Annotated in this window: 52 protein-coding genes, 1 tRNA gene and 1 riboswitch (1 of these 54 only partly in view); of the genes, 29 read left to right on the top strand and 24 right to left on the bottom strand. The window is 63.9% G+C overall.

All coding sequences use genetic code 11. The annotated features are described in order from the left end of the window. The 5 genes from BLT65_RS19120 to BLT65_RS19100 form a co-directional block, all read left to right on the top strand. A protein-coding gene (locus BLT65_RS19120; protein WP_042310647.1) for a polysaccharide biosynthesis tyrosine autokinase crosses the window boundary here: on the top strand, positions 1-499 show its final stretch. 1,727 nt of this gene lie to the left of the window's left edge; the window shows 499 of its 2,226 coding nt (coding positions 1,728-2,226); its start codon lies beyond the left edge, outside the window; its stop codon occupies positions 497-499. Positions 500-558: 59 nt separating this feature from the next. Beyond that, on the top strand, positions 559-1,686 hold the full coding sequence (gmd, locus tag BLT65_RS19115; RefSeq protein WP_091779958.1) for a GDP-mannose 4,6-dehydratase: 1,128 nt from the start codon (positions 559-561) through the stop codon (positions 1,684-1,686). A 4-nt stretch (positions 1,687-1,690) separates the two neighbouring features. Beyond that, positions 1,691-2,710 carry a GDP-L-fucose synthase family protein gene (locus BLT65_RS19110; RefSeq protein ID WP_091779955.1) on the top strand — a complete coding sequence of 340 codons (1,020 nt, stop codon included), beginning with the start codon at positions 1,691-1,693 and terminating at the stop codon, positions 2,708-2,710. A gap of 107 nt (positions 2,711-2,817) precedes the next feature. Continuing rightward, positions 2,818-3,960 (top strand): glycosyltransferase family 4 protein, encoded by a 1,143-nt coding sequence (locus BLT65_RS19105; protein WP_091779952.1) that lies wholly within the window; start codon positions 2,818-2,820, stop codon positions 3,958-3,960. A gap of 116 nt (positions 3,961-4,076) precedes the next feature. After that, the gene (locus tag BLT65_RS19100) at positions 4,077-5,384 is read left to right on the top strand and encodes a glycosyltransferase WbuB (protein WP_091779950.1); all 1,308 of its coding nucleotides are present in this window, start codon (positions 4,077-4,079) and stop codon (positions 5,382-5,384) included. A gap of 136 nt (positions 5,385-5,520) precedes the next feature. On the opposite strand, the gene BLT65_RS19095 is transcribed toward BLT65_RS19100, so the two are convergent. Beyond that, complete coding sequence (locus BLT65_RS19095; RefSeq protein WP_091779947.1) at positions 5,521-6,138, bottom strand: hypothetical protein; 618 nt, start codon at positions 6,136-6,138, stop codon at positions 5,521-5,523. Between the two features lie 312 nt (positions 6,139-6,450). Between BLT65_RS19095 and BLT65_RS19090 the strand changes: the two genes are divergently transcribed. Both BLT65_RS19090 and BLT65_RS19085 read left to right on the top strand, forming a co-directional pair. Then, the gene (locus tag BLT65_RS19090; protein ID WP_244186530.1) at positions 6,451-7,062 is read left to right on the top strand and encodes a DapH/DapD/GlmU-related protein; all 612 of its coding nucleotides are present in this window, start codon (positions 6,451-6,453) and stop codon (positions 7,060-7,062) included. 255 nt (positions 7,063-7,317) lie between these two features. Beyond that, the gene (locus BLT65_RS19085; RefSeq protein ID WP_042310658.1) at positions 7,318-9,063 is read left to right on the top strand and encodes an FAD-dependent oxidoreductase; all 1,746 of its coding nucleotides are present in this window, start codon (positions 7,318-7,320) and stop codon (positions 9,061-9,063) included. A gap of 111 nt (positions 9,064-9,174) precedes the next feature. Here BLT65_RS19085 and BLT65_RS19080 read toward each other — a convergent pair whose 3' ends face one another. Both BLT65_RS19080 and BLT65_RS19075 read right to left on the bottom strand, forming a co-directional pair. Beyond that, a complete protein-coding gene (locus BLT65_RS19080) occupies positions 9,175-10,422 on the bottom strand; it encodes a glycosyltransferase (RefSeq protein WP_081921152.1) in 1,248 nt (415 codons plus the stop codon). A gap of 95 nt (positions 10,423-10,517) precedes the next feature. Continuing rightward, a complete protein-coding gene (locus BLT65_RS19075; protein ID WP_091779941.1) occupies positions 10,518-12,026 on the bottom strand; it encodes a hypothetical protein in 1,509 nt (502 codons plus the stop codon). A 389-nt stretch (positions 12,027-12,415) separates the two neighbouring features. Between BLT65_RS19075 and BLT65_RS19070 the strand changes: the two genes are divergently transcribed. Next, positions 12,416-13,561: an acyltransferase family protein gene (locus BLT65_RS19070; RefSeq protein WP_091779938.1), complete on the top strand. Its 1,146-nt coding sequence runs from the start codon at positions 12,416-12,418 to the stop codon at positions 13,559-13,561. Between the two features lie 87 nt (positions 13,562-13,648). Further along, positions 13,649-14,917 (top strand): acyltransferase family protein, encoded by a 1,269-nt coding sequence (locus tag BLT65_RS19065; RefSeq protein ID WP_091779935.1) that lies wholly within the window; start codon positions 13,649-13,651, stop codon positions 14,915-14,917. A gap of 58 nt (positions 14,918-14,975) precedes the next feature. Here the strand turns inward: BLT65_RS19065 and BLT65_RS19060 are convergent, their stop codons facing one another. Continuing rightward, positions 14,976-16,235 (bottom strand): glycosyltransferase, encoded by a 1,260-nt coding sequence (locus BLT65_RS19060; RefSeq protein WP_091779932.1) that lies wholly within the window; start codon positions 16,233-16,235, stop codon positions 14,976-14,978. 323 nt (positions 16,236-16,558) lie between these two features. Here BLT65_RS19060 and BLT65_RS19055 point away from each other — a divergent pair, with 323 nt between their 5' ends. Both BLT65_RS19055 and BLT65_RS19050 read left to right on the top strand, forming a co-directional pair. Beyond that, positions 16,559-17,806, top strand: a complete 1,248-nt coding sequence (locus tag BLT65_RS19055; RefSeq protein ID WP_091779929.1) for an oligosaccharide flippase family protein — start codon at positions 16,559-16,561, stop codon at positions 17,804-17,806. Further along, entirely contained in the window at positions 17,806-18,873 is a 1,068-nt protein-coding gene (locus BLT65_RS19050) for a glycosyltransferase (RefSeq protein WP_091780224.1), read from the top strand. The genes BLT65_RS19055 and BLT65_RS19050 overlap by 1 nt, the downstream gene beginning before the upstream one ends. 57 nt (positions 18,874-18,930) lie before the next feature. Here BLT65_RS19050 and BLT65_RS19045 read toward each other — a convergent pair whose 3' ends face one another. The 10 genes from BLT65_RS19045 to ydfG form a co-directional block, all read right to left on the bottom strand. Beyond that, positions 18,931-20,091: a glycosyltransferase gene (locus BLT65_RS19045; protein WP_091779926.1), complete on the bottom strand. Its 1,161-nt coding sequence runs from the start codon at positions 20,089-20,091 to the stop codon at positions 18,931-18,933. A gap of 561 nt (positions 20,092-20,652) precedes the next feature. Further along, a tRNA-Lys gene (locus BLT65_RS19040) sits at positions 20,653-20,728 on the bottom strand. A gap of 218 nt (positions 20,729-20,946) precedes the next feature. After that, positions 20,947-21,696, bottom strand: a complete 750-nt coding sequence (ybgF, locus tag BLT65_RS19035) for a tol-pal system protein YbgF (protein ID WP_042310670.1) — start codon at positions 21,694-21,696, stop codon at positions 20,947-20,949. Positions 21,697-21,711: 15 nt separating this feature from the next. After that, on the bottom strand, positions 21,712-22,221 hold the full coding sequence (pal, locus tag BLT65_RS19030) for a peptidoglycan-associated lipoprotein Pal (protein ID WP_007584951.1): 510 nt from the start codon (positions 22,219-22,221) through the stop codon (positions 21,712-21,714). Between the two features lie 19 nt (positions 22,222-22,240). Continuing rightward, entirely contained in the window at positions 22,241-23,533 is a 1,293-nt protein-coding gene (gene tolB, locus BLT65_RS19025) for a Tol-Pal system beta propeller repeat protein TolB (RefSeq protein WP_036002953.1), read from the bottom strand. 116 nt (positions 23,534-23,649) lie between these two features. Continuing rightward, positions 23,650-24,672 carry a cell envelope integrity protein TolA gene (gene tolA, locus BLT65_RS19020; protein ID WP_091779923.1) on the bottom strand — a complete coding sequence of 341 codons (1,023 nt, stop codon included), beginning with the start codon at positions 24,670-24,672 and terminating at the stop codon, positions 23,650-23,652. Next, complete coding sequence (gene tolR / locus BLT65_RS19015) at positions 24,669-25,115, bottom strand: protein TolR (RefSeq protein WP_042310674.1); 447 nt, start codon at positions 25,113-25,115, stop codon at positions 24,669-24,671. Before tolR ends, tolA begins: the two co-directional genes overlap by 4 nt. Before the next feature lie 10 nt (positions 25,116-25,125). Then, on the bottom strand, positions 25,126-25,803 hold the full coding sequence (tolQ, locus tag BLT65_RS19010; RefSeq protein ID WP_007584943.1) for a protein TolQ: 678 nt from the start codon (positions 25,801-25,803) through the stop codon (positions 25,126-25,128). Positions 25,804-25,968: 165 nt separating this feature from the next. Continuing rightward, entirely contained in the window at positions 25,969-26,439 is a 471-nt protein-coding gene (gene ybgC, locus BLT65_RS19005) for a tol-pal system-associated acyl-CoA thioesterase (RefSeq protein ID WP_042310676.1), read from the bottom strand. 122 nt (positions 26,440-26,561) lie between these two features. Then, complete coding sequence (ydfG, locus tag BLT65_RS19000) at positions 26,562-27,308, bottom strand: bifunctional NADP-dependent 3-hydroxy acid dehydrogenase/3-hydroxypropionate dehydrogenase YdfG (RefSeq protein ID WP_007584934.1); 747 nt, start codon at positions 27,306-27,308, stop codon at positions 26,562-26,564. A 211-nt stretch (positions 27,309-27,519) separates the two neighbouring features. Next, a riboswitch (ZMP/ZTP riboswitch) is annotated at positions 27,520-27,634 on the top strand. A gap of 184 nt (positions 27,635-27,818) precedes the next feature. On the opposite strand from ydfG, the gene glyA reads away from it, so the two are divergent. The 7 genes from glyA (at position 27,819) to BLT65_RS18965 (ending at position 32,543) form a co-directional block, all read left to right on the top strand. After that, complete coding sequence (gene glyA / locus BLT65_RS18995; protein WP_036002965.1) at positions 27,819-29,066, top strand: serine hydroxymethyltransferase; 1,248 nt, start codon at positions 27,819-27,821, stop codon at positions 29,064-29,066. A 6-nt stretch (positions 29,067-29,072) separates the two neighbouring features. After that, positions 29,073-29,564: a transcriptional regulator NrdR gene (gene nrdR, locus BLT65_RS18990; protein ID WP_007584925.1), complete on the top strand. Its 492-nt coding sequence runs from the start codon at positions 29,073-29,075 to the stop codon at positions 29,562-29,564. 172 nt (positions 29,565-29,736) lie between these two features. After that, entirely contained in the window at positions 29,737-30,297 is a 561-nt protein-coding gene (locus BLT65_RS18985; RefSeq protein ID WP_208545780.1) for a GspH/FimT family pseudopilin, read from the top strand. Further along, positions 30,294-30,704, top strand: coding sequence for a prepilin-type N-terminal cleavage/methylation domain-containing protein (locus BLT65_RS18980; protein WP_091779918.1), 411 nt, complete (start codon positions 30,294-30,296; stop codon positions 30,702-30,704). The genes BLT65_RS18985 and BLT65_RS18980 overlap by 4 nt, the downstream gene beginning before the upstream one ends. Positions 30,705-30,796: 92 nt before the next feature. Beyond that, on the top strand, positions 30,797-31,558 hold the full coding sequence (locus BLT65_RS18975; RefSeq protein WP_244186532.1) for a PilW family protein: 762 nt from the start codon (positions 30,797-30,799) through the stop codon (positions 31,556-31,558). A 29-nt stretch (positions 31,559-31,587) separates the two neighbouring features. Then, on the top strand, positions 31,588-32,097 hold the full coding sequence (locus BLT65_RS18970; protein WP_244186529.1) for a pilus assembly PilX family protein: 510 nt from the start codon (positions 31,588-31,590) through the stop codon (positions 32,095-32,097). A gap of 26 nt (positions 32,098-32,123) precedes the next feature. Further along, positions 32,124-32,543: a type IV pilin protein gene (locus tag BLT65_RS18965; RefSeq protein ID WP_091780221.1), complete on the top strand. Its 420-nt coding sequence runs from the start codon at positions 32,124-32,126 to the stop codon at positions 32,541-32,543. A gap of 30 nt (positions 32,544-32,573) precedes the next feature. Here BLT65_RS18965 and BLT65_RS18960 read toward each other — a convergent pair whose 3' ends face one another. The 3 genes from BLT65_RS18960 to BLT65_RS18950 all read right to left on the bottom strand — a co-directional run bounded on the left by BLT65_RS18960 (position 32,574) and on the right by BLT65_RS18950 (position 33,915). Then, on the bottom strand, positions 32,574-33,053 hold the full coding sequence (locus BLT65_RS18960) for a DUF3318 domain-containing protein (RefSeq protein WP_042310686.1): 480 nt from the start codon (positions 33,051-33,053) through the stop codon (positions 32,574-32,576). 43 nt (positions 33,054-33,096) lie between these two features. Then, on the bottom strand, positions 33,097-33,480 hold the full coding sequence (locus BLT65_RS18955) for a phage holin family protein (protein WP_091779912.1): 384 nt from the start codon (positions 33,478-33,480) through the stop codon (positions 33,097-33,099). A 132-nt stretch (positions 33,481-33,612) separates the two neighbouring features. Continuing rightward, entirely contained in the window at positions 33,613-33,915 is a 303-nt protein-coding gene (locus tag BLT65_RS18950) for an ElaB/YgaM/YqjD family protein (RefSeq protein ID WP_007584918.1), read from the bottom strand. Between the two features lie 395 nt (positions 33,916-34,310). Here BLT65_RS18950 and BLT65_RS18945 point away from each other — a divergent pair, with 395 nt between their 5' ends. After that, the gene (locus BLT65_RS18945) at positions 34,311-34,949 is read left to right on the top strand and encodes a peroxiredoxin (RefSeq protein WP_042310690.1); all 639 of its coding nucleotides are present in this window, start codon (positions 34,311-34,313) and stop codon (positions 34,947-34,949) included. Positions 34,950-35,051: 102 nt separating this feature from the next. Here the strand turns inward: BLT65_RS18945 and BLT65_RS18940 are convergent, their stop codons facing one another. Next, positions 35,052-36,242 (bottom strand): acyl-CoA dehydrogenase, encoded by a 1,191-nt coding sequence (locus tag BLT65_RS18940; RefSeq protein ID WP_007738163.1) that lies wholly within the window; start codon positions 36,240-36,242, stop codon positions 35,052-35,054. Positions 36,243-36,363: 121 nt separating this feature from the next. Here BLT65_RS18940 and BLT65_RS18935 point away from each other — a divergent pair, with 121 nt between their 5' ends. Beyond that, entirely contained in the window at positions 36,364-37,188 is an 825-nt protein-coding gene (locus tag BLT65_RS18935; RefSeq protein ID WP_091779909.1) for an IclR family transcriptional regulator, read from the top strand. On the opposite strand, the gene BLT65_RS18930 is transcribed toward BLT65_RS18935, so the two are convergent. Next, positions 37,185-38,015, bottom strand: a complete 831-nt coding sequence (locus BLT65_RS18930; protein ID WP_091779907.1) for an EAL domain-containing protein — start codon at positions 38,013-38,015, stop codon at positions 37,185-37,187. The two genes, BLT65_RS18935 and BLT65_RS18930, sit on opposite strands and share 4 nt — an antisense overlap. A 223-nt stretch (positions 38,016-38,238) precedes the next feature. Here BLT65_RS18930 and BLT65_RS18925 point away from each other — a divergent pair, with 223 nt between their 5' ends. From BLT65_RS18925 to fahA, 3 genes are read left to right on the top strand one after another with little or no spacing between them, the layout of a single operon-like run. Continuing rightward, positions 38,239-39,597, top strand: a complete 1,359-nt coding sequence (locus BLT65_RS18925) for an MFS transporter (protein WP_091779904.1) — start codon at positions 38,239-38,241, stop codon at positions 39,595-39,597. 19 nt (positions 39,598-39,616) lie between these two features. Beyond that, positions 39,617-40,939 (top strand): homogentisate 1,2-dioxygenase, encoded by a 1,323-nt coding sequence (hmgA, locus tag BLT65_RS18920; protein ID WP_091779900.1) that lies wholly within the window; start codon positions 39,617-39,619, stop codon positions 40,937-40,939. Beyond that, positions 40,936-42,246 (top strand): fumarylacetoacetase, encoded by a 1,311-nt coding sequence (gene fahA, locus BLT65_RS18915; protein ID WP_167306508.1) that lies wholly within the window; start codon positions 40,936-40,938, stop codon positions 42,244-42,246. The genes hmgA and fahA overlap by 4 nt, the downstream gene beginning before the upstream one ends. Before the next feature lie 85 nt (positions 42,247-42,331). Here the strand turns inward: fahA and BLT65_RS18910 are convergent, their stop codons facing one another. The 3 genes from BLT65_RS18910 to BLT65_RS18900 all read right to left on the bottom strand — a co-directional run bounded on the left by BLT65_RS18910 (position 42,332) and on the right by BLT65_RS18900 (position 45,802). Then, positions 42,332-43,489, bottom strand: coding sequence for an MFS transporter (locus BLT65_RS18910; RefSeq protein WP_091779894.1), 1,158 nt, complete (start codon positions 43,487-43,489; stop codon positions 42,332-42,334). Positions 43,490-43,573: 84 nt separating this feature from the next. Next, entirely contained in the window at positions 43,574-44,731 is a 1,158-nt protein-coding gene (locus tag BLT65_RS18905; protein ID WP_007738175.1) for an MFS transporter, read from the bottom strand. Positions 44,732-44,947: 216 nt separating this feature from the next. After that, positions 44,948-45,802 (bottom strand): crotonase/enoyl-CoA hydratase family protein, encoded by an 855-nt coding sequence (locus BLT65_RS18900; protein ID WP_091779891.1) that lies wholly within the window; start codon positions 45,800-45,802, stop codon positions 44,948-44,950. A gap of 41 nt (positions 45,803-45,843) precedes the next feature. Between BLT65_RS18900 and BLT65_RS47235 the strand changes: the two genes are divergently transcribed. Both BLT65_RS47235 and BLT65_RS18895 read left to right on the top strand, forming a co-directional pair. Then, positions 45,844-46,020 (top strand): hypothetical protein, encoded by a 177-nt coding sequence (locus BLT65_RS47235; RefSeq protein WP_167306507.1) that lies wholly within the window; start codon positions 45,844-45,846, stop codon positions 46,018-46,020. 54 nt (positions 46,021-46,074) lie between these two features. Next, positions 46,075-46,632: a plasmid fertility inhibition factor family protein gene (locus BLT65_RS18895; RefSeq protein ID WP_091779888.1), complete on the top strand. Its 558-nt coding sequence runs from the start codon at positions 46,075-46,077 to the stop codon at positions 46,630-46,632. Between the two features lie 169 nt (positions 46,633-46,801). Here the strand turns inward: BLT65_RS18895 and BLT65_RS18890 are convergent, their stop codons facing one another. Together BLT65_RS18890 and BLT65_RS18885 are read right to left on the bottom strand one after the other, a co-directional pair. Then, positions 46,802-47,806 (bottom strand): 2-hydroxyacid dehydrogenase, encoded by a 1,005-nt coding sequence (locus BLT65_RS18890; RefSeq protein WP_091779885.1) that lies wholly within the window; start codon positions 47,804-47,806, stop codon positions 46,802-46,804. 63 nt (positions 47,807-47,869) lie between these two features. Then, a complete protein-coding gene (locus BLT65_RS18885; RefSeq protein WP_091779882.1) occupies positions 47,870-48,859 on the bottom strand; it encodes a LysR family transcriptional regulator in 990 nt (329 codons plus the stop codon). 577 nt (positions 48,860-49,436) lie between these two features. On the opposite strand from BLT65_RS18885, the gene aspT (BLT65_RS18880) reads away from it, so the two are divergent. From aspT (BLT65_RS18880) to BLT65_RS18865, 4 genes are all read left to right on the top strand, one after another. Then, positions 49,437-51,125 (top strand): aspartate-alanine antiporter, encoded by a 1,689-nt coding sequence (gene aspT, locus BLT65_RS18880; protein WP_091779879.1) that lies wholly within the window; start codon positions 49,437-49,439, stop codon positions 51,123-51,125. 196 nt (positions 51,126-51,321) lie between these two features. Continuing rightward, a complete protein-coding gene (gene aspT, locus BLT65_RS18875; RefSeq protein ID WP_042307285.1) occupies positions 51,322-53,007 on the top strand; it encodes an aspartate-alanine antiporter in 1,686 nt (561 codons plus the stop codon). A gap of 133 nt (positions 53,008-53,140) precedes the next feature. Beyond that, on the top strand, positions 53,141-54,790 hold the full coding sequence (locus tag BLT65_RS18870) for a bifunctional aspartate transaminase/aspartate 4-decarboxylase (protein ID WP_042307287.1): 1,650 nt from the start codon (positions 53,141-53,143) through the stop codon (positions 54,788-54,790). Positions 54,791-54,936: 146 nt separating this feature from the next. Next, positions 54,937-56,160 carry a pyridoxal-phosphate-dependent aminotransferase family protein gene (locus tag BLT65_RS18865; RefSeq protein ID WP_091779876.1) on the top strand — a complete coding sequence of 408 codons (1,224 nt, stop codon included), beginning with the start codon at positions 54,937-54,939 and terminating at the stop codon, positions 56,158-56,160. Positions 56,161-56,925 lie beyond the last annotated feature (765 nt).

Below are 56,925 nucleotides of genomic sequence, written 5' to 3'. Positions count from 1 at the left end.
CAAGCGCACGCTGGTGATCGACGGCGACATGCGACGCGGCGACGTGCACTCGCATTTCGGCTTGCAGCATCAGCCGGGTCTCTCGGACGTGCTGCGCGGCGGCGACCTGCAATCGTCGATCCAGCGCGACGTGTTGCCAGGCCTCGACGTGCTGACCAAGGGCTCGCTGCCTTCACATCCTTCGGAGCTGCTGATGAGCAAGCGCTTCGAAACGATGCTCGAAGAGCTGAAGAAGCAGTACGACTTCATCATCATCGATACGCCGCCTGTGCTCGCCGTCACCGATTCGACCGTGATCGGCAAGCACGTGGGAACGACGTTGCTCGTGATTCGCCACGGTCGCCATCCGGTGGGTGAGCTAGCGGAAACCGCGAAGCGCCTGCGCAATGGCGGCGTGGATTTGCAGGGGGTGTTGTTGACCGACGTGCCGCAGGCGGGCGCTTTCATCGGCTCGGGTTATCGCGGCGGCTATTACGGTTACGAGAGTATCGCAGGCTAAACGCACGGGATCGGAGTGAGGCGCCTAAGCGCCCGCTCAGTTCCACCAAGGAGAATACGATGACTCGAAAGGTTGCCTTGATTACCGGCATTACTGGCCAGGACGGCTCATACCTGGCCGAGCTGTTGATCGACAAGGGCTACGAGGTGCATGGCATCAAGCGTCGCTCGTCGTTGTTCAACACCGACCGGATCGACCACCTTTACCGCGATGTACACGACCCGGACCAGCGCCTGCAACTGCATCACGGCGACCTGACGGATTCGACGAGCCTCACGCGCATCATCCAGCGCGTCAAGCCGGACGAAGTCTATAACCTCGCGGCGCAGAGCCATGTGGCCGTGTCGTTCGAAGAACCGGAATACACGGCCAATGCCGACGGCCTCGGCACGCTGCGTCTGCTCGAAGCGATCCGCATCTGCGGCTTCGACAAGAAGACGCGCTTCTATCAGGCATCGACGTCGGAACTCTACGGCCTCGTGCAGGAAGTGCCGCAGCGGGAGACCACGCCGTTCTATCCGCGCAGCCCGTACGCCGTCGCGAAGCTGTTCGCGTACTGGACCACGGTCAACTATCGCGAAGCGTATGGCATCTACGCGTGCAACGGCATCCTGTTCAATCACGAGTCGCCCGTGCGCGGCGAAACCTTCGTCACGCGCAAGATTACGCGGGCCATCGCGCGCATCGCGGTCGGCCTGCAGGAAGAGCTCTATCTCGGCAATCTGTCGGCGCTGCGCGACTGGGGCCATGCGCGCGACTATGTCGAGATGCAATGGATGATGCTGCAGCAGGAAGCACCCGAAGACTTCGTGATCGCGACGGGCGTCCAGTACAGCGTGCGCGAGTTCGTGCAGCGCGCGGCGGCGGAGCTCGGCATCGCGGTGCGCTTCGAAGGCGAGGGCGTACATGAAGTGGGTATCGTCGAACATGTCGAGCGCCGCAACCGCAATGAATTGCGCGTGCAGCCGGGCGACGTGATCGTGCGCGTCGATCCGCGCTACTTCCGTCCGACGGAAGTGGAGACGCTGCTCGGCGATCCGTCGAAAGCGCATCAGAAGCTGGGCTGGCAGCCGACCACCTCGTTCGAGTCGCTCGTGAAGGAAATGGTGGTGTCGGATTACCAGATCGCGCGGCGCGATGCGCTCGTCACGCTGGCCGGCTTCAAGGCACTGGAACATCACGAGTGACGCCATGGACAAGAACGCACGCATCTTCGTTGCAGGGCATCGCGGGATGGTCGGCTCGGCGCTCGTGCGCAAGCTCGAGGCGAGCGGCTATCGCAACCTCGTCACGCGCACGCATGCCGAACTCGACCTGACCGACCAGGCAGCCGTGAACCGCTTCTTCGAGAGCGAGCAGATCGACGTTGTGCTGCTCGCGGCGGCGCGCGTCGGCGGCATTCTGGCGAACTCGACGCAGCCGGGCGAGTTTCTCTACGAGAATCTCGTGATCGAAACCAACGTGATTCACGCGGCGTATCGCGCGAACGTTGACCGGCTGGTGTTTTTCGGCTCGTCGTGCATCTATCCGAAGCTGTGTCCGCAGCCGATCCGCGAATCGTATCTGCTGACCTCGGAACTGGAGCCGACCAACGACGCGTACGCGATCGCGAAGATCGCCGGTCTCAAGCTGTGCGACGCGTACAACCGCGAGTACGGCACGCGCTATGTCGCGTTGATGCCGACCAACCTCTACGGTCCGAACGACAACTACGACCTGAAGAACAGCCACGTGTTGCCCGCGCTGATCCGCAAGGCGCACGAGGCGCGTCTGCACGGCGACGAATCGCTGACCGTGTGGGGCAGCGGCACGCCGCGCCGCGAGTTCCTGCATGTCGACGATCTGGCCGCCGCGACGCTCTTCGTGCTCGAGCACGACGTGAACACGGGCGTGTTCAACGTTGGCATCGGTGAGGACCTGAGCATTCGCGAACTCGCGCAGACGATTTGCGACGTGGTGGGTTTCGAAGGCCAGTTGCAGTTCGACGCGAGTAAGCCCGACGGCACGCCGCGCAAGCTGCTCGACGTGTCGCAGCTGGCGCAGATGGGCTGGCGCGCGAGTATCGGCCTCGCGGACGGGATCGCGAATACGTATCGGGAGTTCGCCGCGAAGTATGAGGAGAAGTATGGAGACAAGCACGGAGACAAGTTCGTAGACAAGCAGGGAGAAAAATACGCTGCGCCTTCGTTCGCGATGGCCGCGCGTGCCTGATGAGCCGCTCCTGGTGACGGACGTTGCCCGGGACCGGGATAAGGGCGACGTCCGTTCTTTTTTTGCTGGGAGAAACGACAGTTTCGATCGAATAAGGACAGTAAGAAATGAGTGCGTCAGTCACGATCTTTCATAACGTTGTGTGGTCACGGCACAAGGGCGCCGTGTTCTCCGCGTTGCACAGCATCTCGGCGTCGGGCGCGATCCGCTACTCGATGGTGCAGATCGCGGACACGGAACATGATCGGATCGGTTTTTCGGACGTCGACTATTCGTTTCATCGCTATCCGATGCACAAGCTCTTCGACGGCTGCTACGAGGACGTGCCGCGCTGGCAATTGACGAAGCGTCTTGTCCTGGAAGTGCTGAAGGCGAAGTCGGACCTGATCGTGCTGCCTGGCTATCACCGCCCGGAGTACTGGGCGATGCTCGCCGCGTGCGTGGTGACGGGCAAGCGCCGCGCCGTGTTCTGCGATTCGACGGCGCGCGATCGACCGAAGCGTCTGTTGACGTCGATTCCGAAGCGCGTGTTCTTCGCGCTGTGCGACGGCTACTTCGGTTTTGGCGAGCGCAGCCGCGACTATCTGATGTCGCTCGGCGCGAAGCGCGAGAAGATTTTCATCCCGTGTCAGGCTGCCGCGCTGCCTGTCACGTTCTCGCCCGAGCGCGCGCTCGCCCAGCGCATGCAGTACCGCGCGGGCAATGCGCCCGTGTTTCTGTTTGTCGGGCGGCTGTCTGAAGAGAAGGGCATCACGACACTGATCGACGCGTTTGCGGGAATCGCGAAGCGCCTGCCCGATCCGCAGTTGCGCATCGTCGGCACGGGACCGCTCGAGCGCGACTTGCGCAAGCGCGTCACCGAGCTGGGCCTGGACCGCTCGATCACGTTCGTCGGCAGCCTGCAGGACGAACCGCTATCGCGCGAATACTACGGCGCAACCTGCCTCGTGCTGCCGAGCCGCAGCGAACCGTGGGGGCTCGTCGTCAACGAGGCGCTCGCGCATGGCTGCCCGGTGGTCGTCAGCGAGAGTTGCGGCTGTGTGCCCGAGCTCGTACACGAAGGCGTGAGTGGCTACGCGTTCACGGCAGGCGACGGCGCGGGGCTGCAGCGCACGCTGCTGAAGGCAACGGAAGCATTCGCCGACGCGCAATCATCGGCGCAACGCTGCATGGACGTGATCCGGCGTTTCGATCCGCCATCGGCGGCGGCCAATATCGCGCGTGGCTGCGCATTGATGCTGGGTACTTGAGAGGGAGGAACGCGCGGCTTCGGCGTGAGCGTGCCGGGCCGCGTCAGGAGTGGGGAAGGGGGAGGGCGTAGCGCGGTGCGCCGCCGCATGACGGACAGTCGTCGTGGAAGTCAAACATGAAGATCTTGATCTATGGTCTCAACTACGCGCCTGAGCTTTCGGGCGCGGGCAAGTACACGGCCGAAATGGCGCAGATGCTGGCGGAGTGCGGTCATGAAGTGCGCGTCGTGTGCGCGCCGCCGTACTATCCGGACTGGAAGGTCGCGAGCGGCTACTCTATGTGGCGCTATCGACGCGACATCATGCGTGGCGTACACATCTGGCGCGCGCCGTTGTGGGTGCCTCCGAAGCCAAGCGGCCTGAAGCGGATGCTGCATCTCGCATCGTTCGCTCTGTCGTCGCTGCCGCTGCTCGCGAGGCAAGTCACATGGCGCCCGGGCGCAGTGATGCTGATCGCGCCCACGATGGCCTGCGCGCCGGGCGCGCTGGCGCTCGCGCGCGTGACGGGCGCGAAAGCGTGGCTGCATGTCCAGGACTACGAAGTCGATGCTGCCTTCGATCTCGGCCTGCTGAAAAGCGCACGCGCTGCGCGCATCGCATACGGGATCGAGCGGCTCGTCCTGAAGCGTTTCGACGTCGTGTCGTCGATCACGAACCAGATGGTCGAGCGCGCGGTCGGCAAGGGCGTCGACGCGGACAAAACCGAATTTCTGCCCAACTGGGTCGACACGCGCGACATCTTTCCGCTTGGCCGCGTGAGCGAATACCGCCAGACGCTCGGCATCCCCGCCACCAATACGGTCGTGCTGTACTCGGGCAACATGGGCGCGAAGCAGGGTCTCGAAACGCTGGCGGACGCAGCCCGCGCGCTTGCTGCGCGCGACGACATCACCTTCGTGTTCTGCGGCAACGGCGCGGCGCGGGACGATCTCGTCAAGCGTTGTGAGGGTTTGCCCAACTGCCGGTTCCTGCCGTTGCAGCCGGCCTCGTCGCTGAACGAGTTGTTGAATGTCGCCGATATCCACGTGCTGCCCCAGCGCGGCGATGCGGCCGATCTCGTGATGCCATCGAAGCTGACGGGCATGCTCGCGAGCGGCGGCGCGGTGATCGCGATGGCGCGCCCCGGCACGGCGCTCTACGAAGCCGTCGCGAACAACGGCATGATCGTGTCGCCCGAGGACACAGGCGAACTCGTCGACGCCATCGCGACGCTCGCCGAAGACGGTGCGCGGCGCGCTGCCATCGGCGCGGCGGGGCGGCGTTACGCGGAGAAGATGCTGTCGCCGCTTTCGACGCTGCTCACGCTCGATACGCGCCTCGCTCTGCTGACGGGTGCCGCGGTCCCGGGTGCGAAACCGGTGGCGGCGCCAAAGGCGAACGGGCCCATCTTGTCGGCGCGGGTTGAGGAGTCGGAAGTGGAGTGACGCGCGTCAACTGCGCGGAGAGGGATGAAAGGCCGCATACGAACCGTGCTTGGCGGTTCGCATGCGGCCTTCGGTTTATCGCGTCGTCGGACTGATTGGCAGATGCGCTCGGGGGTTGGCCGAGGCAGTGCCTGATTCACCAGGGCGATTTGAATACTTCACGGCCCGCGCGCTCGCTATACGGGCTGCTGTACACCGTGGTGCCGCCGCCTGCGTTGGCAGCATTCACGGCTGCGGCGCGTTGTGCTGCGGCACCTGCCGCGCCACCGTTATCGGCTGCGCCGCCGCCTCCTGCCGCGCCCCGCGCGGGACGCCGGATCGCGCCGCCAGCCGCGGGCGCCGCGCCGCCGCCAGCGGCACTGGGGCCGCCCATCGCCTGCGTGTTGGGCTTGGCGACGCGCATGCGCTCGCTGTTGAGCAGCGCATCGCGTTGCGAATCGGGTGTTGCGCCGCCGGGGTCATAGCCGCCGAGCGACGCCGACGGACCGCCGAGCAGACGCTGTGCGTCCTCCTGCGAGCGCTGCGAAGCCGTTTTGCGGGCCGGCGCGCCATTGGAATTGGCGTTGCCGTTGCCCTTGGGCGCGGCGGCATTCTGGCCGTTGCCTTGCGCCGGGTTGTCCTGGGCGTGCGCGTGCGGCATCAGCGCGAGCGCCGACGCCAGCGCGGCGGCCAGCAACAGCGCCCGCGAACGCAGTCCGACGCGCAACGGATGCACGCGCGCCGGGCGTTGCCGCGAGCGAAGATGAGCAGCCATTGTCGTCTTCCTCCTGCAAACGTCATGAAGCCATGCTGCCATGGTGATACGGACACTCTGCTTCGATCCGCCAAAACTCCGCACGGCGCGGACAGCGGCCGTCCATCAGCACGCAAGGACCAGATAATCGATCAGGACAAGGCGCGCCATGTGGATACAAAGTGCGGATACAAAGGCCGAAGTACCGGACGGACGGCGAGGCGCGTTCATCGACGGGAGAAGACTATGGATAACACGATCAGCTCCACGATTGAACGGGCCGCGGACGGTCGGGCCGCAGACGGTCGGGCCGCGGACGGTCGGGCAGCGAGCATGAACGACCCGCATGCCGCGCCGCACACTCCGCCCTCTGCGCCGGGCCGCGTGATCGACCTGAGCCTGGCGGGCAAGGGCAACTACGTCGCGTCGCGCGGCTTTCTGACCGAGCTGATCTGGTTTTTCATCGAAGCGTGTGTGATCAACAACAAGCTGCTGCCCGTGTCGTCGGCACGCGTGGCGCTGCTGCGGCTGTTCGGCGCGAAGATCGGCGCGAACTGCCGCTTCGTGCATCCCGTGCGGGTGAAGGCGCCGTGGAATCTCACCGTGGGCGACAACTGCTGGTTCGGCGTCGACGTGTGGCTCTACAACCAGGCGCCGATTCACATCGGCTCGAATGTCTGCATATCGCAAGGAAGCTTTCTGAGCGCGGGCTCGCATGAGATGCGAACCAACATGGATTTGCGCGTCGCGCCGATCGTCATCGAGGACGGCGCGTGGATTTCGTCGAAGTGCGTCGTGCAGATGGGCGTGACGATTGGCCGCTCGGCTGTCGTGACCCCGCTATCCGTCGTACACCGCTCGCTCGACGCGGAAGGCGTGTATGGCGGCAATCCTTGCCGCTTTATTCGCAAGCGCTTCGATACTGACGTGGGAGGGCCCGCATAACGGTCATCGGATGCATGGTTCTGTCTGCCGGAAGCGCGAAGTTGGCGGATGAACTGCCTTACGCGGAGCCATCATCCTACGTAAGCACTGGCTGGCGCGGGAATACAGTATGCGTGCGCAGGCGCCGCGCTCGTGCAAACCCACAGGGCGTTGACGCATGACGAGCCTGGCTCGCGTGCGCGGCGGGGGGCCAGAACGGACGAAGCTGGACGCGTCCGTACAAGGTACGAACAGAACACAAGCTGGGAGCAGGGGATGTTTATCGATACCCGCAGTGTCGAGCAGGGCGTCGCTGTGTCGACGACGGTATGCATCATCGGGGCAGGCGTCGCGGGTATCACGCTCGCGATGGAACTGGAACGCGCGGGCATCGACTGCTGCGTGCTCGAAAGCGGCGGCTACAAGGCCGACGACGAAACGCGCGATCTCTATCGCGGCGAGAACGTCGGCATTCCGTACGCCTTTGCGGACGGCTGCCGCAGCCGCTATCTCGGTGGCAGCAGCAATTGCTGGGGCGGCTGGTGCCGTCCGCTCGATCCGTGGGACTTCGACAAGAAGGATTGGGTCGCGCATAGCGGCTGGCCGTTCGGTCTCGAAGAGCTCGCGCCGTACTATCTGCGCACCCATGCGCTGCTCAAGCTCGGCCCGCACAATTTCGATCCCGCGTGGTGGGAGCAGCAGATCAACCGGCACGACGTGCGCCGCTATCCGATGATGTCGGGCAACGTGCGCGACACCGTTTCGCAGTTCAGCCCGCCCGTGCGCTTCGGCAAGGTGTATCGCGAGGTATTGCGGCGCTCGGACCGCGTGCGCGTGTTCCTGCATGCGAACGTCGTGAATATCGATTCGGATGCGCAGGCGTCCGAAGTCACGGGTGTCGACGTCGCGACGCTCACGGGCAAGCGCTTTCGTGTGAACGCCAAGGTGTTCGTGCTGGCGACGGGCGGTATCGAAAACGCGCGGCTGCTGCTCGCGTCGAACAAGGTGCAGGCGGCGGGTCTCGGCAACGGACACGATCTGGTGGGCCGCTTCTTCATGGACCATCCGCGCCTGATGACGGGCACGGTGAAGTTCACGAAGGAGTGGTCGCGCAACAAGCTGTACGACATCAAGTATCACTATCAGAATGCCGCCGTCGCCGCGCACGGCACGCATATCTCGTCGCAGTTCGCGCTGACGCACGACGTCATCAAGCGCGAGAAGCTGCTCAATTCGCGCGTCTGGTTCTTCTCGCGTTTCTTTGGCGAAGGCAGTGCGGGATCGGAGGCGTTGATCCGCTGCCGCGAGGCGCTGCATCGCAAGGAACAGCCGGGCCGCGTCGCGCGCGACGATTATTTGACGATGGCCGCGCATCCCGTCGATACCGTCGGCTTCGGTCTCACGCGTCTGCTGCAGTTGCGCGCGCTGATCTCGGACGTGAAGCTGCAGGCGATCGTCGAAGCAGAGCCGAACCGCGACAGCCGCGTCACGCTGTCCGATCGCAAGGACGCGCTGGGCCTGCCGCGCGTGAAAGTCGACTGGCGGCTCACGGAGCTGGTGCAGCGCACGTTCGACCGCACCTTCCAGCTGCTCGCCGACGAACTGAAGATGATGGGCGTCGCCGAGGTCGAACTCGACGAGCCGCTCGAAGGCCGCGCGTCGTTGCCGGCGAAGCTCGAAGGCACGTGGCATCACATGGGCACGACACGGATGCACGATTCACCGCGTGAAGGCGTCGTCGATCGCGACTGCAAGATGCATGGCGTGAGCAATCTGTATGTTGCAGGAAGCTCGGTGTTTCCGACAGTCGGTGCAAACTTTCCGACGATCACGATTTCGGCGCTTGCGTTGCGGCTGGGCGAGCATCTCGCGCAGCGGCTCGGCAAGCCCGACACGGCGACGATTCTGCCGATCGGCGAGGCGGCCGGGAGCATGCGGTTTGGCGTGTCGAATGCCGAACTGGGCAAGCTGCCGATCGCAGCGCAATCACTGGTGCGGGCTGGGGGGAATGAGGCGATGTGAGGGCTTCGCTACCCGCGAAGACAGACACGCAGCAATAAAAAATCCCGCGATGCACATCGCGGGATTTTTCTTTGTACGCCTTCGCAACGTGTGCGAAGGCGCAAAGCAGACTCAATTCACCGACGGCTCCCTCTGCGCCGGCACCTTCCTCGGCATCGCACCAGGCGTATTCTGCGGCGACTGCTGATCGGCGGCGCGAGGCGCAACGGCGGGCTGAGGTTGCAGCAGCGCAGTCAACGAATCGATCATGCTTTCGATACCGAAGCGCGCGTCAAACGTCCTGCGCGCCTGCTCGCGCATGTTCCCCTTCGCGGCTGCATCGAGCGAATGCCAGTTCAGCAGATTGCGCTGCGTGCCGTTGATCGTGTCGCTCGACACGAAGCCCGCGTGGTCGTTTTCCACTTCGCGCCACACGCCGACCTTGTCCGACAGCAGCACGGGCAGACCGCACGCCAACGCCTCCGCCACGGCCACGCCAAAGTTCTCCTGATGCGACGGCAGCGCGAACACATCGCTCGCATAGAAGGCGCCCCATTTCAGATCGCCCTGCAGCATGCCCGGCCACGCAATTCGTTCCTCGATCCCGCACGAGCGCGCGAGCGCCTGCAGTGGCCGCTGCCAGCCCGTTGCATCGGGACCCGCAATCACGAGATGCGCCTCGGGGTCGCGCTGCGCGTGATCGGCGAACGCGTGAATCAGCAGATCGCAGCCCTTCTTTTCGTGGATGCGCCCGAGAAACAGCACGATCCGCTTGCCGCGCAGGGCCGGATAAGTGCTCAGGAACGCTTCGCGCAGCGCCTGTGCATGCGGCGGCGGAGCGTTGGTGCCGAACGGCACGACGCGTTCGTTCGCGCGATACAGCCAGAACGACTGCCGCGCGAGCAGCCGCTCTTCTTCCGTCGTGAAGATCACAGCGGCCGCGTCGCGCAGCACGCGATATTCGGCCCACGGCCAGTACGCCCACTTCTTCAGATGCTTGAGCGGGTACGTGCGCTTGAAATACGGGTCGAGCATGCCGTGCGTGTACACGTAGTACGGCACCTTCGACGCGCGCAGCGCGCGCCAGGCGCCGAAGCCATGGTATTGCCACAGTCCATGCACGATCACGGCGTCGAAGCGCTGCGCCTCGCGGCTGAGCCACGGCACGAAATCGGGTGTGAAGCCGTAGTAGTTGCGGCCTGGACCGAGCGCATGCACGGGCAACGGGAAGTCGCGAACATGCGGCGCATCGGCGGCATCGAGCGACGCAACCTCGACCTCGTGACCCAGCGACGCCATCGCGACGCCGCTCTGTCGTACACCTTCAGTCGGTCCGCCTGCCCGCGGGTCGACTGTCGAAAGTAGATGAAGAATTTTCATTGGCGAATAACACGGCGTAGTGCGAAAAGGACCGGCGCAGCCGGGCGATGAAACGAGGCAATCCGCGTGATGCACGACATGCGCCGCAGCGCACGTCACGCGGACGCCGGCATGCCTCGCTGACGCAGATCGCGTGTGCGGTCTGCGTCGTACGGTTCTGACCCTGTTGCGTCTTTCAGCGAGCCTCGCGCGGCAGCCGACGCGAACGGCGCTGGGCGGGGTGGCTGGACGGGCGGTTGCGTCGGCGGTTTCTGCGCGACGGCTGTTGCGCGCGCCGATGGCGGCGGCGTCACGGGCTCGACTCTCAAGCGCGCCTTTGCGTCCAGTTGTCGATGCAAACGGCAATACGTCGCGACGGTCAAACCGAGCGCGACGCCGAATACGAGTCCCGAGAAACGCGGCCCGAGTGGATTGCCGCCGATCGACTGGGCAGGCAGCGCGGCGAGCAGCAGGAGCGAGCGGCCAAACACGGGCAAAAGTGGCGCACCGGGACTTTTCGCGCGCCATCGTCGGTAAGCGAGCGTGCAGTGCGCCAGCGTCACCAGCACCGCGAGCGGCAGCGCGAGGCCGAACAGCAGGCCGCCCGCGAACAGCTGATAGATCCAGAAGTTGTGGCCCGCCGCCCATTCGCGGATCGCGTAGAAATCCTTCTCGCTGATCTGTCCCGCGAGATCAGGCAGATATTGCGGCGAATAGCGGTAGTAATGGCCGTAGCCCTCGCCGAGCAGCAGCGATTGCGTCGACGAGGTGACCTGGTCGAACTGATCCTTGATTTCGGCAAGACGCGTGATGGTCGTCGGGTCTTTGCCCGTCTGCGTATTGGAGGCCGCCGTGAAGCGCTGCATCCAGTGCTCGCTGACGGACGGCATGCTCAGCACGGCGAGCGCGCCCATCGCGCCGAGCACGATACTCACGATAAACGTACGGATGGCCGAGCGCAGCAGGTAACGCAGCGACGGCGCGCTCATCCACGCGGCCATCATGAACAGCAGCACCGTGCCGACCAGCAGACTGCGAGTCACGCTCAACAGCTCGACGAGCACCGTGCCGAGAAACACCGCGAGCATGAACGGCGAAAAGCGCCGCGCGAGCACGAATTCGTGCAGCAGCACGCCTTGCAGGCCGAGCAGCGTCACCGAGACGATACGAAAGCGCACGTCGGCGATGCCGCCCATTCCGCCGCCCGTCGCAATGCCGAACACGAACGTGAAGACCAGACAGATGAGGTTCGCCCAGAAAAGGGCCTTTTCCATCTGCCCGATGCGGTTTTCAGCCCAAGGATGGCAGGCCATCGCGTAGCCGAGCAGAAACAGCAGAAACGGCAACACGACGCGCAGATAGTTGCCGAAATCGTTGCCTTGCACGAATTGCGCGATCAGGCTGCCGGGCACGCTCAGCACGAGGCAAAGCGTGACGAACCGGCGCAACGGAGACGCTTCGCGAAAGCGCGGCGCGATGAAGATCAGCGCGAGCGCGGCAGCGAAAGTCGGCGCGACGAGCAGGATCTGCGCGGCGTGGCCCGAATCCGCGTCCGGTGCCTTGTAGTCGAGCGCGAGTGGACACAAGCACATCCAGATCCACAACGTAGCGTACTTGTTGCGCATCGATTCTCCCTCTCCCGGTGCGGTGCGATATCTTCATCGTGGCAGGGCGACGCGCGCCACTGTTCAGTCTGAATATAAATGGAGCGCCTGGCGTGAAGTCCGGCACAGGCGTAATACGCCTGGGTTCTGGCGGGGTCAAACGATGCGCCAAAAGCGTCTGGTCAGACGGTTCGGCACGCGCGGCCAGGCTGTCCGATAAGGGCAGCAACTTGGCGTACGGGTGCGCGGGCGAGCAAGCAACATGGTTGGAATATCGTGCGAAAAGTGCCCGTCGACGCATGCCTGCATGCATTGAATGCGCCAGGTCACTCAAGGCACGAGCGAGGCAGTGGCTCTCCGCGTGGCGGCTCACAATCAAGACTAGCAAACGACGTCGAAGGGGAACAGGCATGAAGCTATTCGGCAGCGCGCAATCGATGATGCGAGGCAGGTCGGTCGAACTCGACTTCGTGCGCGGCATCGCGATCATCGCGGTGATGGGCTACCACTTTCATGTGAATCACACGGGCAGCGCGCTGATCTCGATCATCGAGTATCCGCTGAAGAACTTCGGCCGCGAGGGCGTGAACCTGTTCTTTACGCTGAGTGGCTTTCTCGTCGGCGGGCTGCTGCTGCGGCAGTACGCGGAGAAGGGCCACGTCGACGCGTGGCGCTTTATCGTGCGGCGGATGTTCAAGATCTGGCCCGCTTACTACGTGCTGATCCTGTTTCATTCGATTGTCGGCCGCCATCCGCTGGACACGTTCCTCTGGCAGAACCTGACACACTTGCAGAACTACTTCGGCACGTCGATCTCGCAGACATGGAGCCTCGCCGTCGAAGAGCACTTCTATCTCTTTCTGCCCGCCTTGCTGCTGCTGTTCGCGCGCTGGAAGATGCGCGCCGGCTCGATCATCAGCGTGCTGGGCGGGATCTGCGTGATCGTGCTGATCGCGCGTTGCCTGGAAGTCGCGGGCGGCGATTTGCAGGCAGCGTTCTTCTATACGCAGTACCGGATCGACAGTTTGCTGTACGGCGTGATTCTCGCCGCGATCTACTGGATGAAGCCCGATGTCTATCAGGGCATCGCGAAGCGGACCGGCTGGCTGCTGGCAGTGGTGGCCGTGCTGGTCGCATGGCTCGTGCTCGCGACGAAGCACGAGCCGCTCGATGAGAGCATCGGCTATACGATTCAGGCAATCGGCTTTTGCGCGTTCATCGTGCTGATGCTCGAGCACTCGGGCAAGGTGCGCGATTCGCGCGTGTACCGCGCGGTTGCGTGGCTTGGCGTGTACTCGTACGGCATCTACCTGTGGCATTCGCTCGCGCTCGCGCCCGGCGACATCGTGATCCGCAAGGCGACGGCACTTGGCTTGCCGCCCGCCGCGATCTGGTTCGTCGCGCTGGCCGCGCAGGCTGCCGTCGCGATCATCGCGGGTTACGTGATGACGCGCGCTGTCGAGTATCCGTTCCTGCGGCTGCGCAATGCGCTGTTCCCGGCTAAACGCAACGCGTCGGTGCGCGAAGAAATGCCCGTCGGCGGGCAGCTGTCCTGATTCCGGCCCATTCATTGCTGCAGCATGTTGCACGCGTCGCGTGCGCGCAGGCGGGCGAAGCATCCGGCTCGCAAGGGGAGGATTTGCGTGAGCTTCACAGGAACGCTGACATGGCTTGACCGTATCGGTGACCGCTGCGTGGTCACCACGGCAACGAGTGCGTCCGTCACGAAGACTGCGGCGCACGACGAAGCTCGCGTCGCCGCACTCGACGCCGGACGCGCGCTCGCCATCGTCGGCGTGATTCTCGTGCATCTCGCGCTCTTCATGCCCGCGCTGCCTACGTGGCTGCAGGCCGTGTCGGATATGGGGCAATACGGCGTGCAGCTGTTCTTCGTCATCAGCGCCGTGACGATCATGCTGACACTCGAAGCCGAAACGAAACGCTTCGGCGACGACCGCTCGCTGATCGCGCGACGCTTCTACGTCAAGCGCTTCTTTCGCATCGCGCCGCTGTATTACGTTGCGATTGCCGTGTATTCGCTCGGCAATCATCTGGCGGGACGATTCGATACGCAGGTCACGGCGGCGCATGGCGTTAGCGACGTCGTGGCGAATCTCGTCTTCATCCATGCGTGGGTGCCGAGCGCCGTCAATACTGTGGTGCCGGGCGGCTGGTCGATTGGCGTGGAGATGTCCTTCTATCTGTTCGCGCCGCTCATCTTCATCGCGACGCGCACGCGGCGCGGCTTGTGGCGTACGTCGCTGGCGTTGCTGGTGATCAGCGCGGTGGCGCTGACGGCGGGCGCCTGCGCCGACGACGCCTGCACCGTCGAGAACAATTCGTTCATCTATTACTGGCCGCCGACACAACTGCCATGCTTCGTCATCGGCTTCGTGCTCGCGCGCTATGGCAAGCGGCTTCTGTTACGCGACGGCATGAAGCTGTCGATGTTCGGCATCGCGTGTACGGTCGCCGCTTGTGCAGTGCTGCTCGCGCTGCTGTACGCGACGGGTTCGGGGCTTGGCCTCGCGCACTGGCTCGCGCCGACGGTCGCCGCGTGCGCAGCGGCCGCGCTGTTGCTGCTGCTCGCGCAACTGCCGCGCCGTTATCCGGGCGCGCGGATCGTTGCCGCGTTTGGGCAGAACAGCTACGGGTTGTATATCTGGAGCTTCGTCGTGATCCTGGTCGTGCGCGTTGCGTTGAAGACGCCGCTCGATGCACTCGATCACCGCGTGCCCGTGCTCGGCTTCGCGATTGCTGCCGTGTTCGCGTGTTGTGCGAGCTATGTGGCCGCGCGGATCAGCGCGACGCGCATCGAGCGGCCTTGCGCGCAATGGGCGCGTCAGGTGCTGCTGCCGCGCGTCGCGCGCGTGAAACGGATCGAGCGGGTGAGCAGCGAAACGTCGGATTGAGCGGTGCGCCTGCACGCATGCCGATGCGGGGGATCACCGCTGCAATACGCGCGCCGTATCAGACGCGCGTTTCGACAGCGGCCGTGATCGCCTGGCGCAGCGTTTCCTTGAATTGACCGAGCGTGTTGCGCGCGAGCAGATGATCGAGCGGACGTTGATGCTTCTCGCCGCGCTGCCATTGCGCGGCAACTTCGCCGAGCGCTTGCGTGATCGATGCCGCCGACAGGTCGTCGAGGCACGGCCCGAGTTGCCCGCCGCGGCAGAACCAGCCGATCAGCCCGTCGCTCGTTGCGACAACGGGCTTGTCGAAGCGATAGGCCTGCACGAGCACGCCGCTCATTCCGTAGTGGCCTTTGTAGCCGAGCCAGACGACGTCGCATGCGGAGAACAGGTCGCGCTCCATCTCGTTCGAAACGAACTGATCAAGGATCACGGGCGCGGGCTTCAGGATCGGAATGAACGCCCGCATGAAGCCGCGCACTTCCTGGTCCTGTTCGCCGGCGAGCAGGAGCGTCGGCGCGTCCTTCATGCCCGCGAGCGCTTCGGTGAGTTCGCAGATGCCCTTGCGCTCGCTGATCGAGCCGTAGACGAGCAGATAGCGGCCAGCGGGATCGAGCCCGAGACGCTCGCGCGCGACGAGGGGGTCTTCGGCCTTCGCATCGGGGAACGGATCGGCGACGTATTCGACGGACGCGCCATGTTTCGGCTTCGCGCGGCCGACCCATTCGGGCAGTGTCGGATCGATCGACAGCAGCGTGCGCAGCCCTCTCGTATGGACGGCGCGACGAAACAGCAGCGATTTCAGCGTATTGACGAGCGGCCGTCCCGGCGTGCGCACACCGACCTTGCGATGATGGAACGTCGCGCGCATCGTGATCGCGATCCACGGCGTCTTGCCGAACGGCGAGCCGAGCAGCGGCAGCGCGTGAAAGAAGTAATCGACATACGGCACGACGACGAGACGTACGCGTTCGGCGCGCTTGACGGAGTCGTAGGCGAGCTTGAAATACGCGTGAAACCGCGCGTAGCTGATGCGCTTCAGGCCGCGGCTGTGACGCTGGCTTTCCGCGTCGACGAAGGCGATCTGCAGGTCCTCGCGCCTTGCCAACATGATCTCGCGGGCGAGGCGATGGTCTTCGTTCGAGTTCTCGGTCACGACGAGAACGGGATGGCCGGCTTCGAGGCAGGCCTGTGCGATCCACTCGACATAGCGCCACCGATGCCCGGTGAAATTGGGCTCAATGATGACGACATAGCCGAGTCTCGCAGCATCGGCGATGGGGGCTTCGATTGACACGAGATGGGTTGCACGTTCCATGGCGATCTTAAGGAGCAGCCTTGCGTTCACCTTAGCATTACGTATTCGGCGCGAACCGACAATTTCGCCATTTGTTTGGCGACAACGGACAGCCGGAGGGGGCGGGTTGCCGAATCTGACTGACAGATGGCGTCCGTGTGCGGGTGTGGCGGGTTACCTTGAGGGACGGCGTGCGTGAGCCGGCGGACAGGCTGTGTCTGCGGCGCGCATGGGCATGTGCAACGGGTTGAGGTGGCGCTAGAGCGCTAACTTGGGTCGACAGCTTTGCATGGGATCAGAGTAGGCGCTGAAGCGCTAACTCGGGTCGACAAAGGAGAAAAACATTGCGGACGATGAGGCTACCGGCGTTTTCGTTCAGGGCAGGCCTGGGTTCGAGCGCAGCGACATGGGTGCTGTTGCAGCAGGTGTTGATGCGCGGGCTCGTTGCCGTCAAGTTTCTCGCGATCGGCCGCATTCTCGGACCGGAAGCGATCGGCAGCGTGAGCGTCGCGCTGCTCGCCGTCGCGATTGCGGAAGCCATGTCGGATACGGGCCTTTCGCAGGCGGTGATCCAGGGGCAGGCCGCGCCGTCACGCGATGAACTTGGCTCCGTCTGGACTACGCTAGCGACGCGCGGCCTGATCATCGGCGTGGCGCTCGTCGCGATCGCGCCGCTGATGAACAGCCAGTTCCATCTCGGCGGCGCGCTGCTGCTGTTGCAGCTCGCCGCGCTTTTGCCGCTGTTGCGCGGCATCGCGTCGCCCGCGTATTACGTCGTGCAGCGCGAGCGGCGCTTCCAGCATGTCGCGATCATCGAGGTGTCGGCGGCTTTCCTCGACTGCTGTTGCGGGCTGGCACTCGCGCTGGCGGGCGCGGGTGCGTACTCGGTGCTGCTCGGGATGATCGTCGGCGAGTCGCTGAAGACGACGCTCACGTGGATCACGATGAAACCGCGTCCGCCTATCCGCCTGCGCTGGTCGGGTATTGGCCACTACATTGGTTTTAGCCGCTGGATCTGGGCGGGCAGCGTCGTCAATCTGATCCTCAACCAGTTCGACAAGGTGGTGGTCGGCAAGCTGCTCGGGCCCGCGCAACTCGGTGCGTATCAGATGTCGTCGCGGCTCGCGCAGATGCTGCTCGCCGATGCCGCGATCGCGATGTCGCAGTACCTGTTTCCGACCTTCGCCGCGCGCCACCGCGCCGATCCGCATGCCGCCGCGCGGCTCTTCAGGCGCTATATCGGCGTGATCGCGCTCGGGCTGGTGGCGGTCGTGATCGTGCTGCGGCTTGCGGCGCACTGGCTCTTCGCGCTGATACTCGGCCCGGCCTGGCTGCCCGCCGTCCCGCTCTTCAAGATCTTCGTGATCAACATGGCGATCGGCGCGCTGATCGCGGTGCTGGTGTCATATCTGCGGGCCGTCGGCGACGCGAAGGCGACGACGCAGGCGTCGGTGATTCAGGTGTTCGTGCTGCTCGCATGCGTGCCGCCAGCGACGCATTACTGGGGCGTCACGGGTATCGCATGGGCGATGACGGTCGGCCTGAGTTCGGCGGCCGCGTGGATGATCTATCGCACCGCGAAGGTGATGTGATGCGGATACTTCATCTCGTGCTGGAGCCGCGTCTGTCGGGTGCCGAAGTGCTGGCGAAGGATCTCGCGATACATCAGCAGCGCGACGGCAGCGTGGTCGGCGTGACCGCGCTGATGCCCGAGCGGCCCGACTTCGCGCCGTTCACGCGCGAACTGACGAGCCACGGCGTCGAGTGCGTGTTTCCGGCCAGGCGCCCAAGCCTGCCTGGCAAACTGATGCATCTGGCGGGCGTGCTGCGGCGCTTTCGGCCCGACGTCGTGTTCGCACATGCGACGATCCCCGCGTTCTATGCGCGCGCGCTGCCGAGCAAGGTGCCCGTGATCTACGTGATGCATTCCGCCGTCAACGACTTCGAGCGCAAGCTGTTTCGCAACGTCGAGCGCGTGCTGTCGTCGCGGGCGAGGGCGGTGATCGGCGTGTCGCCCGCGAACCTGCGGGACTATACGGACTGCGTCGGCTCGCATCCGCTGTTGACGATGATCCCGAACGGCGTCGACATGTCACGCTTTGCATTCGACGACCGGCCGCGCTCAGGCGATACGCCGCCGCAGATCGTGCAGATCGGCCGGTACACGTCGGTGAAGAACCAGTTGCAGACGGTGCATGCGTTTCGCGAGGTCGCGGCGCAGGTGACGGATGTGCGGCTGCAGTTGTACGGCGTGGTCGAAGACCCGGCCTATCTGGCCGCGATCGAGGATCTGGTGAAGAAGCTCGGGCTCGAAGGCCGGGTGAGCGTGGATGGTCCGCATACGGACGTGAGCGGCGTGCTGCGCGCGTCGAATGTGTTCGCGATGCCGTCGCGTTCGGAAGGGCACAGCATTGCGTTTCTGGAGGCGTTGGCGTCGGGGATACCCGTCGTCGCGAGCACGATCACGCCGTTCCAGTTCGCGAAGACGCTGCCTTGCGTGCAACTCGTCGATACCGACGATACGGCCGCCTATGCCGCCGCGCTGCTGGGCGCGCTGGCGCAGCCTAAGGTGCCGAGGTCGCTGGCAGGCTTGACGCTGCAGGATACGGCGCAGCGCTATCTGGCCGTGGCGCAGCAGGTGATCGGCGCGCGGGCTTAGGTTTCCTGCTCGGGACGGGATGAAAAGGCGCCGCGTGGGCTTTGCTCGAGGCCTCGATCAAGGCTTCAGCGACGCGCGAACGATCTCGGCCAGCTTTCTGCCGAGGGTCGGCGAATTCAGCTGCTGATACTTCGAATAGGCGGCGGTGCTTGCCGCGCGCATCATTTCGGGCGACATAGTCCAGACCCGCCGCAGCGTTTCCGCGAGTGCATCGACACCGCCTTCGCGCGGATAGAAGAACCCCGTGCTGCCTTCTTCGACATAGCCCGGCTCGGGACCCATGTGCCGCTGCAGCTCGTCGTGAACGAGCGGCGGCAGGCTCAGCCCGAACATGTGGACCACGCTCAGGCCCGCTGCCCCCGGATAGCAGCCGATGCGGCAAAGCCGGCTGATCGCCGCGATGCGGCTTTCGTCGAACACCGGTCCGTACCAGATGACATAGTCGCGGTCGCCGTACACGCGCTTGAGCTGCGCGCCGTGCTTGCCGCCGCCGACCAGGTGCAGCGTGATCTGATGATCCTCGCTGCGCAGACGGCCGACGGCTTCGATCAGCGCGCCGACGTTCGAGTCGTCGCGCAGCCGTCCAAGGAACAGGATGCCCGTTTCCTTGCCCGACTTTTCGGCGGGATCGACGGTGTGTTCGACGGTCAGCGAGTTATCGGCCACGATCAGTTTCCCGGAAGGACAACCGACGCTTTCCAGTGAACGCTTGGACGCGTCGGTGTAGCAGATGTATTGCGTCGACAGCGCGACGGCGATCCGGTAGCACAGTGTGCGGATCACACCGACGTCGTCTTCGTGCCGGTACAGGCCCTGACCGTGGATCAGGACGGGAATGCGCATCGCGCGGCCGGCCATCAGCGCGAGCCAGAGCGACAGATAGCGGATGTCCGCGAATATCAGCACGGCAGCGGGGCGCTCGCGCACGATTCTTCCGACGACTTCCCGCTGCATGTTGATGCCCGGAGAGAAGAAGTGGCTGATGTGTGTTTCGACGAACTCCTCGCACGCGGGGTTCTCTCGCGAAAAGCCATTCGATTCCACCCCTGCCGAACTGGCAAAAAGCTTGACGGAAAAGAGCCGGTTCAGCGACTCGACGACTTCCATCCGATAGTGGGCGATCATCGGCTGCACGTAGAAGACGGTCCGCTTGTCGGCGGCCGCCGTGCTTTTTCCCAGCGACGCAGTACTCCAATCGGTAAGCAGTTTGTCGGTCACCGGATCAACCCTTTTCAGGTTAGAGATGCGCTGATGATTGAAGGTCGGTTGGATTATGCAGTAGACAATTCGCTTACGCGGATTAATTGGCTGAAATTGACTACGGAGAAGGGTTTATTGTCGGGAAAACACTATTCTTGCCGAATGGCGATTGAGATATGGCTGAAACGGTGCGTGCCGGTTATCGCAATGCATGCGTCTGGTGCAGGCCAGGCAAGGGTTTGAGGTGGAAATCGAATTGTTGGGTGTTGCGCAACGTCTACGCTGAAAACATATTGTTTGCCGGTGACATTCGGAATTAATTAAGGCTTTTTATTGGTTGTAAATGAAGTTGGACAATTGAATCTGTCCAGTAATTTTGGCGTAGCCTTAATGAAAATGAAACTCGCTGTGGGTAATTTTTTCGCGTGGGATGACGGCGTTTGCGCGTAGCGGGCAGGTGCGAATGCGTTAATCAGACGCGTTGGCGGCGACTGCAGAATGGCGGCAAGTCCTATTAGCATGACGAATTGGCCGCCGGAAATGAAAAGGGCTTAGCCGAAGCTAAGCCCTTGAATCTTTTGGTAGGCCGTACGGGATTCGAACCTGTGACCAACGGATTAAAAGTCCGCTGCTCTACCAGCTGAGCTAACGACCCAAAAGAGAAGCGGAATTATATCGGCCGAGCCAAAACGTGTCAACCGGCGCGGCCCGACCAACAAGCGATCCACGCAAAAGAAAAGCCCGGAACGATGAAGTCCCGGGCTTTCCGGCGAGAGGCGCGCGTATCGGTTATTGAAGCGTCGACACTGCGCGTTTTACTGCATTCAACACACCGACCTTGCAGACGCCCGGCTCATGCCGGACGCACAAACATCACTTGATCTGCGAGAGCTTGCTTTGCGCCGATTGCGCGACATCCGAGCCGCCGTACTGCGCGACGATCTGTTCGAGCGTCTTTTTCGCGGCGGCCTTCTGACCTTGTTCGAGCTGGTTGTTCGCGATAGCCAGCAGTGCTTCCGGCGCCCGCGGATGCTGCGGATACTTCTGCACGACGCCTTGCCACACAGCCGTCGAGCCCTTGTAGTCGCGCAGCGCGTAGAGCGCGTTGCCGAGCCAGTATTGCGCCGTAGGCTGATACGGGCTCTGCGGGTACTTCGCGATAAAGCTGCGGAACGACGTTGCCGCGTTCTTGAAGTCACCGCTGCGGAACTGCTGCGAAGCCGCGTTGAACGCGTCCGTTTCACCCGGCTGCACGGCGCCCTCGACGCCATCGACCGTCTGCTGCTGCGGCTCGAACTTCTTCAGACGACCGTCGAGGTCGGTGTAGTAGTCCTTCTGCTGCTTCTGCAACGTGGCGACCTGATTGGCGAGGTCCTCGTTCTGCCCGCGCAGCGTCGCGACCTGCTGGTTCAGCTGGTCGAGGCGATTGGACTGATCGAGGATCGTGCGTTGAGCCGCCGACAGCTGGCTCGACAGACTATCGGTCTTGGTGCGCAGATCGAGAATCGCCTGGCGAGCCTGATCGTCGTCGAACATGCCTGCGTGCGCGGGCAGGGCCATCATGGCCGTTCCCGCGACGCAGGCGGCTGCGGCCATGCGCAGCCAGGAGAAACGGGGCGTCATACGGCTTGTCACCTATTACTGTTGATAGACGAGGTCCGCGCGGCGGTTTTGCGCCCACGACGCTTCGTCATGACCCGTTGCCTGCGGCTTTTCCTTACCGAGGCTTACGGCTTCCATTTCCGAATCCGGAACGCCCAGCAGCGACAGCGAGCGGCGGACAGCTTCAGCACGCTTCTGGCCGAGTGCCAGGTTGTATTCGCTCGTGCCGCGCTCGTCGGTGTTGCCCTGGATCAGGACGTGACGTTGCGGATGGCTCTTCAGATACTGCGCGTGTTGCTGCAGCAGCGGCTGGTAGTCGTCCTTGACCGAGTAGCTGTCGAAGTCGAAATAGATGCTGCGCTTGGCCAGCGGGCTGTTCGGATCGTTCAACGGATCGACGTTCACCGTGGCGACATCGTTCGGGTTAGGCTGAGCGCCCGTCGCGCCACCCTTGTTGGCGTTTTCGTCGAGCTTGACGCCCGAATGACATGCAGCCAACGCGCCGACCATACCCACGGCAAACGCGATACGAAGTTTGGACATCATGCTTCACTCTCCTTGTGTGTTATTGCATAAACGGGCCCCAGGAAGGCTCGCGTACGATGCCTCCCTGAACGGACAGGACCTGCCGCGTCCGACCATCGGTCGATACTGCGGCCAACACGCCACGGCCGTTCACCTGAGTGGCGTAAAGAATGTACTGACCATTCGCCGCGAAGCTCGGCGATTCGTCGTGTGTTGTATCAGTGAGCGCCGTCGCGACGCCCGACTGCAGATCCTGGATATACAGTTTGAAGCCCCCGCCCGTGCGCGAGATGTATGCGAGCTGCTTGCCGTCCGGGCTCACGCGCGGACTCGTATTGTAGTTGCCCGTGAAGGTCACGCGCTGCGCGCCGCCTGCGGACTCGCCGCCGGCCGGCATTTTGTAGATCTGCGGCTGGCCGCCACGGTCGCTCGTGAAATAGATGGACTGGCCGTCAGGAGAGTACGACGGCTCGGTGTCGATCGCGCTGCCTTGCGTGAGGCGGCGCAGGCCGCTGCCGTCGGCATTGACGGCGAAAATCTGTGTGTTGCCGGTGCGCGACAGCGCGACGGCGAGCGTGCGGCCATCAGGCGACCAGGCGGGCGCGCTGTTGTTGCCCTTCTGGTCCGACACGACGACGCGGCGGCCCGTAGGCAGATCGTGGATGTAGACGATCGGTTTTTTCTTTTCGAACGACACATACGCGACCTTCGTGCCATCCGGCGACCACGCCGGCGAGATGATCGGCTCGGGGCTGGAGAGGGCGATGTGCGCGTCCTGGCCGTCCGAATCGGAAATCTGCAGCTGATAGCGGTTGCCCGTCTTGATCACGTACGACAGACGCGTTGCGAACACGCCGCGGCCGCCCATCAGCTTTGCATAGATGTAGTCGGCAACCTTGTGCGCGCTCATGCGCAGGCCGCTTTCCGGGCTGACCAGTTCGAGGCCGCCGAGGCTTTGCTGGTTGACGGTGTCGTACAGCTTGAAGCGCACCTGGTACTGGCCGTTTGGCAGCTTGGTGACGCTGCCCGCGACGAACGCATTCGCGCCCTTGGCCTTCCAGGCGCCGAGATCGACGGAATCGCCTTCCGAAACGGGCGCGCTGCCGGCGTCGATATTGGTGAATTTACCGCTGCGCTGAAGGTCCTGGCGGACGATCGTGCTGATCTGCTGGGGAGAATTGGCCTCGTTGGCAAAATTTGCCGTGGCGATCGGGAACTGGGTGGACCCGACGCCCGTCACGAGGACGTTGAGTTGTGCATGGGCGGCACCGCCGGCGGCGATCAGACACGATGCGACGAGCGCTCGCAGGCCTAGCTTGGTCATCAAACTCATTCTGTATAGGTTCCCCAAAAACGAATTGCTAACACTTCACGACTACAAACAGACCGACCTACGCAGATTTCGTTCCCGGTCCGCCCGCGACAGCGTGCGAATCGGAAACGCCTGCGTCAGGCGGCTGGACGCAGCGTGATCGTAAAACTGCCTGGCGTCTTGCCGTCGATGTCCTGAGGCATCGGATCCGACCGCTGGACGGCTCGCAGCGCGGCGTCGTCCCACGCCTGGTTCCCGCTGCTGCGGGTGACGGTCGCGCTCAGCAGCGTGCCCGTCGGCGAGCAGCGCACGGAGACGACCGTTTGCAGGCCCGACGTATCGCCCGACCAGATGATGTTCGGACGAACGCGGCGCTGGACCTTCTCTGCATAGCCCGGCGATGTCGCCGTGCCGCCCGCGCCGCTGCCCGTGCCGCTCTTCGCGAGACCGTTGCCCGTCGAGCCTTCGCCGCCTGCCACGCCCTGCAGCGCGGCAAGACGCTGACGGCGCTCGGCGTCGAGCTTCTTAGCGGCTTCGGCGGCCTGCGCGGCAGCCTTGGCCTTGGCGGCTTTCGCCGCGTCAGCCTTGGCCTGCGCGTCGGCTTGCGCCTGCTTCGCTTCCTGTTCCTTTTGCTGCTCCTTCTGCTCTTCCTGCTGCTTCTTCAACTGCTCCTGCTTCTGCTGGGCGAGTTGCTGCTGCTTGAGCTTGTCGGCCTGTTGCTGCTGTTGCTGTTTGAGCTTCGCTGCGGCGGCCGCTGCGGCCTGGTCGGCGGCGAGCTGCTGCTGGCGCTTCGCCTCGGCTTCCTGCTGAGCCTGCAGCTTCTGCTGACGCTGCTGCTCGGCGAGCTCGGCCTGACGCTGCGCTTCCTGCTGCTTGCGTTTCTTTTCCTGCAGCGCGATATCGGCCTGTTCGTCGTTGACCTGCGGCGCGGGCCTGACGGGCACGGGCGGCGGCACAACGGGGCGCGGCGCCGGTACGTCTGGCACTTCCGTCCACAGTTCGGCTTCGGCGCCCGCGGGCGTGCTGTTCTGCCAGTGAATGCCGTGATACAGGAAGAACCCCAGCAGCACGTGCATCACCGCGGCGAGCGCGAACGCGCGCCACGTGCCGCGCTCGCGCGGCGGTCGAAGCGGGTAGGCGTTTTTCTGTCGGCGGGTCATTGCGATTTGACGAGCAATCCAACGCGCTTGACGCCACGAGCCTTCAGGTCGGACATCACGTTCATCACGACTTCATACTTGACGGTTTTGTCGGCGGCAATCACGACGGGCTGGTCGGGATGCGACGCCTCACGGTCGGTGACGAAGCTGCGCAGATCGGCCTGCGTCATCGTCTCCTGTTGCGTCGCGCCCGCGTCGTCCTTGTACTTGACGTTCATGTTGCCGTCGGCCTTGATGTTGACGACGACGGGCGGCGTCTGCTGCTGCGGGGCGGCGCCACCGACAGTCGGCAGGTTCACGATCGACGGCGCCACGAGCGGGGCCGTCACCATGAAGATCACGAGCAGCACGAGCATCACGTCGATGTACGGGACGACGTTGATGTCGGCCATCGCGCGGCGCGAGCGGCTGCCGCGCATGCTGGAACGGGCTGAACCGGCCATCGTGGACTCCTTAATGGGCCTGACGTTGCAGGATGTTCGAGAACTCTTCGATGAAGGTTTCGAAGCGGATCGCGAGGCGGTCGATATCGTGCGCGTAGCGGTTGTAAGCGACCACGGCGGGGATCGCGGCGAACAGGCCGATGGCCGTTGCCGTCAGCGCTTCGGCGATGCCCGGCGCGACGTTCGCGAGGGTGGCCTGCTGGACGTTCGCGAGGCCGCGGAACGCGTTCATGATGCCCCACACCGTGCCGAACAGACCGATATACGGGCTGACCGAGCCGACCGATGCGAGGAACGCGAGATTGGCTTCGAGCACGTCCATTTCGCGCTGGAATGCGGCGCGCATGGCACGGCGCGCGCCGTCGAGAATCGCGCCCGGATCGTTGAGACGCTTTTCCTTGCCCTTCAGGAACTCACGCATGCCCGACTCGAAAATACGTTCGAGCGCGCCGATCGTGTGACGGTTGTTCGCGGCGCTCTGATACAGCGCCTGCAGGTCGCCGCCCGACCAGAAATCGCGTTCGAAGCGTTCAGTCTGCGCCCGTGCGCGGCGAATCGCAAACCACTTGCGGAAGATGAAAGTCCACGACATCAGCGACAGCAGCAACAGCAGCGCCATCACTGCCTGCGCCAGCAGGCTCGCATTGAGAACGAGGGAAATGATCGACAGATCTTGTGTAGTGTTCATAGAGGTTCGTTGTAACGTCCCGGGTGGGGCGTCCGGCTGCAAGGTGAGTCGAAGCGTTCGGTTGGCATTCAGTTGGCAAACCGGAAGCTTCGGCGGGTTCTTCGCCGAACCATGCTTGGTCTTGTTGTGACCGTTACGAGTTCACTGTCCAGCTAACAACGACGCTCAAATACTCGTCGTTGACACGCTGGGGCCCGGTTCGCGCCGCAACGCGGCGTGAACCGGCGGAGGAATGGCGGCCGGCTTCATCGATTGCGAGTCGACACAGCCGACGCGGATCGTGCCCGTCGCCAGCAGCGTATCGTCGCGCCAGGCTTCCTGAGCGAAATCCACCGATGCGCGGCCGAGCCGCTCGATCCGGCTGACGATGCGCAGCATGTCGTCGAGCCGGGCAGGCGCGCGATAGTCGAGCGCAGTGCTGCGCACGACAAAGAGCGCGCCCGATTCTTCGGCCAGCTTGCGTTGATCGACGCCGCACGCGCGCAGCCATTCGGTGCGCGCGCGCTCGAAAAATTTCAGGTAGTTCGCGTAAAACACGATGCCGCCGGCATCGGTGTCTTCGTAATACACGCGAATCGGCCAGATAAAGCCGATTTCCGCGCCGGACTGACTGTCAGACATATTCATGGCGCGCATTTTACCGGAACGCAAAAGCGCGCCGCATTTTTGGGCACTTTCGTGTCCGGTTGTGCTCGGCCTGCACGACGGGCGTCGCGTCGCTGCTACACGATCCGGCCGACGCGGCGCGCCCGTGAAACCTAGCCGCGGTGGATGTTCAGGCCCGCAAACGACTGCGCGACAGGCATCAGTTCGATCGTATTGATGTTGACGTGCGCGGGGCGCGTCGCGATCCAGTAGATCGAATCGGCGATGTCTTCGGCCGTGAGCGGCTGGACGTTCTGATAGACGCCCGCAGCCTTCTCGTCGTCGCCGCGGAAACGCACGTTCGAAAACTCGGTGCCGCCGCACAGGCCCGGCTCGATGTCCGTCACGCGAACGGGCGTGCCGTGCAGGTCGGCGCGCAGGTTCAGGCTGAACTGGCGCACGAACGCCTTGGTCGCGCCGTACACGTTGCCGCCAGGATACGGGTACATGGCTGCCACCGACCCCAGATTGAACACATGCCCGCGACTGCGCTCGATCATGCCCGGCAGGAAGGCGCGCGTGACCTGCACGAGACCCATGCAGTTGGTGTCGATCATCGTCGTCCAGTCGTCGAGCACGGCGCGCTGGGCGGGCTCAAGGCCGAGCGCGAGGCCGGCGTTGTTGACGAGCACGTCGACGGCGGCAAAGTCGGCGGGCAGCGCGTTGGGGACGGCTTCGACGGCTGCGCGGTCGCGCACATCCAGTTCGAAGGGCAGAAGGTTTTCGCCGAGCTCGTCGGCGAGCGCCTGCAGGCGATCCTTGCGGCGCGCGGTCGCGACCACGCGATGGCCGCCCTTGACGAAAGCCCTGGCGATAGCGGCGCCGAACCCTGCGGACGCGCCTGTGACGAACACGATCATTGCTGTTCCCTGGTCGGTGGAGAAAGGCCACAAGCCTACTTCCAATGCGGCAATGCGGCAAGAATGACCCCGCCGCGCGAAGGCACGTTCAGGCGGGCCGCCGGGCGGCCACTGCCACGGCAGGCCGGGGCTTCTGGCCGCCGTGGCGGCGCGCCGGCCGGCGCGGTTGCCTCGGTTGCCTATTCGACCCGGTTCCAATAAACTAACGCGCTCACCCCTGCGTGACTGGCGATAGAACCCCATGCTGTCAAGCCTGACGGGTTCAAGGTGGAGCGTCCCACCGTGAAGCGCAGGGTGCCGTTTTGCCGTTCGCCTGGGCAGCCATGTTTCGCGCGCGCCGTCGTTTGCGCTGCCGGTGGTTGTCCTGACTCGCGTGTGCGGCACCTCCTTCATACGCCGCGTCAAGGCTCCCACCATCAGCGGTGGCCAGCAGTGCTGCGTACCCAATACGCTCCCGGCACACGACCTGCGCACGATCCGGTCAACCTGAACACACTTAACGGAACCAGCATGTTTGACAAAGCCCAAAGCACCATCGCCAATGTCGATCCGGAAATCTGGAAGGCAATCCAGGACGAAGACCGCCGTCAGGAAGAGCACATCGAACTGATCGCGTCGGAAAACTACACGAGCCCGGCGGTGATGGCCGCACAGGGCTCGCAGCTCACCAACAAGTACGCCGAAGGCTACCCGGGCAAGCGCTACTACGGCGGCTGCGAATACGTCGACGTCGTCGAACAACTGGCGATCGACCGCGTGAAGCAGCTGTTCGGCGCCGAAGCCGCGAATGTCCAGCCGAACTCGGGCTCGCAGGCGAACCAGGGCGTGTTCTTCGCGATGCTCAAGCCGGGCGACACGATCATGGGCATGAGCCTCGCACACGGCGGCCATTTGACGCACGGCTCGCCCGTCAACATGTCGGGCAAGTGGTTCAACGTCGTCAGCTACGGCCTGAACGAAGCCGAAGACATCGACTACGACGCAGCCGAGAAGCTGGCTCAGGAACACAAGCCGAAGATCATCGTCGCGGGCGCATCGGCGTTCGCGCTGCGTATCGACTTCGAGCGTCTGTCGAAGATCGCGAAATCGGTTGGCGCGTACCTGATGGTCGACATGGCTCACTATGCTGGCCTGATCGCAGCGGGCGTGTACCCGAATCCGGTGCCGTTCGCCGACTTCGTCACGACGACCACGCACAAGAGCCTGCGCGGCCCGCGCGGCGGCGTGATCCTGATGAAGGCGGAGTTCGAGAAGCAGATCAACTCGGCCATTTTCCCGGGCATCCAGGGCGGTCCGCTGATGCACGTGATCGCGGGCAAGGCTGTTGCGTTCAAGGAAGCACTGGCGCCGGAATTCAAGGAATACCAGCAGCACGTGGTCGACAACGCGCGCGTGCTGGCTGAAACGCTCGTCAAGCGGGGCCTGCGCATCGTGTCGGGCCGTACGGAAAGCCACGTGATGCTGGTCGACCTGCGCGCGAAGAAGATCACGGGTAAGGCAGCGGAAGCGGCACTGGGCGCGGCGCACATCACCGTGAACAAGAACGCGATTCCGAACGACCCGGAAAAGCCGTTCGTGACGAGCGGCATCCGCCTCGGTTCGCCCGCCATGACGACGCGTGGCTTCGGCACGAAGGAAGCCGAGCAGGTCGGCAACCTGATCGCCGACGTGCTGGACAACCCGGAAGACACGGCCACGATCGAGCGCGTGCGCGCGCAGGTCGCCGAGTTGACCCAACGCTTCCCGGTCTACCGCTAAGCCGCCATGCGCTGCCCCTTCTGCCGGCATGACGATACACAGGTCGTCGACTCGCGTGTGTCCGAGGACGGCGCAGCGATCCGGCGCCGCCGGCGCTGCCCGGCCTGCGACAAGCGTTTCACGACGTACGAGCGGGTCGAGCTGGCGTTGCCCTCGGTCGTCAAGAAGGATGGCAGCCGCACGGAGTTCGATCGCCGCAAGATCGTGGCGAGCATGCAACTGGCGCTGCGCAAGCGTCCAGTTGCTGCCGACGCCATCGACGCCGCCGCGTCGCGCATCGAGTATCAGTTGCTCGGCAGCGGCGAGCGCGAAGTACGCAGCGAGCGTCTGGGCGAGCTCGTGATGAACGAACTGCGCGCATTGGACACCATCGCGTACGTGCGCTTTGCTTCCGTGTACCGGCGTTTCGAAGACGTCTCCGAGTTCGAGGACGTCATTGAAGAGTTTCGCCGGATGAACGCTCCGGCCGCGCCCGCGAAGCCTTCCCGCAAGCGCTGATTTTTCGCGCATCCGCATTCTCTCTCCCTGAAGTTCTGCCGCGAATTCACTTGATGCACGGACATTCTCGTGCAGGGATTCGTGCGTCCGCCACCTGGCCATCCGGCTAATTGTGGGAGCGGTTGCGCATCGTTAGAGTCGTCGCATTCTTGGCGGAAATCGAGGAATGCTGATGAAACGAAACGCTCATACGCGGCGCGTGTGCCGCGGGTTCACGCTGTTTGAAACGCTCGTCGTGATCGCGTTGCTCGCGATCGTCGCGACGTTGACGGTGCCGTCGTTCGTTGCGTGGCGCGTACGCGATCAGGTCGACGCGCGCGCCCGCGCGCTGTTGTCCACACTCAGTTACGCGCGCGGCGAGGCATTGCGGCGCGGCGCGCGCGTGACCGTGTGCCGCATCGATGCCGCGCGGCGTTGTCTTGCGGCGGGACAGCCGTGCAAAACGGGTGTCGTCGACTGGTCTTGTGGATGGGCCGTCATGATCGAGCGTGGCGGCGGCTTCTATCCGTTGCGCGCGCAGCCCGATCTTGCGCCCGTCAGCATCGTTGGCGCGCTCACCAATCTCACTTTCACGCCACCCGCGGGCCAGGCCAACGGCAGCTTTCGCAGCTTCGATATCGGCCCGCGTGTCGAATCGAAGGCGACGCAGGGTAAGGACTGGCGACGCTGCATCCGCATCGCGGCGGGTGGGCGGGCGCGCATCGTCGACGGCGCGTGCGGAGCGGCGGCATGACGCGCGCTCGTCTTGTCTCGCAGCGCGGTCAGAGCTTGCTTGAAGTGCTCGTCGCGGTGGCTGTCACGGCCGTCACCGTGCTTGGTCTAGTCGCCGTGCAATTGTCGATTGCGCGAGACGCGCGTGCCATTTCTTATCGCGCGCAGGCTGCGCTCGTCGCCGATGCGATCGCCGAGGCGGCGCGCGCGCCGAATCCCAACGACGCGGCGATCTCGCAATGGAGAGCGCGTGCAGCGAATCTGCTGCCGAAGGGTGATGCGGGCACTAGTGGCGGTGGCGCCGATCTTTCCTTTGCCCGCGCGACATGGGCCTGGCGGGACAACATGCCGCGCAACGCGTCGAATCCGGGCGACATGATCGACATGCCTGCATCGTGCGGCGATGCGGACGCGCCGCAAGACGTTTAATGCGTCGCGATGGCGTTTTCCCGGTGAAGTCGCCTGCTCCCTTCACGCGTGCATGTAGCCGACGCGTGGACTTCGGCCACACGCTCCTCGAGATGACGATAGCGATGGCGCTTGGCCTGATCGTGACCGCAGGCGCGGTGTCGCTTTACCGCTCGCAGCGAATCGCCTTCACGCAGGCCGCAGACGCAGCGCAGATCCACGATGCGGGCATGACCGCGTTGACGTTAATTGGCGAACAGTTACAGATGGCAGGCTTCGTTCCCGCCGACATGCCCGGCACGTATACAGCGCGCCCTCGCCTGTTCGGCTGCTCGGGCGGAAGGCCGATCGGCGCCGATGACAGCCTGACCTGTGAATCGCTCGCGACGCATTCGGATGGTGTCGCGGTGCGCTACGTGGCCGATAGCGTTTCGACGTGGCCATCCACGGCAGGACTCGCGACCGACTGTCTCGGGCAGGGCGTCACGAAGACGGACGCCGATGCGCCGGGCGTATCCGTCGTGAACCGCTTCTATGCGAAGGCCAGCGGCTCGACGGGCGAGCCCGAGCTGTACTGCGAAGGAACGGGGAAGGCCAATTCGTCGCAGCCGCTTGTCGAAGGTGTCGAGCGCGTGCGTTTGCGGTATTGGCTTGTGGCTGCATCCTCTGCGATGGACGCGGCGCAGTTGTTGCCCGCGCAATGGGCCAATGTCGTCGCCGTCGACGTATGCGTGCTCGTTCGAGGCGCGCCGCAGACGCTCCAGTCGCGCTATCTCGATTGCGAAGGCGTGTCCGCGCTCAGTGTCGATGCGCGCGTAAGGCGGGCGTTCTGGCGGCGCGTCGCGATACGCAACAACGAGGGGCGCGCAGCGTGATCTCTTCGCCGTGCAGACACAAACGACGGTTGCACCGGCATGCACACGATCGGGGCATTGCGCTGCCCGTCGTGCTGCTGATCGCGGCAATGATGCTCGCGACCTCGGCTGCGTGGTTCGAGCAATCGGTGGCGGCCGCGCGAAACGCGGCGGGTATGGCCGACCATCTGATCGCGCTGCACGCAGCGGACTCGGCTCTGTCGACATGCGCGCGCAATGTCGTCAACGGTGCGCTTGCGGGCATGCCGGGCATGTCGGGCGTCGGCGGCGAGCCCGTCGGCTGGAAATCGCAAACGACCTTCGAAGCCAATGCAATCGCGCCATTCGCATGGTGGCCGACCTCGCTGTCGTTTCGCGCACCGCAATGCCTGATCGAAAAGTGGCAGCTGACGAACCGCGCAAGCGCGCAAACCTGGCTCGTCACCGCAAGAGGCTACGGGCGCAAGGTGGATTCGCAGATGTGGCTGCAACTTCAGTTGGTGGTCGAAGGCAGCACGATCGAAAAACACTGGCGACGCGTTGCTGCGCGCCCTTTTTGAGTACACATCCCGTCATGACCGTTGCAATGAAGACCAATGATCGCGCTTTTTCGCTACTCGAACTGATCGTCGCGCTAGCGATTGCGGCGACGCTGGCCGCCTTCACGATCCCGTCATATCACGGCCATATCGCAAAAGCGCACAGAACGGACGCAGCGTCCGCGCTCTATCGCGCGGCGCAGTTCGCGGAATCTGCCGCCCATGTGGATGGCGCGCCGTTGCCGTCCGGTCTCGATCAGGCGCCGCAGGGCGGGAGGGCGGTGTATCGGCTGCGCATGTTGCCTGCCGACGATTCGAACGGTGGCTACGCGCTTGAGGCGCAGCCATTGGAGAACGGTCCGATGGCAGAGGACGCGTGCGGCACGTTCATACTCGACGCGACAGGCTCAAAGTCGAACAGAAACGCCGCGATCGCTGACCCCGACGATTGCTGGAGCGCGCGTTAGACGATGAGGTGATCTTCGAAACGCGCCCGATCAGGGCGGGCTCATATCGGCATCGCCAGACGCGGCAGCCGACGTCCCCGGCTTGCGCGATTCGCGCTTCACCTGCTGATAGATGCGATACGCCTCCCACGCGGCAAGGCCAACGCTGCCCCACTTGAGCACGGGCTTCGCGGTCCCGACCACGGTGGCGCGGAGCGGCTTCGCGAGCAGCAGCGAGACGATCGAACTGATCAGCGGGTATTCCTTGAGTAGCGCGCCGATCCCTGCCGACGCGCCGCGCCGGCGTCCCCAAGGCATCCCTCCGGCGAAGCCCGGCACGATGAACTTGAGCCAGCTGAAATGCGTGACGGCGTTGCGCAGGTCGAGCGTTGCCTGCGCGAGTTCCATGCGCTCGACGTCCGCGCGCACGATCAGCAGTTCCTTGCGCAGCGCGCGCAGATGTGGCGCGCTCAAGTCTTTGGCGGTCGGTCGGCGGCTGCGGAATGCGTTCTCGGAATGGACCTGACTCATGGTTGATCGATGGCAATGGACAGCGAAAAAAGCTGCGCTGCGTTCAGCGTTTGCGGAAAATCTCGCGGTCTTTCTCGAATTCGTTGAGCGTGGCTTCGAAGATCATCGGCGAGTTGTGCAAGCCGCTGCGCGCCCGCAGCGCAAAGCCGATCGCCGCGATCGCGTAGACGATCGTGATGCCCGCGAGCGACTGCCACCGGTAAGTGTCCCAGAAGGCAATCGCGATCAGCGCAGTCAGCGCGATCAGCGCCATCGTTGCGAGCATCATCGCGGCCAGGCCCATGAACAGCACCATCAGCAGCCGGTCTTTTTCTTCGGCCAGCTCGATGCCGATCAGTTCGAGCCGCGTCTGCAGGATCGAAAAGAACGAACTGAGAATGCGCCGCAATGGCCCGCGGTCCCCGCTCTGCGTTTGTGTATCGATCATGGCTTCAGCGTATTGCGCGCGAGGATGCGCGAAGAAGGTGCGGACAGGGCGCGTGCGCCCGTCCGCCTGTTAGCGAAGCGCGCCGGCCGCTCGACCTCGCGGCAGGCTGCTTCACGCGCGCTTTCACGCGCGTTACTTACGATTGATCAGCAGGCCCACCAGCACGCCGACGCCGGCTGCAATGCCAATCGATGCCCACGGATGTTCGTGGACATAGTCGTCGGTGGCCCGCGCGGCCTTCTTGCCTTTCTCGACGACTACGACCTGCACGTCGGCTGCCTTTTCCTTCGCCTGCTTGAGACGCGAGAGCGCCGTCTCGCGCAGTTCAGAAGCGCGTTCGCCAGTGGCGCTCGCGGCCTGCTTCAGCAGATCTTCCGCGTCTGCGAGTACGGTTTTGATATCCGACATCAATCTCTCCTTGTTGACTTCCGACATTGACTGCTCCCTTCGTGCGCACGCTACGCGTGAATCGTAAACCATAGAAACGGCCGCTGGCGAGCCAGCAGACCTTACGACTGACCGTGCGTCATGGGCTTTGCGTGAAGCGCGCAATACCCGGACGCCGTTGCATGAAGCGTTCCCGAACGTCACAGGCGTTTCATATTGCCCGTTTCGGACTGTCCCGCTCAACGTGTTGCAGAACACGCCACCGTTTGATGGAGTTGATCTGTCCCGCTAAGTTTCGTACATCCGGAAGAAAATTACAAAACCTGATAAGCGTCGCAGCCGATGTTCGTTAGAAGTGCATGTCCTGATCCCTTATGCTCTAATTTGTACCCCTCGTCCGGCCGGACGGGCAAATCATTCGAACAACTTCAAGGAGCTGCACTATGAGTCTACGTCTTGGCGATGTCGCACCCGATTTCGAGCAGGATTCGAGCATTGGCCGCATCAGGTTTCACGAATGGCTTGGCGACAGCTGGGGCGTCCTGTTTTCGCACCCCGCGGACTTCACGCCCGTCTGCACGACGGAACTCGGCCTGACCGCGAAGCTCGCGAGCGAATTCGACAAGCGCAGCGTGAAGACGATCGCATTGTCCGTCGACAATAAGGAATCGCACGCCGAGTGGATCAAGGACATCAACGAGACGCAGGCCGCGAGCGTCGGCTTCCCGATTCTCGCCGACGGCGACCGCAAGGTGTCGGAACTGTATGACATGATCCATCCGAACGCGAACGCCACGCTGACGGTCCGGTCGCTGTTCATCATCGACCCGGCGAAGAAGGTGCGTCTGATCATCACGTACCCGGCCAGCACGGGCCGTAACTTCGATGAAGTGCTGCGCGTGATCGACTCGCTGCAATTGACGGACAACTATCAGGTCGCGACGCCGGGCAACTGGAAGCATGGCGACGACGTCGTGATCGTGCCGTCGCTGAAGGACGAGGAAGAGATCAAGCGCAAGTTCCCGAAGGGCTACAAGGCGCTGCGTCCGTATCTGCGGATGACGCCGCAACCGAACAAGTAAGCTTCCGCTTCTTGTACGGTTCAAAAAAAAAGCCCGCGTTCGTTGAGAACGCGGGCTTTTTGCTTACTGCTTTCCCGAGGGTTTGCGACGAATCGCAAAGCCTCAGAAGAACGCCTGGATGCCCGTCTGTGCGCGTCCGAGAATCAGCGCGTGAATATCGTGCGTGCCTTCGTACGTGTTCACGACTTCCAGATTCACCAGATGCCGCGCGACGCCGAACTCGTCCGAGATACCGTTGCCGCCCAGCATGTCACGCGCCATCCGCGCGATGTCGAGCGACTTGCCGCACGAATTGCGCTTCATGATCGACGTGATTTCGACGGCGGCCGTGCCTTCGTCCTTCATCCGGCCAAGGCGCAGCACGCCTTGCAGGCCGAGCGTGATTTCCGTCTGCATGTCGGCGAGCTTCTTCTGGATCAGCTGGTTCGCGGCGAGCGGCCGGCCGAACTGCTTGCGATCGAGCGTGTACTGACGCGCGGTGTGCCAGCAGTCTTCCGCCGCGCCGAGCGCGCCCCACGCAATGCCGTAGCGCGCCGAATTCAGACAGGTGAACGGTCCGCGCAAGCCTTTCACGCCGGGCATCAGATTCTCTTCCGGCACGAACACTTCATCGAGAACGATCTCACCCGTGATCGACGCACGCAGGCCGACCTTGCCGTGGATGGCAGGTGCGCTCAAGCCTTTCCAGCCTTTCTCAAGGATGAAGCCGCGAATCTCATCCTTGCCGTCCGTTTCGAGCTGCGCCCAGACGACGAACACATCCGCGATCGGCGAATTCGTGATCCACATCTTCGAGCCGGACAGCGAGTAGCCGCCGTCGACTTTCTTCGCCCGCGTGACCATGCTGCCCGGATCGGAGCCGTGGTTCGGCTCGGTCAGGCCGAAGCAGCCGATCCATTCGCCCGTCGCGAGCTTCGGCAGATATTTGTCTTTCTGCGCGTCGGAGCCGAATTCGAAGATGGGGACCATGACCAGCGACGACTGCACCGACATCATCGACCGGTAGCCTGAATCCACGCGTTCCACCTCGCGCGCGATCAGCCCGTAGCTCACATAGTTGAGGCCGGGGCCGCCGTATTGCTCGGGAATGGTCGGGCCGAGCAGGCCCAGTTCGCCCATCTCGCGGAAGATCGTGGCGTCCGTTTTCTCGTTACGGAACGCTTCGAGCACGCGCGGCGCGAGCTTGTCCTGCGCGTAGGCATGCGCGGCGTCGCGCACCATGCGTTCTTCTTCCGTGAGCTGCTGGTTGAGGAGCAGCGGGTCTTCCCAATTGAATTGCGCGGCGGCTGCCATGACGTATCTCCTGAATCGATCAGAGCGGAACGCTGAAACGCCGCATTCTGATCTCATGCTTGACTTGAGTTCCGCTCTGCGAAACAATGTTTTGCAAAACGACGACTGAGTTTAGCACCCGATGTCGAAACCTGCATCCATAACATCCCCAACGTCCGCCTCGACGCGTGCGTCCGATCCCGTCGACGAACGCAAATTCGTCGTCGCGCTGGCGCGCGGGCTCGACCTGCTGCGCGCCTTCCGTCCGGGCGAGACGCTGCTGGGCAACCGCGACTTCGTCGAGCGCACGGGTTTGCCGAAGGCGACGGTGAACCGGCTTGCCTACACGCTGACGGTACTCGGCTATCTGCGCTTCGACGAGGCGCTCGGCAAGTACGCGCTCGATGCTGGCGTGCTGTCGCTTGGTTTTGCGCTGCTGTCGGGCACCGATACGCTCGAGCTCGCGCGTCCGCACATGCGCGATTTCGCGCGCGAGGTCGGCGCGGCTGTGTCGCTCGGATGCCGGGACGGTCTGGACATGATCTACCTGGAGACGATCCGCAGCGAGACGGCGCTCACACTCGGGCTCGCATCCGGTTCGAAGCTGTCGATGCTGACGAGTTCAATGGGCCGCGCGTATCTCGCCGTGCAATCCGGCGCCGCGCGCGCCGCGCTGCTGGCTGAACTGCAGCGGGCAGCGGGCGACGAAGGCGCGCAACTGGTCGCCCAGGCGCAAGAGGAAATCGACAGGTTCGCGCGAGAGGGTTGTTGCTATTCGTTTCGCGACTGGCACGACGACGTGAACGCCGTGGCCGTGCCCTTCAGCGACCCGCGCGATGGGCGGCTGCTGGTGCTGAGCTGTAGCGGCCCGGCGTCGTCGATGGGGGAGAGCGTATTTCGGGAGGTGGTCGCGCCGCGTCTGAAAGCGTTGGCGCGCCGTCTGGGGCCGGCCCCAGAACAAGCTTAAGCCGTCCGGTTGTCATGCACGATGAACAACGGCCCCTGCACGAACCGCACATCGTATTGCTGCAACAGATCGAACTGAGTTTCAGTCGCCACGCGATTGAAGATCAACGGAATTTTTAGCCGATTCGCATAGCTGACCAGCGGCTTCACCATCGAATCGCGCAACGCCGAAGCGGCATCCATCTTGATGAAATCCAATCTCGCCATGTCCGACACGGACAGGATCTGCCCTGCGTTCGGCAGATTGCCGGCGACCTTAAATCCATAGTGCTGATAGCTCTTGGTCAGATAGCCAAGAAACGTCTTATGCGCGACCGCCGCAGCCGGCAGTTCGATCACGACTCGCGACGGATTTAACCCAAACGACATCAGCACGGCCGAGAAATGCCGGCCGTGGTCGTAGCGCACGCTCTTCAGCAGCCGCTCATGCACGCGCAGAAACAGCAGGCCGTGCCGCTGCGGACCGAAGAAGTTGACGGCGTGCATCGCGCGCGACATCCGGTCCAGCGCGACCAGTTGCTGGTCGTCGGGTACATGGTCGAACGGGTCGAAGCTGTCGAGCGGCGTGCCGTCGGCCAGTTGCGTGACGGCCTGGACACCGAGTTCATCGCCGAAACGGTCCGCGCTATCGGGCGACGACGACAGCGACTGCGCCAGCGCATGCACCGAAATGTCGAAGATCGGTTCATAGCTGCTGCCGAGCTCGACGTCGCCGTAAGTCGCAATGGCTTCGCCGCTGCGTGGGCCTGTGCCCATTCTCAGATGCTCGCCGAGAAACGGGTGAGTGGAAGCGCGTTCGACGAGTTCGGGGATGGTCAGCGGGATCATGAATACGTGGGGAGCGGACTTGGATCGCGGCGGGGCGCCGCACGCTTCGATGGTAGCAGCGGCGACCGCTCTTTCATGCACCAAATACTGATATGGATTTCGCCATTCGTGTGGCGATCGATGCCCGATCTAGGGTTTACGTTAATTTCACTAATCGGAATCTGTTTTACTATTCGTAAATTCGTGCTGCAGCCTTTTTACCCCGTTCCGCAGGAAGCGAAAGATGAGCGAATCCCACCGTTCTGCCGATGTGATCGAAGTCGAGCGCGCGCTGGCCGATGCGCATCGGCCGACGTTTCAGTTGATGCTGCTCGTGCTGTGCGGGCTGTGCCTCGTCATCGACGGCTTCGATGCGCAAGCCATGGGCTACGTCGCGCCGAGCGTGATCGGCGAATGGCATGTATCGAAGGCCGCGCTCGGGCCCGTGTTCAGCGCGAGCCTGTTCGGCATGCTGCTGGGCGCGCTCGTGCTGTCGGTGCTGGCGGACCGGATCGGACGGCGCCCGGTGCTGATCGGCTCGACCTTCTTCTTCGCGCTGTCGATGCTCGCGACGCCGTTCGTCTCGACCATTCCCGCGCTGATCGCGCTGCGCTTCATCACGGGGCTGGGTCTCGGCTGCATCATGCCGAATGCGATGGCGCTGGTCGGCGAGTTTTCGACGCCCGCGCACCGCGTCAAACGGATGATGCTGGTGTCGTGCGGCTTCACGCTCGGCGCGGCCATCGGCGGCTTCATCAGCGCGGCGCTGATTCCCGCATACGGCTGGCGCGCGGTATTCTGGGTCGGCGGCGCGGTGCCGCTCGTGCTCGCCGTGGCGATGTTCGCCGCGCTGCCCGAGTCGCTGCAATTTCTCGTGCTGAAGGGCCGCAATGAACGCGCGCGGCAGTGGCTGGCCAAGTTCGATCCGTCGCTTGGCGTCGGCCCCGGCACGCGCCTCGTCGTGCAGGAAAAGGCCAGCGGCGGCGCGCCCGTCGCCGAGTTGTTCCGCGCGGGGCGTGGGCCCGTCACGCTGATCCTCTGGGGCATCAGCTTCATGAACCTGATCGATCTGTACTTCCTGTCGAACTGGCTGCCGACCGTGATGCGCGACGCCGGCTATTCGCCGTCCACAGCCGTCATCGTCGGCACCGTGCTGCAAACGGGCGGCGTGGTCGGCACGCTGCTGCTCGGCTGGTTTATCGAACGTTTCGGTTTTGTGCGCGTGCTGTTCGCGTGCTTCGCACTCGGCGCGCTGAGCGTCGGTGCGATTGGCGTGGTGTCGCATGCACTCGCGTGGCTGCTCGTTGTCGTCTTCGCAGGCGGCTTCTGTATCGTCGGCGGACAGCCGGCTGTCAATGCGCTCGCCGGACACTTCTATCCCACCACGCTGCGCTCGACGGGCATCGGCTGGAGCCTCGGCATTGGCCGGATTGGCTCGGTGATCGGGCCGCTCGTCGGCGGACAACTGATTGCGCTGAACTGGAGCAACGCCCAGCTGTTTCACGCGGCCGCCTTGCCCGTGCTGTGTTCCGCATTGCTGGTGCTGACGCTTGCCGCCGCCACGCGTCGGCGCGGCGGCCTGGCCAAAGCGCAGACTGCTTGAGATTCATTGGAGACTTTGCATGGAATCATCCACACGACGCGAAATCCAGCCGGGCTATCAGTCCGGCTTCGTTAACGAATTCGCTACGGAAGCCTTGCCCGGCGCGCTGCCGCAAGGCCGTAACTCGCCGCAGCGCGCGCCCTATGGGCTGTACGCGGAACAACTGTCGGGCACCGCGTTCACGGCGCCGCGCGGCCATAACCGCCGTTCCTGGCTGTATCGCATTCGTCCCGCTGCCGTACATCAGCCGTTCACGGCGCTGCCGTCGCACCGGCTCGTCGCGAATTTCGCCGACGTGCCGCCCACGCCGCCCAACCAGCTGCGCTGGGACCCGCTGCCGATGCCGACCGAGCCGACCGATTTCATCGACGGCTGGGTGACGATGGCGGGCAACGGCGCGGCGGAAGCGATGAGCGGGTGCGCGATCCACGTGTACGCGGCCAACCAGTCGATGCAGGACCGCTACTTCTACAACGCCGACGGCGAACTGCTGATCGTGCCGCAAGCCGGGCGTCTTTCGATCTTCACTGAGATGGGCAAGCTCGACGTCGAGCCGTTCGAGATCGCGGTGATTCCGCGCGGTGTGCGGTTTTCGGTGGCGCTGCCGGACGGCCGCGCGAGCGGCTACATCTGCGAGAACTTCGGCGCGCAGTTGCGCCTGCCCGACCTCGGTCCGATCGGCTCGAACGGCCTCGCGAATCCGCGCGATTTCCTCACGCCGCATGCCGCGTATGAAGACCGCGAAGGCGACTTCGAACTGGTCGCGAAGCTGAACGGCCACCTGTGGCGCGCGGACATCGATCATTCGCCGCTCGACGTGGTCGCGTGGCACGGCAACTACGCGCCGTACAAATACGATCTGCGTCACTTCAATACGATTGGCTCGATCAGCTACGACCACCCGGACCCGTCGATCTTCCTCGTGCTGCAATCGCAAAGCGACACGCCGGGCGTCGATTCGATCGACTTCGTGATCTTCCCGCCGCGCTGGCTGGCCGCCGAAGATACGTTCCGTCCGCCGTGGTTCCATCGCAATGTCGCGAGCGAGTTCATGGGCCTCGTGCATGGCGCGTACGACGCGAAAGCCGAAGGCTTCATGCCGGGCGGCTCGAGCCTGCACAACTGCATGTCGGGCCACGGCCCGGACGCCGACACGTTCGAGAAGGCGTCGAACATCGACACCAGCAAGCCGAACAAGGTCGACAACACGATGGCCTTCATGTTCGAGACGCGCACGCTGATCAAGCCGACCCGCTTCGCGCTCGAAACGGCGCAGCTTCAGGCGCATTACTACGAGTGCTGGCAAGGTCTCAAGAAACACTTCAATCCGGAGCAACGATGAACGCATCGAGCGATCTTCAGGCGACGCTCGACGCGTCGCGCAAAAGTTGGGTCGAGTCGGCGAACCAGCCGTCCTGCGACTTCCCGATCCAGAACCTGCCGTTCGGCATCTTTAGCGATGGGCTGAATGCGACGCGTCGCGCGGGCGTCGCGATCGGCAACTGCATCGTCGATCTGGCCGCGCTCGAAAGCGCGGGCCTGCTGACGGTGGCGTCGTCGGGCGCGGGCGACAGCGTGTTCGTGCGCGACGCGCTGAACGATTTCATCGCGCTTGGCCGCGACACGTGGCGCAGTGTGCGTATCCAGTTGAGCAAACTGCTGTCGCGCGATCACGCGACGTTGCGCGACGACGCCGAACTGCGCAACCGCGCGCTGATCCGTCAGTCCGACGCGACGCTGTATCTGCCCGTGCAGATTCCGGGCTATACGGATTTCTATTCGTCGAAGGAACACGCGACGAACGTCGGCTCGATGTTCCGCGATCCGAAGAACGCGTTGCTGCCGAACTGGCTGGAGATTCCAATTGGGTACAACGGACGGGCTTCGTCGGTGGTGGTGAGCGGCACGCCCGTGCGCCGTCCGAACGGACAGTTGAAGCTGCCCGATCAGGAGCGCCCCGTGTTCGGTGCGTGCCGCAAGCTCGATATCGAACTGGAGACGGGTTTCATCGTCGGTCGCGGCAATGCGCTTGGCGAGCCGATCAAGTGCGGTGAAGCGGAAGATCACATCTTCGGCATGGTGCTGCTGAACGACTGGAGCGCGCGCGATATCCAGCAGTGGGAATACGTGCCGCTCGGCCCGTTCAACTCCAAGGGTTTCGCGACGACCATTTCGCCGTGGATCGTCACGCTGGACGCGCTCGAACCGTTCCGCGTCGCGCAGCCCGCGCAGGACCCGCAGCCGCTCGAGTATCTGCGCCACGCCGGGGAGCACGCCTTCGACATTTCGCTCGAAGTGCTGCTCAAACCGCACGGCGCGAGAGAAGCGACGACCATCGCGCGCACGAACTTCCGCCACATGTACTGGACGATGGCGCAGCAACTCGCGCATCACACGGTGTCGGGCTGCAATACGCGTGTCGGCGATCTGATGGGTTCGGGGACGATCAGCGGACCCACGGATGATTCGTTCGGCAGCCTGCTGGAACTGACCTGGAACGGAAAGAATCCGCTGCAACTGAAGGACGGGGGCACACGCGGATTCATCGAAGACGGCGACGAACTGACGCTCGCGGGATGGTGCCAGGGCGATGGTTATCGCGTCGGCTTTGGTACTTGCGTCGGCGAGATTTTGCCGGCGCATAAGTAACGCTGTAGCGGCACGTCACACTCGACGCGCATTGAACCAGCAATCCGCGCGCGGCGTCACGCCCGCGCGGACCTTGGCATAGTCTTCACGACGCCGCGTTCACGACGCCGCGCCGCTTCTCCCACAACGCCGCCGCGAGAAACGCCAGCGCGCTCGCGAGCACCACGCCGATCATCGCGTCATTGCCCACGCTCTTCATCAACGCGCCCGCAATCAGCGGCCCGCCAAAGCTCGCGATACTCCACGACGCGCCGACCAGCGAACTCGCCGACACCAGCGCCACGCCGCGAAAGCGCTCGCCGCACGCGACCAGCGACAGCGTATAGATCGCGCCCGCCGCCGCGCCGAGCACGTAGAGCAGCGGCCAGCATAGCCACGGCGACTGCACGGCCCACGGCAACAGTGGCAGCAGCACGACGACCAGCACCGCGCAGCCGATATGCACGCGCTCGCGCCCGAGCCGGTCCGCGAGCCAGCCGATGGGGAACTGCATGGTCGTGTCGCCGAGCAGCAGCGCGGATGCGAACAGCACGGCCACTTCGCTCGGAATGCCATGCGCCATCGCGAAGAGCGGCATCAGTGACAGCGCGATCGTATCGAACAGCGCGAAGAATCCCGTGCCGATCACGAGCGCGGGCATCTGCGGTAACACGTGTCGCCAGCTGCCGTGCGGCTCGTGTTCGTCGGATGCGTGCGGCGCCGAGCGGATCATCGACAGCACGGGCAACGCGATCAGGAAGATCGCGCCGCAGATCAGAAAGCGCCAGTGCTCGAACCGCGCAATCTGACTGACGAGCACGGGGCCCGCCATCTGGAACAGCGTGAAGTTCGTCGCATAGATTGCGACGACGCGGCCGCGCGACGCATCGTCGGCGAGCTGGTTGACCCACGCTTCGCCGATCGTGAACAGCAGCATCAGCGCCGCGCCGCATAGCGAGCGCAGCACGGCCCAGACGAGCAGATTGGCGGTGAGTTGCATCAGCGCAGTGGCGATCGCGACGATCAGCACCGAGCCGAAGATCGCCTGCCGGCCGCCACAGCGCGCGGCGAGCCAGCCGGCAATCGGCACGACGAGCAGGCCGCCGCCCGCCTGGGCGGCCGTCAGCAGGCCGACGACATCGGTGCCGTAGCCCGCTTGCGTCAGCGCGAGGGCGGTGAGGGGAAGTGTCGCGCCGCTGCCGAGGCCGACCACGGCCACGCTCAGGATCAGCGCAAGGAAATCACGGGAGAAGACGACTTTCATATCGGGCGAGATGCTACACCGCCCGCATGTCACGCGCACCCTGTGATGGCAAGATGCACGCTCCGGGTATGTCGCGTAGCGCGCTTAGCCCGCCACGGGCAAGCGCCGGTCAAGCGACACCGACCACCACGTCAGCGCCACCGCTCCCGCCGCCGTCGCGACGCCGACCCACGGCAGCGACGTGAGCGGCGCGCCCGCGCCGATCGCCATGCCACCGAGCCACGCGCCCGTCGCATTGCCGAGGTTGAACGCGCCTTGATTCAGCGTCGAAGCCAGGTTCGGCGCGCTGCTCGCGCGGTCGACGATCAGCATCTGCAGCGGCGGCACGATCGCGAACGCGAGCACGCCCCACAGGAAAATCGTCAGCATCGCGGGGATTTCGCTGTGCATCGTCATCGCGAAAACGGACAGGATCGCGACGATCGCCAGCAGGAACGACAGCAGCGACTGCACCGGGCGCCAGTCGGCGAGCTTGCCGCCGATCGTGCTGCCCACCGTCAACCCAAGGCCGAACAGCAGCAGCACCATCGTCACCGCATGCGGCGTGAAGCCCGTCACGTCTTCGAGGATCGGCGTGATGTAGGTGAAGGTCGAAAACAGGCTCGCCGACGCCAGCACGCTCGTGCCGAGCACCATCAGCACCTGCGGGTTCTTGAGCACGGTGAATTCGTGGACGAGGCTCGCCTTCTGCATCTCGATCTTCGACGGCAGACACACCGCGAGCGCGATGGCCGCGATCACGCCGATGCCCGTCACGGCCCAGAACGTCGCGCGCCAGCCGACGGCCTGACCAAGCGCCGTGCCGAGCGGCACGCCGAGCACGTTGGCGAGCGTGAGACCCGTGAACATCAGTGCGATGGCCTGCGCCCGGCGGTTCGGCGCGACGAGGCCGGCTGCGACCACCGAGCCGATGCCGAAGAACGCACCGTGGCAGAAGGCGGTGACGATGCGCGCGGCCATCAGCACCGCGTAGCCCGGCGCGATTGCGCACAGCAGATTGCCGAGAATGAAGATGCCGATCAGGCTCATCAGCGCTTTCTTGCGCGGCATGTTGGCGACCGCGATCGCGACGATCGGCGCGCCGATCGTCACGCCGAGCGCATACGCCGACACGAGCATGCCCGCCGCCGGAATCGACACGCTCAGATCGCGCGCGACGTCGGGCAGCAACCCCATGATGACGAACTCGGTGGTACCGATTCCAAACGCGGCAACGGCAAGTGCAAGCAGGGGCAAAGGCATGATGGGACTTTCACGGGAGGGTCGCGGCGGCGGACGGGAAGGCCGTTCGCGTTGCCGTCGCGCGTATTCGGGACGAGTGCGCGTGCGCCGGCAAAGGGTAAATCAGTAGGGGATTGTACCTAAGCCAATTCGGCTGTGCGGCCTGCTTCGCGCACTGTTGTATTTCGTCGATTGCGGCGCGAATTCGGCGCGATTTCGCAGCGAAAACCCCTTATTTCAAGGGACTTTTTTCTCTAGCGAGCCGCCGTGACGGCCCGCGCCCGCGGCGAACGCGGCCGCTCCCGCCACGCCCTGGGAGAACACGGCCGCGTAGCCGCCTGCGCCTTCGCGGCGCAGTGCTTCGGGCAAATCGCCGAGCGGCGAGTTTTCATAGACGGAGCGGCGGTCCGCCAGCAGTGCCGCCTGCGGGAACGCGGCCAGTTCGGCGGCGAGCTGTTCGGCGGCGGCGCGCGCTGCACCCTTCGGCACGACGCGGTTGGCAAGGCCGAACGCGAGCGCTTCGTCGGCCGTGACGGCGCGGCCCGTCAGGATCAGATCGAGCGCGCGCGACTGGCCGATCAGACGCGGCAGCCGGATCGTCCCGCCATCGATCAGAGGAATGCCCACCCTCCGGCAAAACACGCCCAGCACGGCGTCCGCTTCGACCACGCGCAGATCGCACATCGCCGCGAGTTCCAGGCCGCCCGCCACCGCATGGCCGGCAATCGCCGCGATTACGGGCTTGGTGAACATCATGCGCGTCGGTCCCATCGGTCCGGGGCCGCTGCCGTCGGCGTGCAATTCGTTGCGCCGTTCGTCGTCTTGTAAAGCAGTGAGGTCCGCGCCCGCGCAGAAGGTGCCGCCCGCGCCCGTCAGCACGGCGGCGCGCCACGCGTCGTTGGCCTCGAAGCGGCGGAACGCGGCGGCGAGGGCTTCCGCCGTCGGACGATCGACGGCATTGCGGCGCGCGGGACGGTCGATGACGATCGTTGCGACGGCATCGACCGGGAGCACAACTTGCTGTTTCTGTGCAGTTGGGTTTTTTTGTGCAGTTTCGATTCGCACGAATTCGCCGAACTGTTCGCTAGCCATCGTTCTCTCCGGTTCGGGCTGCATTGCAAGACCTAGACTGGATGAAGAGCACTGAAAAAAACCGGTTGTGCGTGCGGCGACACCCTAAAGAACCGCGCAAAACGACCGCTAAAGCAGAAGCAAAAGCCTGCGCGACGATGCGTGGCGCACGGGCGGCGATGCAGCGCGAATCGCTTGCCGCCAAGTCACGTGGTTTTAACAATCGACTCGTAGCTTAGGCGAATTTCGAACAGCCAGGGCGCGCGCACGCACCGGCGCATGGAGTACGCCCGATGTCCACACTGATGCAACTACCGACTCCGTCTCCCGCGGCATCGCCGTCGTCCGGCAGCGAGCCTGTCTGGATCGTGCCGCTGCAGGAACATCCGCCGTATGGTCACGTGCGTCTGAAGCGCGTCTTCACGACGGACGGCACGCGCCATCAGGTGGTGCTCGTCGATGCGCGCAAGCTCATTGCGTGTGCCGATCGTGACGATACCGATTATGTGCTGCCGCCTGTGCAGGAATGGCATCCTGGGAAGTTGCGCGGTATTCGCGAGTTTCTCGATGCTTCCAACGTGCGCATTCCGCAGATGCCGTATGTGACGATCTCGACGCGCCGCGCGCCGGGGCTGCTTGGCTGGCTCAGGCTGGAACATGAAGGTGTGGTCGCGTTCCGCAACGGGCAGCATCGCGCGCGGTACATGATGGCGGCGGGCGCCGTGTGGTTTCCAGTGGAAGTGCATGAGCGCGAGGCGGCACTCTTGCGGCAATACTGTGGTGCGTCCGATGATGCGCGCATGGCGTTGCGGCCTACTTCGGGGAATGTGGCTGGCGGGCCGCGGGCGTGATCGTTGTGGGTTTGTCTGCGATGCGTTGGTTTGGTTTGCTCGTGTTTGCGCTAGCATCCGCGCGACGGTGTTTTTGGCCTTTGCGTGAGAGCAATAAGCAGAACCGCACCCCAACCCACACTGCTTGCGTAGCAAAAAAAAATCCCAGCAAACCTACGCTAAACCCATTTCAGCCGCCCGTAGGCGCCTCGACGACATTCCGCGCCGTGCCGTCGCGCCACGCTTCAACATTACCGAGCGTAGTCTGCGCGATTTCCGTCATCGCCTCGCGGGTAAAAAAAGCCTGATGCGCGGTCACAATCACATTAGGAAACATCAACAGCCGCGCAAGCACGTCATCCTGCAACGGCAGATTCGAGTGGTCCTCGAAAAAAATCCCGCCTTCTTCCTCGTACACATCGAGCCCGAGATGCCCCAACTGGCCGCTCTTGAGCGCGCCGACCAGCGCATTGCTTTCGACCAGCCCACCGCGCCCCGTATTGATCAGCATCGCGCCGCGCTTCATCTTCGCGAGCGCGTGGCGATCGATCAGGTGATACGTCGACGGCAGCAGCGGGCAATGCAGGCTCACGACGTCCGAATCCGCGAGCAGCGTATCGAGCGGCACATAGCGCCCGCCGAGCGCCAGCAGCTCGGTGGCAGGCGGCCCGGGATCGTGCGCGAGCACCTGCATGCCGAAGCCCGCCATGATGCGCGCGAAGCAGCGCCCGATAATCCCCGTGCCGATCACGCCGACCGTCTTGCCGTGCAAATCGAAACCGAGCAGTCCGTTCAGCGAGAAGTCGCCTTCGCGCGTGCGGGCCACGGCGCGCGCGAGTTTGCGGTTCAGCGCCAGGATCATCCCGACCGCGTGCTCGGCGACCGCATGCGGTGAATAGGCGGGCACGCGCACGACGCCGATACCGAGCCGCTGCGCCGTCGCAAGGTCGACGTGATTGAAGCCCGCCGAGCGCAGTGCGATGAGCCGCGTGCCGCCCGCATGCAGGCGTTCGAGCGTGGCGGCGTCGACCAGGTCGTTGACGAACGGGCACACGACGTCGAAACCCTCGGCGAGGACGGCCGTGTCCGCTTCGAGATGCGACTCCTGGAAGTGCAACTCGTAGCGGTACGCGGCATTCGCCTCCGTGAACGTGTCGATATCGTACTGGCGGCTGCTGAACAGAATCATGCGCATGGTCACTGGCCTCCTGATCGACGCCCGCAGGGCGTCATCGATGCGTGAGCAACCGCGCGCGGCTCACGAAGCATGCTGCGCGGCGGGATGCAGGTCGTGCGCGATGATTGCATGCGCGTCGGTGGGCAGCGCTGACGCCGGACAACCCGCATGCTCGAGCGTGTAATCGACGAACGCGCGCGTTTTCGCGGGCAGATGACGGCGGCGCGGATAGACGAGCGACACCTTGGCCTGCGATTCGTCGACGGTGTAGTCCTGCATGATGCGCTTCAGCGCGCCCGTTGCGAAGTCGTCGGCGACGAGCGGCTCGGGCAGCACCGCGACGCCCATTCCGGCAATCGCCGCGAGCCGCACCAGCAGCGGGCTGTTGACCATGTACGACGGATCGAGCGTGACGGGCTGCGCGTCGCCATCGCTTTCGATGAAATGCCAGACGGTCGGGCCGCGTTGCTCGGAAGGCGTCGCGATGCACGAATGCAGCGCCAGATGATCGGGATGGCGCGGCTCCTCGCGCGCAGCCAGATAGGACGGCGCGGCGCACGGCACGAGGCGCTGCGTCGCAAACGACAGCTCGACACTGTCGGTATCCGCCGACGCGGTCGCTGGCATCGGGCCCGCAACGAAGAGGCCCACGTCATAGCCGTCTTCGATCAGATGCGGCAGGCGCTCGGCGAGCGTGAGCCGGATATGCACCTTCGGAAAGCGCCGGCGGTAACCGTCGAGCAGTTGCGTGAGCGCCTGCGGCGACAGCGCGCCCGTCGCGACGACGCGCAGCGTGCCGCCCGGCTCGCGCTCGGTGCCCGCGACCGAGCCTTCCAGATGGTCGAGTTCCTCGAGCAGTCCGCGGCAGCCTTCCAGATAGTGCGTGCCGGCCTCGGTCAGCGAAAGGTTGCGCGTCGTGCGGTTGATGAGGCGCGCGTGCAGGTGCGCTTCGAGTGTGGCGATCGAGCGCGTCACGAGCGCGTTCGATACTTTCAGCTGCTGGGCCGCGCGCCTGAAGCTCTGTGTTTCGGCAACCCGGACAAAGACCCGCATGGCATAGATCTGATTCATGGTGGCGCCCTCGTCTAGCGCGGTTCTGCCGCGCGTCGTTGACCCGGCTGTGGCGTGCGGCAGCTTTCTGCGTCGGCCTTTTGCGGGTGTCATACCTCAGATTGCAGACAATCTGAGGGTTCGGAAATTTTGCAGATCCGGCACAAAAATAATATTGACAGTCGCTGGCAATTACAATATCTATTAAAACGACGGCGCTATTTCGAAATTGTAAAAAGGCTGGCGTTTTTGTCATATAGCGGAATCTATCTATACGATTTCCGCGCGCTTCAAATGCGGACATAAAAAAAGCCTTCGGCTGCAAGAGCGTGTTCCGGGTTGTTCGACAACTTTGCGAGGGAACGATGTCTGTCAACAGAAGCAACACAAGCTGATTCGGGGCTTCTCGCCGATCGCGCTGTTTCATCTGACGTAAATCCGTCAGTGCGGCGCATTTCAACCGCTTCGAATATCACTGGTTAATCCGGCGGATATTCGCGCGCGCTTCAATTAAACGCGACTAATTGCCGTGCGGATTATCGCGGTCTATTTTTTAAAAAGATTCATACAACGTTCCGCTTTGCCGGGAAATCCGAACATGGTCGCCGAATTGCTTAAGTCTCAGCCGGAGATTGCGCTGTTCGCGAGTCTTGCGCTCGGATATTTTATCGGCTCGTTCAAAATCGGCCCAATCCAGTTGGGCGGCGTGTGCGGCACGCTGATCGTGTCGTTGCTGCTCGGGCAGACGGGCGCGCGTATTGGGCCCGACCTCAAGAACATCGCGTTTGCGCTGTTCATCTTCGCGCTCGGCTTCACGGGCGGGCCTCAATTCTTCGCCAACATCGGGCGCGGCTGGCGTTACGGGCTGTTGTCCGTCGTCGAAATCGTCTCGGTGCTCGCGCTCGTGATGTTCGCCGTCTGGCTGCTGCATCTCGATCCGGGCACGGCAGCAGGCCTGCTGGCGGGCGCGGCGACCGAGTCGGCGGTGATCGGCACGGCGTCGGAAGCCGTCGCGAAGCTCGGCTTGGCCGAGGCCGAGACGTTACGCCTGCAGGCGAACATCGTCACTGCCTACAGCGTCAGCTATCTGTTCGGGCTTATCACGATCGTGCTTTTCACGAGCCAGTTCGCTGCGCTGCTGTTGCGCGTGGATCTGCGCGACGAAGCCGAGCGAGTGTGGCGGCAACTCGGCGGCGGCGACTCGCTCGGGGAAGGGGAGCGGCTTGCCGCGCCCGCGCTGGTGGGGCGCGCATTCCGCGTCGGTCCGGCGGCGGGCGTCGCGATTGGCGCCTTCGAGGCGAAATACGGCCACAACCTGACGATCGAGCAGATCGAACGCCGCGGCGCGCCGCTGGCCGTCGCGCCCGACGTCGTGCTCGCTGCCGACGACCTCGTGCTGGTCGATGGACGGCGCGAGGCGCTGGTTGCCGCTGCGCCGTCGCTCGGCGAGGAAGTCGCGTCGGGCCATCATTTCTCGACGGCACTCGCCGAGATGGTCGACGTCGTGCTCACGCGCAAGGACGCGCACGGCGCGACGATCCGTCAGTTGCGCGAGCGGGCCGACCCGGACCAGGGCCGCGGCATCTACATCGCGGCCGTCACGCGGCTGGAGTCGCGCGTGCCCGCGCTGCCCGGCACCGAACTGAACCGCGGCGACGTGCTGACGCTGGTCGGCGCGAAGGCCGACGTGCTGCGCGGCGCGAAGCGGCTGGGCTACCTGCTGCCCGCCACCTTGAAGACCGATTTCGTCTATCTCGGCCTCGGCGTGCTGATCGGCATGGCGATCGGGCGATTGTCGGGCAGCATCGGCGGCATCACGCTCGCGCTCGGCACGGGCGGCGGATGTCTGCTGTCCGGGCTGCTGTTCGGCTGGATCCGTTCGCACTATCCCGTCATCGGGTCGCTGCCGCCCGCGGCTGCGCAAATCATCAAGGACTTCGGGCTGGCGACCTTCATCGCCGCCGTCGGGCTGTCGGCCGGACCGGATGCGATCAAGCTCGTGCGCGAGTATGGCCTCGCGCTGCCCGTCGCCGGGATTCTGATGGTACTGGTGCCCGGTCTGCTGTCGCTGTGGATCGGCCGGATGTTCCTGAAGCTCGACGCGCCGATGCTGCTCGGCGCGATTGCCGGCCAGCAGTGCAGCACGCCCGCAATCAGTGCGCTGGTCGGCGTGACGGGCAATTCGACGCCCGTCATCGGCTACACGATCACCTACGCGTTATCGAACATCCTGCTGCCGCTGATGGGTCCCGTCGTGGTCGGGATGGCGGCGAAATTCGGCGGCTGACGGGGACGACCGGCGCACCCGGCACGAAGCCGCGGGTTTGCGAATGGGCAAGTAAGGCTGAGGCGAACAAAAGCAAAATCGAAATGCCCGCGCAACCAGCAAGGCTGTGCGGGCAAGGGTCGCGGACGGTAGTGCCACGTCGTCTGCTGCGTTTCGCCGCGGGTCGCCCGCGCGCGCTTTTTCTTGAGAGGGCACGATGGATCTGATACACAACATTTTTCACAAGTCACCCGAGATAGCGTTGTTTTTATCGCTGGCCGTGGGGTACTTCATCGGTCAGATCAAGTTCGGCAAGTTCCAGTTGGGCGGCGTCGGGGGCTCGCTGCTGGCAGCTGTCGTGATCAGTCAGGCGGGCGTGTCGATCGACAGCGGCGTGAAGGCGGTGATGTTCGCCGTCTTCATCTACGCGGTCGGTTACGACTCGGGGCCGGGCTTCTTCAACTCGCTGAACCGCAAGACCTTGCGCGAGATCGCCATGGCGCTGTTTCTCGCCATCTCGGCGCTAGTCACCGTCATCATCTGCGCGAAGATTTTCCATCTGAACAAGGGGCTGGCGGCGGGCCTCGCGGGCGGCGCGCTCACGCAGTCGGCGATCATCGGCACGGCGGGCGATGCGATCGCGCGTCTCGGCCTGCCCGCCGAAGAAGTGAAGTCGCTGCAGTCGGACGTCGCGATTGCGTACGCGGTGACCTACGTGTTCGGCTCGCTCGGCGCGATCATCGTGTGCGTGAACATCCTGCCGAAGTTCATGGGCCGCGACCTGCGTTCGGCCGCGCTCGACGCCGAGGCGAAGCTCGCGGGCGGCACGCCGTCGCGTGCGCCGGGGCAACTGGCGGCGCTGCCCGAGCTGGTCGGGCGGGCGTTCAGGGTCGGGCCAGCGGCGGGGCGCAAGGTGTCCGAGATCGAAATGGCCGCGCAGGACTTCGTGTCGATCGAAAAAATCCGCCGCGCCGGCAAGGAGATCGAGCCGGGACCGAATGTCGTGCTCGCGGCTGACGACGTCGTGCTCGTTGTCGGGCGGCGCGAGGGCATGGTGCCCGTCGCGCCGACAATCGGCACGGAAATCTCGGACGTCACCGACGTCAGCGCCGTCATGCAGACACGCCAGGCCGTGTTCACTGCAAAAGGCCTGAACCACACGACGATCCAGAAAGTGCGCGAAACCGTCGATCGCGATCTGCGCCACGGCGTGTTCCTCGAAAGCATCACGCGGGTCGGCCAGCCGGTGCCGATCATGCCGGAGACGAAACTCGAGCACGGCGACGTGCTGACCTACTTCGGCTCCGCGAAGGACACGAAGCGCGCCGTCGCGGCGACGGGCTACGAGCTGCCGTACTCGATCAAGACCGACTTCATCTACATGGGCGTCGGCATGGTGATCGGCCTGCTGATCGGCCTGATCGTGGTCAATATCGGCGGCGTGCCGCTCACGCTCGGTTCGGGCGGCGGCTGCCTGCTCGCGGGCCTTGTGTTCGGCTGGATGCGCGGCAAGCATCCGATGTACGGCGTCATGCCGCCCGCCGCATCGAGACTGTTGCAGGACTTCGGGCTGGCCGCGTTCGTGTCGGTGGTCGGGCTGAACTCGGGGTTGCAGGCCGTGACGACGATCAAGCAACTCGGCGTCACGATCTTCCTGCTCGGCGTGGTCGTGACGCTGGTCCCGCTGCTGCTGACGATGCTGTTCGGCCGTTACGTGCTGCGTTACGACAACGCGGCGATTCTGGCGGGCGCGCTGTCCGGCTCGCGCAGCGCGAACCCGGCGTTCGGCGGCGTGCTGGACAAGGCCGAAAGCGCCGTGCCGACCGTGCCGTTCGCGATCACGTATGCGATTGCGAACGTGCTGCTGACATTGCTGGGGCCGCTCGTCGTCGGGCTGGTCTGAACTCACACCGCCGACGGGCCGTGCGTGCCGTCGGCGGAACCGTCTGTACGTATTGAAGCCGGTGCGCGGCACGAGCCGTTGCCCGTTGCCTGGAAAGCGCCGGCGCATTTCCCCTTTCACTGGAGAACCGATCATGGCAAAGGACAACAAGAGCAAAGAGCAGGCAGCGATGCAGGCGCTCAGCCCGTTCGAGCTGAAGGACGAACTGATCAAGGCAGCAGGCGGCGGCGCCGTCGAGCGCCCGGCCAATGCGTCGATGCTGAACGCCGGCCGCGGCAACCCGAATTTTCTCGCGACGATTCCGCGCCACGGTTTCTGGCAACTGGGTCTCTTTGCGATGCGCGAATCGGAGCGCTCGTTCGCGTATATGCCCGAAGGCGTCGGCGGCTTTCCGAAGCGGGAAGGGCTGGCCGAGCGCTTCGAGCTGTTCCTGCGCGAGAACAAGGGGCTGCCCGGCATCGAGTTTCTCGCGGGCGCCGTGTCGTACGTGCGCGATCAGCTAGGCCTGTCGGGCACTGATTTCCTGTACGAGATGTGCGAAGGCATTCTTGCGTCGAACTACCCGGTGCCGGACCGGATGCTGAAGCTGTCGGAGGTCATCGTCGGGCAGTATCTGCGGCGCGAGATGATCGGCAAGTATCCGTTCGTCGGCGAGTTCGACATCTTTGCCGTCGAAGGCGGTACGGCCGCGATGACGTACATCTTCAACACGATGAAGCAGAACCATCTGATCAAGGCGGGCGACACCATCGCGCTCGGCCGCCCGATCTTCACGCCGTACATCGAGATTCCGACGCTCAACGACTACGAGCTGAATGTGGTCAATCTGGATGCCGATGTCGAGAACAACTGGCAGTACTCGAAGGCCGAGCTCGACAAGCTGCGCGATCCGAAGGTGAAAGCGTTCTTCCTTGTGAACCCGAGCAATCCGCCTTCCGTGAAGATCAGCGACGAGAGCCTCGAATACATTGCGGAGATCGTCAAGGAACGCCCCGACCTGATCCTGCTAACGGACGACGTGTACGGCACCTTCGCCGACGACTTCGTATCGCTGTTTGCGCTCGCGCCCAAGAACACGATTCTCGTGTACTCGTACTCGAAGTATTTCGGCGCGACGGGCTGGCGTCTCGGCGCGATCGCGACGCATAAGGACAACATCCTCGACAAGCTGATTGCCGAGCTGCCGAAGGACGCGAAGAAGATCCTGCACCATCGCTACGAGTCGATCACGACGGAGCCGGAAAAGCTGAAGTTTATCGACCGGCTGGTCGCCGACAGCCGCACCGTCGCGCTGAATCACACGGCGGGCCTGTCGACGCCGCAACAGGTGCAGATGGTGCTGTTCTCGCTGTTCTCGCTGATGGACACGCCGGATGCGTACAAGAACGCGCTGAAGCGCCTGATCCGCAATCGCAAGCGCGCGCTGTTCGAGGAAATCGGCATCGCGTTCGACGAGAAGGACGCGAACCAGGTCGACTACTACACGATCATCGACATGGAGTACTTCGGCGAGCGCGCGTATGGCCGTGAGTTCGTCGACTGGCTGCTCAAGCATACCGAGGCGTCGGAACTGCTGTTCCGTCTGGCAACCGATGCGCGGGTCGTGTTGCTGCCGGGGATGGGCTTCGGCACCAAGCATCCTTCGGGGCGCGTGTCGCTGGCGAATCTCAACGAGTCCGACTATCGCAAGATCGGGCGCGCGATCCGCAAGCTCACGGAGGAATACGTCGAGCGCTACACCAAGGAGACGGGCAAGAGCATTCAACGCAAAGAGGTCAAGTGACAATCCGGCAGGCAAAGACCGGGATGCATCTCTTGCGCAATCGGACATATGGGTGAATGATCGAAAGACGGCCCGCCGCCCGCAGGTGTTGCTGCGCGCGGCGGGCCGTTTTCCTGTTCCCGTTCCCCGTTCCATGCGTTCCGATCATGACCATTACAACGTCCAACGTCGTTCCCTGTCCTGAAGTCGAATCGCTCGACGCGATTCTTCCCGAAGAGCCACTCCTGATGATGGGCGCCGGCCCGGTGCCGATTCCCGCCGCCGTCGCTAAGGCCAATGCGATCGTCATCAACCATCTGGGCAACACGATGGCGAAGGTGGTCGGGCAGGTGAAGACGATGGCGCGCTACGTGTTCCAGACGAACTCGAAGTGGGTGCTGGGCGTGGCGGGGCCGGGCTCGGCGGCGATGGAGATGGCGATCTCCAATCTCGCGTGGCAGGGCACCCGGGTGTTGAGCATCAAGAACGGCTTTTTCAGCGCGCGGATGGCGGAGATGGGCCGGCGCGTTGGCGCCGATGTCTCGCTGCTGGAAGTTGGCGATCGTGCGGTCGCGACGCTCGAGCAGGTCGAGGAAGCGATCCGGCGCACGCGTCCGGAGATCGTGACGATCGTGCAGGGCGAGACGTCGAACACCGTCTGGAATTACCACCTCAAGGATATTGCGGCGCTGGCCAAGAAGGCGGGCGCGCTGGTTGTCGTCGATGCCGTCTGCACGCTGTCGACCATGCCGCTCGAAATGGATGCGTGGGGGATCGATGCCGTGATCACGGGCGGGCAGAAGGGGTTGTCGTCGATTCCGGGTGTTTCGCTGATCGCGTTTTCGGATGCGGCGTGGGAGCGGGTGAAGGGGCGTCCGCATGCTAGTGCGCATTGGTGTCTGGATGCGTCGCTGGCGGAGAATTTCTGGCACAACGCGGGGTATCACTACACGGCGCCTGTGTCGGGCGTGCTTGCGTTGCACGAGGCGTTGCGGCTTGTTTGCGCGGAGACGCTGGAGAAGCGTTTTGCCCGGCATTTGAAGTGCTCGCTTGCGTTGCAGGCGGGGATCAGTGCGATGGGTTTGGCCTTATATGCGCCGGCTGAGTGCCGGTTGAATTCTGTTGTTGGGATTGAGGTGCCCGTTGGGCAAAAGGCGGGACTGACGCCGGCGGATATTTGCGCGCATATCTCGCGGTTTCATCAGGTTGAGATTTCGGGGTCTTTTGGGTTGCCCATTGTGCGGATCGGGCAGATGGGCGAGCAGGCTCGCGCTCATAACCTCTTTCGTACGCTGCATGCGTTTGGGCGGACTATGGTTGAGCTCGGGGTTGGGGTGGATTTGCCAGCTGGTGTGGCGGCGCTTGAGCGGGCGCTGGCTGGTAGGGATTGAGGTTTTTTTGTCTGCGACGCTGGGTGGGTTGCTTTGTGTTTTTGCTGGCGTTCGCGGTTTGTCTTCGTGGTTCAGGTGTTGCCGGTCGGTGTGTTTGCCTTTTCGCTGGCATCCGCGTTACGGTGTTTTTTGGCCTTTGCGCTGGCATCCGCGAATTGTTAGCGTGCTTCAGGCGTCGCCCCTGTGCGGGGCGGCACCTACTTTTCTTTGCCGCCGCAAAGAAAAGTAGGCAAAAGAAAGCGGCTAACACCGCCAGTTCTAGTTCTTGCCTGAGCGCCCCCACAGGGTCTTACGCTTCACACGGCAATCACGTGACCCATGTTCGTAGCCAGCGCTCTTGCGGTGCGCCTCACCCGCTTCACGCTCCCGCGTTTCAGCATGCCTTACCAGATAGTCCCCCGCCGCCCAGGTGGCAAACTGTGTGTAGGCCGTAGCACCACACACGCCTCACTCCGGACCGATAGCGCCCGCGTTCCACCCTGTAAGAGCGCCACGCTATACGTCGCGACAACCTACACACAGTTTGCCACCTGGGCGGCACAAACCATTCGCTGCCGCTAGCACGTGTGCGGGTGTTTGAAGTGGGTGAGGCGTTCATTCGAAGCGTTGGCAACGCACGCAAACAAAGATGTTGTCGTGTGAAGTGTGGGGACGTTGGGGGCCCGTGGACAAGAACAAGAACTGGCGGTGTTAGCCGCTTTCTTTTGCCTACTTTTCTTTGCGGCGGCAAAGAAAAGTAGGTGCCGCCCCGCACAGGGGCGACGC

The sequence above is a fragment of the Paraburkholderia steynii genome, assembly GCF_900100565.1.
Lineage (GTDB): Bacteria > Pseudomonadota > Gammaproteobacteria > Burkholderiales > Burkholderiaceae > Paraburkholderia > Paraburkholderia terrae.
The sequence above is the reverse complement of the archived record's forward strand: the minus strand, read 5'-3'. Positions and strand labels throughout refer to the sequence as shown.

Coding starts and splice junctions, on each gene's coding strand:
- gmd (WP_091779958.1), top strand. CDS start 559: ATGACTCGAAAGGTTGCCTTGATTACCGGCATTACTGGCCAGGACGGC.
- BLT65_RS19110 (WP_091779955.1), top strand. CDS start 1,691: ATGGACAAGAACGCACGCATCTTCGTTGCAGGGCATCGCGGGATGGTC.
- BLT65_RS19105 (WP_091779952.1), top strand. CDS start 2,818: ATGAGTGCGTCAGTCACGATCTTTCATAACGTTGTGTGGTCACGGCAC.
- BLT65_RS19100 (WP_091779950.1), top strand. CDS start 4,077: ATGAAGATCTTGATCTATGGTCTCAACTACGCGCCTGAGCTTTCGGGC.
- BLT65_RS19095 (WP_091779947.1), bottom strand. CDS start 6,138: ATGGCTGCTCATCTTCGCTCGCGGCAACGCCCGGCGCGCGTGCATCCG.
- BLT65_RS19090 (WP_244186530.1), top strand. CDS start 6,451: ATGAACGACCCGCATGCCGCGCCGCACACTCCGCCCTCTGCGCCGGGC.
- BLT65_RS19085 (WP_042310658.1), top strand. CDS start 7,318: ATGTTTATCGATACCCGCAGTGTCGAGCAGGGCGTCGCTGTGTCGACG.
- BLT65_RS19080 (WP_081921152.1), bottom strand. CDS start 10,422: ATGAAAATTCTTCATCTACTTTCGACAGTCGACCCGCGGGCAGGCGGA.
- BLT65_RS19075 (WP_091779941.1), bottom strand. CDS start 12,026: ATGCGCAACAAGTACGCTACGTTGTGGATCTGGATGTGCTTGTGTCCA.
- BLT65_RS19070 (WP_091779938.1), top strand. CDS start 12,416: ATGAAGCTATTCGGCAGCGCGCAATCGATGATGCGAGGCAGGTCGGTC.
- BLT65_RS19060 (WP_091779932.1), bottom strand. CDS start 16,235: ATGGAACGTGCAACCCATCTCGTGTCAATCGAAGCCCCCATCGCCGAT.
- BLT65_RS19050 (WP_091780224.1), top strand. CDS start 17,806: ATGCGGATACTTCATCTCGTGCTGGAGCCGCGTCTGTCGGGTGCCGAA.
- ybgF (WP_042310670.1), bottom strand. CDS start 21,696: ATGACGCCCCGTTTCTCCTGGCTGCGCATGGCCGCAGCCGCCTGCGTC.
- pal (WP_007584951.1), bottom strand. CDS start 22,221: ATGATGTCCAAACTTCGTATCGCGTTTGCCGTGGGTATGGTCGGCGCG.
- tolB (WP_036002953.1), bottom strand. CDS start 23,533: ATGAGTTTGATGACCAAGCTAGGCCTGCGAGCGCTCGTCGCATCGTGT.
- tolA (WP_091779923.1), bottom strand. CDS start 24,672: ATGACCCGCCGACAGAAAAACGCCTACCCGCTTCGACCGCCGCGCGAG.
- tolR (WP_042310674.1), bottom strand. CDS start 25,115: ATGGCCGGTTCAGCCCGTTCCAGCATGCGCGGCAGCCGCTCGCGCCGC.
- tolQ (WP_007584943.1), bottom strand. CDS start 25,803: ATGAACACTACACAAGATCTGTCGATCATTTCCCTCGTTCTCAATGCG.
- ybgC (WP_042310676.1), bottom strand. CDS start 26,439: ATGCGCGCCATGAATATGTCTGACAGTCAGTCCGGCGCGGAAATCGGC.
- ydfG (WP_007584934.1), bottom strand. CDS start 27,308: ATGATCGTGTTCGTCACAGGCGCGTCCGCAGGGTTCGGCGCCGCTATC.
- glyA (WP_036002965.1), top strand. CDS start 27,819: ATGTTTGACAAAGCCCAAAGCACCATCGCCAATGTCGATCCGGAAATC.
- nrdR (WP_007584925.1), top strand. CDS start 29,073: ATGCGCTGCCCCTTCTGCCGGCATGACGATACACAGGTCGTCGACTCG.
- BLT65_RS18985 (WP_208545780.1), top strand. CDS start 29,737: ATGAAACGAAACGCTCATACGCGGCGCGTGTGCCGCGGGTTCACGCTG.
- BLT65_RS18980 (WP_091779918.1), top strand. CDS start 30,294: ATGACGCGCGCTCGTCTTGTCTCGCAGCGCGGTCAGAGCTTGCTTGAA.
- BLT65_RS18975 (WP_244186532.1), top strand. CDS start 30,797: ATGACGATAGCGATGGCGCTTGGCCTGATCGTGACCGCAGGCGCGGTG.
- BLT65_RS18965 (WP_091780221.1), top strand. CDS start 32,124: ATGAAGACCAATGATCGCGCTTTTTCGCTACTCGAACTGATCGTCGCG.
- BLT65_RS18960 (WP_042310686.1), bottom strand. CDS start 33,053: ATGAGTCAGGTCCATTCCGAGAACGCATTCCGCAGCCGCCGACCGACC.
- BLT65_RS18955 (WP_091779912.1), bottom strand. CDS start 33,480: ATGATCGATACACAAACGCAGAGCGGGGACCGCGGGCCATTGCGGCGC.
- BLT65_RS18950 (WP_007584918.1), bottom strand. CDS start 33,915: ATGTCGGAAGTCAACAAGGAGAGATTGATGTCGGATATCAAAACCGTA.
- BLT65_RS18945 (WP_042310690.1), top strand. CDS start 34,311: ATGAGTCTACGTCTTGGCGATGTCGCACCCGATTTCGAGCAGGATTCG.
- BLT65_RS18940 (WP_007738163.1), bottom strand. CDS start 36,242: ATGGCAGCCGCCGCGCAATTCAATTGGGAAGACCCGCTGCTCCTCAAC.
- BLT65_RS18935 (WP_091779909.1), top strand. CDS start 36,364: ATGTCGAAACCTGCATCCATAACATCCCCAACGTCCGCCTCGACGCGT.
- BLT65_RS18930 (WP_091779907.1), bottom strand. CDS start 38,015: ATGATCCCGCTGACCATCCCCGAACTCGTCGAACGCGCTTCCACTCAC.
- BLT65_RS18925 (WP_091779904.1), top strand. CDS start 38,239: ATGAGCGAATCCCACCGTTCTGCCGATGTGATCGAAGTCGAGCGCGCG.
- hmgA (WP_091779900.1), top strand. CDS start 39,617: ATGGAATCATCCACACGACGCGAAATCCAGCCGGGCTATCAGTCCGGC.
- fahA (WP_167306508.1), top strand. CDS start 40,936: ATGAACGCATCGAGCGATCTTCAGGCGACGCTCGACGCGTCGCGCAAA.
- BLT65_RS18910 (WP_091779894.1), bottom strand. CDS start 43,489: ATGAAAGTCGTCTTCTCCCGTGATTTCCTTGCGCTGATCCTGAGCGTG.
- BLT65_RS18905 (WP_007738175.1), bottom strand. CDS start 44,731: ATGCCTTTGCCCCTGCTTGCACTTGCCGTTGCCGCGTTTGGAATCGGT.
- BLT65_RS18900 (WP_091779891.1), bottom strand. CDS start 45,802: ATGGCTAGCGAACAGTTCGGCGAATTCGTGCGAATCGAAACTGCACAA.
- BLT65_RS47235 (WP_167306507.1), top strand. CDS start 45,844: ATGAAGAGCACTGAAAAAAACCGGTTGTGCGTGCGGCGACACCCTAAA.
- BLT65_RS18895 (WP_091779888.1), top strand. CDS start 46,075: ATGTCCACACTGATGCAACTACCGACTCCGTCTCCCGCGGCATCGCCG.
- BLT65_RS18890 (WP_091779885.1), bottom strand. CDS start 47,806: ATGCGCATGATTCTGTTCAGCAGCCGCCAGTACGATATCGACACGTTC.
- BLT65_RS18885 (WP_091779882.1), bottom strand. CDS start 48,859: ATGAATCAGATCTATGCCATGCGGGTCTTTGTCCGGGTTGCCGAAACA.
- aspT (WP_091779879.1), top strand. CDS start 49,437: ATGGTCGCCGAATTGCTTAAGTCTCAGCCGGAGATTGCGCTGTTCGCG.
- aspT (WP_042307285.1), top strand. CDS start 51,322: ATGGATCTGATACACAACATTTTTCACAAGTCACCCGAGATAGCGTTG.
- BLT65_RS18870 (WP_042307287.1), top strand. CDS start 53,141: ATGGCAAAGGACAACAAGAGCAAAGAGCAGGCAGCGATGCAGGCGCTC.
- BLT65_RS18865 (WP_091779876.1), top strand. CDS start 54,937: ATGACCATTACAACGTCCAACGTCGTTCCCTGTCCTGAAGTCGAATCG.